Source organism: Synergistaceae bacterium, from assembly GCA_012728235.1.
Classification (GTDB): domain Bacteria; phylum Synergistota; class Synergistia; order Synergistales; family Synergistaceae; genus JAAYFL01.
Genome location: JAAYFL010000016.1, coordinates 1 through 57,671, shown reverse-complemented (window position 1 = coordinate 57,671; position 57,671 = coordinate 1). Strand labels below are relative to the sequence as shown.

The window sequence follows — 57,671 nt, the reverse complement described above, 5'->3', positions numbered from 1 at the left end:
TTATATGTGTTTACTGTAAAATTTACCACTGAAGCTACTAAGGGTATAATAAACTCATTGCATTTTTTTTGACATAAGGGGAGGTGCCGAAAGTAAAATTTTATTTTAATTTAATTTTCATAGTATTATTGCTTTGCATATTTCCTCTTTCCGCAATTGCAAACATTCAAGAAGAAGGTCTGCTACCCAAAATAGAAGGATGGAAAAATGAAGATTTGCGTATTTCAAAACTTGAGGCCGTTTCTGGCAATAAGGGGATTTGGCTGGAAAGAGAATATAAAAATCCAGACGGAAAAATATTTTACGCGACTAGAATCGATGGCAACGGAGTAAAGAGTTGGGACATCAATGAGGAGATTACAGCTGTTACAAGCGATGGTCCCATAGGCAGTGGCGCTACTTACAAAATAGTTAAACTGTATGTAAAACAATTTCCAAATAACACACACAAAACAAACTACACCGTATATACTGCAGCCGTAAACTATCATCCCTTGACAGGAATTAGCATCGTAACCAAACTTAATTTAAAATCAACATTGACCCTTGAAACAAAAAATGCAACGGAAGCCGAATTAATTAAAGCAGCTTCAACAATTATCGAAAATATGAAATAAAAAAACCCGGCTATGCCGGGTTTTACATTTTAGTGGTGGGCCCACCAGGACTTGAACCTGAAACCATCCGGTTATGAGCCGGGAGCTCTGCCAATTGAGCTATAGGCCCGTATTTTAACTATACGCTATCGCAGAGACAGGACAACTGTCAATTGCTTCTTTTACTAAAGGAGTGTAGTCCTGAGAGATAACATAGGCGAGTCCCTTTTCATCATCTAAAGCAAAATTCTCCGGACAAACGTGAGAACAGACCCCACAACCTATACAATCGTTTAAGTTAATTCTTATTATCATCAGTAACCTACCGTCCTTACAGCGAAGAATTTTACGCTAAAATTTCTATTACGTCAACTTATTTCCTATTTTTTAAACTTATTGTCTGTAACTGTCAAGCTTGCATTGTCATTATCTTGTTTCAAGGTTAACAATGAATAATACTCAGGAACAGCTTTTTTCTTTGGCTCTTGTGAAGCAATAAAAACGCCTACTCCTACCACTTCTGCACGAAATTGCTTTGCCATGAGCAACATCCCGGCCGCTGTACTGCCACCACGCATAAAATCATCTACAATTAGGACTCGGCTACCTGTAGTTAGTAATCTTGTCCCCATGTACATGGTTCTCACATCGCCATTCCCAGTGGGATAGTGAACCGCAACTGCAGCACCGTCACTCGGTCTATTTCTGAATCGACAAACTGCTAATGGGACTCCAAGTGCGTATGCTGCGAACATGGCTATTGGTATACCTTTTACTTCAGATGTCATTACTACATCAGGGGCTCTGTCTACAAACATTGATTCCATTGCGTATCCAAGTGGAAGAGCTCTTTCAGGATTAAAAATCATATCACTATAATAAATTAGCCCTCCCGGTAAATTTCTATCAGGATTTGTAAGTTCTTTCGCCATTTCACTTAATATCTCAGTCTTATACTCTTTTGTACATAGAGGTATAAACCTTGCTCCACCGCTGCGACCTCTCTCTACTTGCATCTGGCCAAAACCTTCTGCATTCATCGCAGAGTTAATAACCTCTACATCATCACTGATTACAGTCTTAGAGACGTTAAATTCATTTGCAAGCTGTGTTAGTGAAACAAGCTTAGAAGGACAAAGCATGAATTTAGAGGCAAGCCTTACTAGTCTCTCTGTTCTTTGACCTCTCATCATAATCACTCCAATATGTTTATTTGTTTGACCCAATATTCATTCTTAAATTTATTCTGTGCAAGCTTTGTTTTATGTAAGTTTTTGTAGAGAGCGAAAAAAGCGCTTCCGCTCCCGCTAAGCCCCCAAGCTAACGCATCTGAGTCTTCCGCAATTTTTTGTGCTCGGTCATACTCTTGATGTTCTTCTAAAATGGGTTCAAAGAAATCATTAGGTAGCAGCCCAATTTTTTCTCCACGTTTTAAACGACCTAAAATGGTGGATACTTCCTGATTTGCCTTAATTTTATCAGAGAAATTCCCTTGCCAATAAGTATCAACTTTTGAATATGCTTCTACTGTTGAAATCTCCCATTTAGGAAATACCAATAGTGATACAAAATCAAGGTCATGGTTAATATCTTCTATTTTTTCTCCTATTCCTCTAACTTCGGCCATATCACTTTCTCCGCACAGAAAAGGAATATCAGACCCTAGTTTTGAAATTTCGATATTACTTGTTTTTAATCCGTAATATTTCTTGAGAAGCAAAATCAATGCCGCTGCATTACCGCTTCCTCCACCTATTCCGCTTCCTATCGGCATGTTTTTTTCCAATTCTAATTGTAATGGAGGAATTTTACATCCCAACGATCTGGCCCAGAAGATTGTTTTCATTAAAATATTTGTATTATTTATTGTAAACCCTTTTATGGTTAATTTATCACACACATTGTCATCGCTTATATCAGTAATTGTCAACCTGTCTAGCCCTTTTTTCTTCCAAAAAAGCGAACATATTTCATGATATCCATCATCTTTTTTAGCTAATACTCTTAATGTTAGGTTAAATTTTATCGGACAAAATACACTTTGCCTCATTTCTGTATACTCCTCTAGCCCTAAGTTCTTAAATTGTTTTCATTATACTTGCTAAGTAAAAAATAAGCCCCGGCAGATGCCGGGGCCAACTATAACGTTATCAATTACAGCAAAGATTCTCCTGTTGATTCTAATTGCACATCAACTTCTCTTGTAAGTACATCAGCATAGCTAAAAGATACCGTACTTTTTTGAGATTCAATATAAACAGTGAAAAGACTTGGATAAATTTCTTTTATTACGCCTGTTCTTTCTTCTTTTTTACGTCTTCCATTTGCTGCACGGTAAAATATCCTTGAGCCCTGTTGTTGACGTACAAGTTCACGTATTGTATCGATTGTATGCATTGTGACACCACCTTAACATTCAGATACGTCAATTCTTTTCACATTATAACGTATAAATTCAATAAAATCAAGGGAGTGTCTATTTTTTCTTGCTATTTCAATCTAAATACAATGATTACATTTTCCCAGAATTACTGAAAATCATTTACCTTTTTCACAATAATTCTCTTATTCTCTATGCGACGCGTTATTCCGATACTATCAAAATATTCTAACAAAGGTAGTATATATTTCCGACTACTCTTTGTTACGTCTCTTATATTTGCAAGTGTTAAATCTCCGCCAAGAGTTTGTATTTTTGCGTTAAAATTTAAAAGAATTTCTTGGGGGACTAAAAAACCTTGTCCTATATGATAAATCTCCCTCTTTTCTTTTAAATATGAAACGATTCTGTTTATTTCTTTTTCATTAATCGACAATGACTGTGATAACTCTTCTTTTGTAAGAAATGTATATTCCGAGGATAACATTTTCTTTTTTACTCTAGAAACCTCAGATATAAAATTAGATTCATCAAAGGGTTCAAATTCTTTGAGTCGTATCCTGTCGTTTTCATAAATTATATATTGCATTTTCATAAATAAAAGCATAAGTTCCTTTGCAAAACGAACTTCATTTACTCCTATAGAATTAGCAGCATTTTCAAGAGTCATACCCTGAAGTTCGGGGTTTCCCTTGTGAAACAACGCCAATTTTGTTTGTATTTTTTTAGTTAGTTCTTCTATTTTAGGTTTTGAAATTAATATCGTTTCTAGTGTTTTTACAACGCCTATTTCGTTTTTCATCTCTAGTGCAGAAAGAGGACCGCGGAGCTCAAGCGGTTCTTTTTCTAGAAGCGATGACAGCTCGCTCATACCTATTATTTCTTTATATTCAATTAATTCTTTAAGCTTATCGTTTAAACTTATATTTTCTGATATTGCGTTTAAATATTTTGTTAGACTGATTTTAGTTTTTTTATTTTTCGGTCGTTTCCCTAGCGGAGTCAGAACTATACCCCCCGCAACAGTGGACATAGGGCTGTATTTTCTAAGAATAAAAGGCATGTCAAGAAAAACTGCCACGGGCTTCTCTAATATTAGTTGTGCTATTGCCTTATCACCCGGTAATATTTTTTCCTTGTCTAGAAGTGAAAGACGCACAACAATATCTGATGTTCCAATATGTAAATGTAATCTTTCCCAATGTTTCAAAGCATTCCCCGCAGAACGTAAAACCGAAACCTCTACATTTAAACATTTTGTGGACATAAAGTGCCCTCTCGATGCCACAACATCTCCCGGTTTTATATCGTCTAGAGATATATTTGAAAGATTCATCGCTACTCGCTGTCCTGCGACAGCCTTGTTTGTAGGCAATTCATGTACTTGTATTGTTCGAACTTTGGCATCTAATTTTGATGGTAATATCTCTACATGACTAGCTTCTTCCACTGCACCTTTTAGCACTGTTCCGGTTATTACTGTTCCAAATCCAGACATGTGAAAGACCCTATCTACTGGGAGGAAAAAACGCCCTTTATCTATTTTGTATTCGCTACTCTCTACTAATTTTTCTAATGCTAGCTTTAAACTGTCTAACCCCTCTTTGGTAAAAGAGGATACAGGTATTATGGGTGCATTCTCTAGGAAAGTACCAATTGTTAGCTCTAGTATTTCTTCTTTTACTATTTCGACAAAATTCTTTTCTGCCTGGTCAATTTTAGTAATAGCAACAAGACCCTTTTTTATGCCAAGCAAGGATAAGATCTCAAGATGTTCGCGAGTTTGAGACATAACTCCATCATCAGCCGCTACTACTAGCATTACGGCATCCAATCCAATTGCTCCAGCCACCATTTGTCTGATGAATTTTTCATGTCCCGGGACATCCACTATACTTATTATTTTCCCTGAGGGCAGAATAAAAGGCGCAAATCCCAACTCTATCGTTATTCCACGCTTCTTTTCTGCAGAGAGCCTGTCGCAATCTACACCTGAGATAGCTTTAACTAGGGTTGTTTTTCCATGATCTATATGTCCTGCTGTTCCCAAAACAAAAGGAATTTCTAACTTTTCCACTGTTATTCCTCTGAAGGCTGATTCGTATTCAAAAAGCTGTCAAACGCCTTTATAATATTGTTTTCGTCGCCTATTTGCAGAGTGCGCATATGAAAAAGTATCTTACCTTCGTAAGCTCCTGTAATTACTGGAATTGTCGCATTTCTTAACAATTCCGATAATTTGCCTGCACTTCCCATTTCAGGTAATTTTATTGCCACAGCATAGCCTTCTAACCTCGAAAGAGGAAATGCTCCTCCCCCAACCGTATCTATTGTGCTTGTTACTTCAATAGATACGGAACGCAGCTTTGTCTTTAAAAAATAGTTTTTTAAAGAATCCTTAAAACTTTCTGCCTGTTTTTTCAATTCTTTAGGTTTTTTGAATATCATTGCTAGGGTAGGAATTGAAAGATAATCACCCTTTAGGTATAGACGCAGAGTTCCCTCAAATGCAGCAAGAGTCATTTTATCAACGCGTAAAGCCCTCAGTAAAGGATTCGTTCTTAACCTATCTATAACTTCAGCTTTACCAACTATCGCCCCTATTTGTGGACCTCCCAATAATTTATCTCCGGAAAATGTTACAATATCACATCCTGCTTTTAAACAATCACGCACGGTTGGTTCTCCATCTAATCCAGCCTCTTTTAAATCTACAAGCATGCCACTACCAACATCTTCCATAAAAATAATTCCATGTTGTTGTGAAAGCATTGAAAGATCTTCTCTAGACACGGAGGAAGCAAAACCCTCTATTCTATAATTTGATGGATGAACTTTTAAAAGCATTGCGGTTTCTTCTGTTATTGCTGCAGCGTAGTCTTTTAGATGTGTTCTGTTTGTAGTGCCAACTTCAACTAACTTTGTATCTGAAAAAGCCATTATATCCGGAACGCGAAAAGATCCCCCGATTTCTACAAGTTCACCTCTAGAAACTATTGTCTCTTTGTTTTTAGCCAAAGCACTTAAAGCTAGGACGACAGCACCTGCATTATTATTAACAACTATGGCCGCTTCCGCTCCAGTTAGTTCGCACAACAACCATTCGACATGGTCTCCCCTTTGTCCTCGAGCCCCTTCCTGTATCGAATATTCTAGCGTGCTATATGAAGTAGCTACTTCTTTTACGGCCTCGACGGCTTTTTCAGCCAGTAAAGCTCTTCCAAGGTTCGTATGCAAAACAACACCCGTAGCATTAATAACTTTTTTTAGAGATAAGCTTGATTTTAATTCAAGCAGAGTTCTTATTTCATTTGCTACACTTTCTTCATCAAAAGCTACGTTAGAATTATTTTTGATTTTGTTTCTATAGCTGTTTAATACATCAGAAATAAGAGCTTTTACTGCTTCGCGACCTATCTCCGACTCATATTTAACAATCCATGCAGCCCCTAGCAGTCTATCCATAGATGGTATTCTTTTCATTAAGCTATTCACTTCGTCTTTCAAAACATTTTTCCCCCCAAAAAGCAGCGTGTATTTTACATCATATCACTATATAAGATCTGTCCAAATTATATTTGCCACTCGCATTCCTTTAGCGGTAAGAGCTATGTTCCCTTTTGTAATTTCATATAAATCGTTTGGAAAAGTTCTTAGCGTTTTTATTAGATTTTGTTCATTTAACTCCCCATATTTGTTTTTATAATCATTTCTATTAATCCCTTCGGACATACGCAAAGCAAGGATAAATGCTTCTTTCGATTTTGCATCTAAGGAAAGCCTCTCTCCTGAAACAATCACACTTTTTTTCAAACGCAAAAGCTCAGAATATTCCCTAAAAACACTGGTATTTTTATATCTCCATCCGGAAAGATAACCGGAAGCTCCCAATCCAAGTCCAAGATATTCTCCTTCACGCCAATAATTTATATTGTGTTTACTTTCTCTACCTGCTCTCGAAAAATTTGCGACCTCATATTGCATATATCCTTTCCTAGGTAAATACCATTGTGCCCACCTATAAGGACAATAGCCGTCAGGAAGAGTTTCTTTAGGCATATTCTCCCATGCACTTCCGGGTTCAAAGGAAAGTTGATAAAGAGAAAGATGCTGTACGCCACTTGCAACTGACTCTTTCAACGTTCTACCCCAATTTTGAAAGGTCTGCTTTGGCAGTCCAAACATCAAGTCAATACTAACTGAAAAAGAAGCTGCCAACGCAGCAGATATTGCATTATGAGCTTGGGCTGAATTATGTATTCTGCCCAGTTGTATAAGTTCAGCATCGTCAAAGCTTTGTACCCCCAAGCTAATCCTATTTACACGCCAGTCACGCCAATGGAGCAAGTGTTCCGTTTTTAGTGAATTAGGATTAGCCTCTACAGTAATTTCAGCTTTGGATTTAAAGTCAAAATACTTATCTAAAATTTGCGTTAGTCTCAACCACTGTGGACCTGTTAACGTTGTAGGCGTTCCTCCACCTATGTAACACGTGGAAAAAGTTACACGTCCTAAACGACGGCTCCACCACTCTACTTCTTTTTCTATTAATTCTAAATATAAATCTACGTCACCCTCATTAGGAGTAAAACTATCAAAAGCACAGTAGGGACACTTGTTCTCGCAAAATGGAATATGTAGGTAAAGAGATATATTTCTAAGTCGCGGAACGAAAGGATTCAACATTATTTGTCTTCGGCTTTTGTCACATTCATAAAAGCATAAAAAGCTTCTTGCGGGATAGCTACTTTCCCGACCTGCTTCATTCGCTTCTTCCCTTTTTTCTGCTTTTCCAGTAGTTTATTCTTTCTGGTTATATCACCGCCATAGCACTTTGCTAAAACGTCCTTACGGACTGCCTTTATGTTCATTCGTACTATCACTTTTTGTCCAATTGCGGCTTGTACTGGAATCTCGAAAAGTTGTCTAGGAATAAGTTCTTTTAGTTTTCCCACTACGGAATGACCTCTTTGGTAAGCCTGTTCTGCATGGCAAATAAAAGAGAACGCATCAACCGGTTCATTCTGTAACAAAATATCCACTTTAACAAGGTCGTCTGCTTTAAACCCCATATGTTCATAATCGAGAGAAGCATACCCTCTTGTGCAAGATTTTAACCTATCATGAAAATCGAGAATAAACTCGGCAAGAGGCATATTATAAGTAAGCCGTACTCTTTCCGGCGCAAGATAGTCCATCGCAACATAATTGCCACGTTTCTCCTGACAAAGAGACATTGTTGGACCAACAAATTCGTCTGGTATAAATATGGAAAGTTTTATGTAAGGTTCTCGTGTTTCAGCTATTTTAGCAGGGTCAGGAAAATCAGATGGTCTGTGTGCTTCAATAATATCTCCATTGGTCAACACAACTTGATAAACAACATTGGGAGCTGTTGCTACTAAATCTACATCAAATTCTCTGTTTAATCTTTCTTTTGAAATCTCCATGTGTAGTAAACCTAAAAATCCGCATCGGAATCCAAAGCCCAATGCTACCGAATTTTCAGGTTCGAAGCTTATAGATGAATCGTTTATTTGTAGTTTTTCTAGAGCCTCTCTTAACTGATTGGTATTTTCTCTTTCTACTGGATAGTAACCGCAAAACACAACAGGTTTTACTTCTTTATAACCCGGTAATGCTTCTATACATGGTCTTGTTGCATCTGTTATAGTATCTCCTACACGCGCCTCATCAATTGATTTTATGGTTGCAGATATATAACCAACTTCTCCTGGACCAAGTTCTTCAACCGGCTCCATTGCAGGTCTAAATACACCAACCTCATCAAGTTCGTAATCTCTACCTGTCGCCATAAAACGAATTGTTTTATTTGCTTTTAACACCCCATTTTTGACACGAACATAACAGATTACACCCTTATAATTATCATATACTGAATCGAAAATAAGAGCTTGAAGTGGTGCGTCAGCATCCCCTACAGGCGCAGGCATATCTCTTATAATGCGTTCAAGCACATCAGGCATACCCTCTCCTGTTTTTGCGCTGACCAAGACTGCGTCCTCCGCATCTATACCAATTATTTCTTTTATTTCATGCTTTACTCTGTCGGGCTGCGCAGCTGGTAGGTCCACTTTATTGAGTACCGGAACCAACTCTATATCTAAATCGGCCGCCAAATAACTATTAGCAACTGTTTGTGCTTGTACTCCTTGAGCCGCATCTACAACTAGAACCGCTCCTTCACATGCGGCAAGAGAACGCGAGACCTCATAAGTGAAATCAGCATGGCCCGGTGTATCGATAAGGTTCAATATGTATTCTTCCCCATCTTTTGCTTTGTAATTCATACGAACGGGGACAGATTTTATTGTTATTCCACGTTCTCTTTCAAGCTCCAGCATGTCTAACAGCTGAGCTTTCATGTTTCTTTTTTGCACGGTTTTTGTTTCTTCCAAGAGCCTATCTGCAAGAGTTGATTTGCCATGGTCAACATGTGCTATTATACTAAAATTTCTAATTCTATTCAGTGGCATTTTAGTCACTCCTTCAATTTCATTCTGTATTTTAGCCGATAAATAGCACTAAGTGCAATCATACTTTATATGATATGCATTGAAATAAGAGCGAATATTATTTCATACAATAAAAACATTTCATTTACTATTATGATTAAAGGGGGCCGATCAAACATGAAAAAAATGATTCAAACAGTTTTACTGCAACTTATTAGTCTAGTTTTACTTACCATAGCCAATCCAGCGACTGCATCAGAGTGGCCCATGTTTCGTGCAAACCCCTTGAGAACTGGAACAATTGAGACTAAAAATGCAAACAGTAAAGTAACATTATCAGGAGAAAAAGATTGGTCCTTAAAAATCTCACATTCAATTCAGTCTTCTCCCGCTATATATGAAAACGCGATAATATTTGGGTCGGACGACGGATATATATATTCATTAGATGCTAAAAATAAAAATCTTAATTGGAGTTTCTATGCGGAGAATTGGGTCGTCTCTTCCCCTTCTATTCTTGATGGTAAAGTGTTTGTTGGGAGCTATAATGGCAAAATGTATTGCCTTGATGCAAAAACAGGAAGGATGATTTGGCAATTTACAACTCATAACAGCATTTCTTCTTCTCCTTCAGTTGACGATGAAACTGTCTATTTTGGTTCTCATGATGGCTTTGTTTATGCTGTAAACATTAAAACTGGATGGCAAAAATGGAGACTCAAAACAGAACGTCCAGTACAGGGGTCACCATCAATTGCCAACGGGGTCGTCTATATAGGAAATAACGAAGGCAAACTTTTTGCTATTGACAGCACATCTGGAAAGCTTTTGTGGCGCGCCATCGTAGGTGGTGAAATAAAATCCGCACCCTCAATTAGCGACGGGTTGCTCTACTTTACAAGTCAAGACGGCAAACTATACTGTGCTAAGATAAAACATCAAGCCGTAATTTGGAGCTATGACTCAAAGGCTCAAATAGAAACATCTCCGCTGATACAAAACAATAAAGTTATATTTGGAAATATTGGTGGGTGGGTCACTGCTCTTGATGCGAAGAGTGGCAAGGTTTTGTGGAAGTATAAAGCAAATGAGGCTGTATATTCTTCTCCTGCCGGTATAAACGGCAACATAATCTTTGGTACAAACGATAACAGCCTAATCTGTCTTGATGATAACGGAAAATTCATCTGGAGCACTCCTTTAGATGGCAACATCACCACAGCACCGGCTGTAGCAGAGAATCGCATCATAGTAACAAGCACAGATGGCAAAGTAACGTCCATAAAGTAAAATAGTGAAACAGCGTACTCTTGTAACAAAACACTTTGTTTCACTATTGTTGTTTTATTGCAATCCTAACAGACAGAAAAATTTTGCAATAAGCCCTCAAGTGTGTCACGCTCTCTTATCTTAACAATACTTCCATCTTCTCTTATCAAAATTTCAGGAGGCCTTAAGCGACAATTATAGTTTGAGGCCATGGAATATACGTATGCTCCCGCCGTCATTACTTCAATAATATCTCCAATCTTCACAGGACCAATATCTCTATTGTGAGCTAAGATATCTCCGCTTTCGCATATATTCCCGACCACATGTACTGGCCCTTCAAGATTTACTACTCCCTTGCCTACACTATGGATTTTTATTTCATGATATGAATCGTAAAGCAATGGCCTCATGATTACATTAAACCCTATATCTGTTCCTACATAGTTTTGCCCATAGTTATCCTTTAGTGCTGTAACTCTTCCTAAGATAGAACAACATTCAGCTACTATATAGCGTCCCGGCTCACATTTAAATTGAACGCACTTATTATCATAGGTCTCAATAAACTTATCCAAAATTGGTAGAAACAACTTACTAAATTCATCGAAATCAAATCTACTTTCAGTTGCTTTGTAAGGAACCCCGAACCCTCCACCAAAATCAATAAAATTTAATCCTGGGAAGTGTTCCCTCACCAAATTTAATAAGTTCTCAGCCGCTTGAATATAAAGAGTGGGCTCAAGAAACAACGAACCTATATGCTGGTTTACGCCGACCAAGTCCAGATGATGTTTTTTTATTATCGCTTTCACTTCTGCCCAAAATTCTGCCTGAACGCCAAACTTTGTGCCTTCTCCTGCAGTTATAACTTTTTTGCTATGGCCCGCACCAATTCCGGGATTAAATCGAACGGCAACTCTACCACCTCTGTTTATCTGTCCGTACAATTCAAGTTGAGAGAGAGAGTCTACACTTATCAATATCCCTTTATCTATTGCATACTGCATTTCTTCTTGTGTAACATTATTGCTTATATAGAAAATCTCTTCCGAAATAAATCCTGCCTGTTCAAGCAAAAAAATTTCTCCGGGAGACATAGCATCTGCCCTAAGTCCCTCTTCTTTTATTATTTTTAGCAGCGATATATTATTGTTCGCTTTGACGGAATAGCTTGGGAGGATTTTCCCTCTAAATGCACCTATAAGATCTCTGCATCTTTCTCGCAAAATCTTTTCATTGTAAACATATACAGGCGATCCGTATTTATTTATTATACTTTCTGCTGTTAAAGAATCAACAAAGCTCTCCATTTCTTTTCCCTTTCTAAATCCGAGCCACACCAGTTTCCCTTGCTGCTTTTGAAACAGCATTCGCTACTGCCGATACTACTCTGACATCTAACACATTCGGGATTATATAGTCTTTGGTTAGCTCTTCATCGCTAATTAACTCTGATAAAGCTCTAGAGGCCGCTAATTTCATTTCTTCGTTAATTTCTCTTGCTCGTACATCGAGTGCACCTCTGAAAATTCCAGGGAAACCGAGACAGTTATTTACTTGGTTTGGATAGTCGCTACGACCTGTAGCTACCACAGCAGCTCCTGCAGCAATTGCATCTTCGGGAAAAATTTCTGGTATGGGATTTGCCAGCGCAAACACTATCGCATCTTGGTTCATCGTTTGAACCATTTCACTTGTTAATATCCCCGGAACAGAAACACCTATGAATACGTCTGCTCCTCTGACAACATCCGCTACACTTCCGGTTAACTTATAGGGATTTGTTATTCTAGAAACTTCTACATGAGAGTCCCTAAGCCCATCTATATCACTTGATGAGATTGCTCCTTTTCTATTACAAACGATAACATCCTTTGCTCCTGCAGAGAGTAAGTATTTTGCGATACAAATACCCGCTGCACCAGCACCACCCATAATTATGCGAACATCCCCAATTTTTTTCCCTACTAAGCGCAATGCGTTATGTAAAGCGGCAAGGCAGATTACAGCTGTTCCATGCTGATCGTCATGAAATACTGGAATATCAACTTTTTCTTTCAATTTTTTTTCAATTTCAAAACAACGAGGAGCAGAAATATCCTCTAAATTTATGCCCCCAAAAGATGTCGATATTTTGGAGACTATATTAACGAATTCATCAACGTCTGTTGTTGTTACAGCAAGTGGAATAGAATCTATGCCTGCGAATCTTTTAAACAAACAACTTTTGCCTTCCATAACCGGCATACCTGCAGCAGCTCCAATGTCTCCTAGTCCTAGTACAGCGGTTCCGTCTGTTATCACAGCTACGAGGTTATTCTTTATCGTTACATCCCACAATAATTCGGGGTTTTCTTTAATTGCCCTACAAGGCTCTGCCACTCCGGGAGTATATACAAGAGCCAAATCCTCCATTGTATCTACAGTTTTCCTACAAGATACACTCAACTTTCCCTTAAGCTTCTTATGCAAATCTAAAGATCTTTTATATATATTTTCCGACATATTACTCTCTCCTTTGTTACACATCATCACACATCCTCTAACTTAAAGAAGTTTAGCTTTTTATACTCTTATTTGCAAGAAAATTTGTTTTTTCGTAGACATTTAAAATTCCTAATAAAGACTTAATATAATGAATTTTGCAATTCTGCAATTCAATTAATTTTATAAAAGATCTGTTGTAATGAACATCATTTTAACGTTAAATTTGCGTATCAAGGACAATACTTCTTAGTAAATATAACAATGACCATACAACAAAAATATCCCGTTTCTATAATATCAGCTAAAAGCACATATTACGAACAGACACTAATTAACTGCTTATAATCTGCCTCTACTATTAATGAGGTTTACAAAAAAGGGGATAAATAGTAAAATTTGACTTGAGTTTACAACACTTGTATATATTGTCATTAATAGACAAACCACATTGAAGATGCTATTAGCCTTTAATGTTTGTGTTATGTTTAATCGAAGTGTTTTTGTTGTCTGCAAAAAATATTAAATAAGAAAGTTGGAAGATTAGATGAGAGACAAATATAAGGGATCAGCTCCTTTACTTGCACTCGGAGTCATCTTTATAACTATGGTAGTTGCTGTGATTGCGATGGCAGCTACAAAGAATAAAGAAATTAATATAGTGGATTTACCAGAAAATATAACTGGTTTAAAAGCAGAAACAAAAGCCCATCCACGTCTACAACAACTTATAATAAACTACTATGACATACAAAAAGAAGATTATAAGAAAACAAGATATTTCTATAATTTCGTAGATTTAAACTCTGACGGCAATAAAGAAATATTTGTAGTTATAATGAACCCTTTTACAAGTGGTACTAATAGAAACAAAGCCCTTTGGGTTTTTGAAAATGATGGAGAGCTTGAAGTTAGACAAGAATTCACTCTTGTTTCTACTCCAATAATAATAAGCAATAATATTACTAAGGGCGTCAGAGATTTAATTTTCTCCTATCATGATGAAGGCACTAATCCAAAATACTCAGTCCTTGCTTGTAATGGAGGACACTTCCCCCTTATTTCAAACGGAAAAATGTTAGATTCTCTTGATGGAGTTGTAGGAGAAGCTATTATCGCAAACGATATAATAGCAGAAACCGCAGCCGGCAATTTAGGACTTACTTTAGACGCAAACTAAGCACATTTTGGATATAAAATTCCAAATAAATAACAGCTATTAAGTACTCATTTATAAGTGTCATTTCAAAATTAGAGACAGCCGAAACTGTCTCTAATTTTTATAAATAAAACGAATCCGGCTTTTATATTCTAACTACAGCAAGCTCATTCAAAGGCAGTATTCATTTGCTTTATAAGCTCTCGCATGATATCCTTGTACTATGGCTTTAGCGTGATAGACGTGTGATGTAGTGTGTTTTTTTACGAATATGCTCCTTCTTATTAAGAATAATTTAAAATATTTTTGACAAATACAAAAACCTATCACGCCTTATATCGCAGAAATGCTTTAAATAGACAGTCGCATACATCTCAAATGAAAACAAAAATAGACGGCTTTATTTGGGTTATTTATTATACGTAGAATTGGAGGTTTTTAAATGAATATTCGAGTGATTACCGTCAGTCGCGAGTTTGGAAGCGGAGGACGCACAATAGCTAGAATGATTGCAAACAGTCTTGGTATAAATTATTATGATGGAGAACTTGTGACTAAAATTGCAAAAGAAAGTGGTCTTGCGGAAGAGTTCATTCAAGAGTCAGGTGAGTACGCTTGTACTACAAATGAGTTTTTCTTCAATATTTCAAATTGTAAGGATAGTTCTAGTCCTTCATTATCTGACCAACTGTTTGTTATTCAAAATAACATAATCTCCGATTTAGCGCAAAGAGAAAGCTGTGTAATTGTTGGTCGTTGTGCTGATTTTATACTAAAGGAAAGGAAAGACTGTTTACATACTTTTTTCCACGCAGATATGGCTTTCCGAGCCAAGAGAATTACTCAGTTATATGGAGAAACAAAACATTCTCCATTCCAGCGTTTAGAAGAAAAAGATAAAAAACGTTCCGTATACTACAAATACTATACTGGCAAACAGTGGGGTTTAGCACAAAATTATCACATCTCACTAAATACAGGAGTGGTTGGAATCAATCAATGTGCAGAGTTTGTGGTGAATATAGTAAAAAATGCACATAATATAATCTTATAAAATATAAAACTTGAGCAAAATGAGCGTAAGACCAATCGCCTGTTATTTTAAATACAAGGCTCTTGCAGAGATTTCACGAGAACCAGATTAATACAAAAAATATAAACGGAGGCAGAAAAACACCAGCCTCCGTTCATTTATAATTTATTCTATTCAAATATTTCAATGTATCAGAATCACGAAAAAACTAGAATTTTATCGTTTGATATAATCCCCGCGATCCACAGGGACTGTATATCCTATTCTCTTTAATTTCTCTATTATTAATATTGCGTTCTCGTCATTTTCGTTTGTTGTACCCTTTTTATTATCATATAGAAGATAGTTTTTTCTTGCTTTATAAGGTGTTAAATTAGGCATTACCACATTAGCCCCTGATAGAACTCCCAGCTCTATACCATAATCATCTAATGTACTTAAGGCCGTCGTTGTGGGCAGCAAGACATCCGGCAACATTAATCTTATGAGACTGAGTAAAAATAAAGTTAATTTTGCACTTCCTGCTTTTTGAGAATGAAATGGCGTATCCTTATGCGGTATAAACGGACCGATACCAATCATAGCCGGAGAAAACTTTTTTATAAATAATAGATCAGCAACTATATTCTCATTTGTCTGATATGGAGAGCCAACCATAAAACCACAACCGGTTTGGTAACCAATCTCTTTTAGATCATAAAGACAGCGTGTTCTGCTCTGTATGCTGAACTCTTTTGGGTGAAGTTTTTTATAGTGACTAGACGAAATGCTTTCGTGCCTTAAAAGGTATCTATCCGCTCCGGCGTTAAATAATTTTTTATACGATTCCTTGCTTTTTTCTCCTAATGATAAGGTTACTGCACAATCAGAAAAGCGTGTTTTTATTTTTCTAATTATCTGCACTACTAACTCATCTGAAAAAAATGCGTCTTCACCTCCCTGCAGAACAAAAGTACGAAGTCCCTGTTTATATCCTAGCTCACAACACTTGATAATATCTTCAACTGAGAGGCGATAGCGCTCTGCCCTTTGGTTCTCTCTTCTTATGCCACAATAAAAACAATTTTTATTACAGAAATTGGTAATTTCTATAAGTCCTCTTAAAAAAATCTTATTATCAAATATATTTTTTGAAACTTCTACTGCTTTTTGAGCAGCATATTTTCTATCATCCTCATCAAAAGTCGCAATTAGTGATATAAGATCTTTCTTACATAGCTCTTTATTCTCAGCTAAAAAATCTATTGTTTTAAGATTATTCATAATACATACCCTTCTTGCTTTCTCCTTGAAGTTGTGCTCATTCTGCATATAATTAGAATAATAGGTGTTCTTAACTCAGAATACCATTTATTAAATTATTTCTCAAAAACTATTGCTATAAACATTAGTACTCGCAAATACTAACATTGTCACAGCTCTCCGACAAGGTTAACAATATTTATTCTTTTAAAAAATAATGATGAAAAAATATATTAAATTCGCTCCACGTATGACACACAAAAGCCGATAATTACTATGTTTTTAAAACATCAACAAGTTATAAAATACATTGACATTTATTGTAGAACGATATATATTTTCAACTCTAGGTATCGTTTATAAACTTTAAACATATAAAAATTCAAGGAGGCCATTTTTATGATTTTTGAGGCTGCAATTCATATCACACCACGAGAAGGGGTTCTTGACATCCAAGGTAAAGCGGTAAAAAAAACTCTAATACGCATGAATTATTCTAATTTACAAGAGGTAACGGTCGGGAAGATTATTAAACTAAAATTAGAGGCAGAGAATATTGAAAGTGCAAAAAAGTCTACAGAGTCAATATGTAAAGACTTGCTTGTTAATGAACTAACAGAAACATATTCTGTCTCAATTGAGAACTTAAGTTAATGAAAACCTCAGTTATTGTTTTTCCAGGCAGTAACCACTATTCAGATGTCGAACGTGCCGTATCTGAAACATTAGATATACAAGTTGACTTTATCTGGCATGAAGAAACATCCCTTCCTAACAAGCCAGATCTTGTCATTTTACCAGGAGGAAGCTCATATGGTGACTATCTCCGAGGAGGAGCTCTCGCCTCACGTTCTCCTATAATGAATGCCGTGAAAGAACACGCGAATTCTGGCAAAATGCTCCTAGGTATTAGCAATGGTTTTCAAATACTAACAGAAACGCACTTACTTCCCGGTAGCCTCATGCCTAACGAGTCTCTTCGTTTTATTTGTAAAAAAACATATTTAAGAATTGAGCAAACTAAGAATATTTTCACGCAAAAATATAATAGCGGAGATATTGTTCAATTCCCTATAGCGCATTATCAAGGTCTTTATTTCCTACCCCCCAAAGAACTTCAAGAATTAGAAGAAGCAGAACAAGTCGTATTTAGATATGCTGATCCTTTGACAGGCAATGCGGGAAGCGAATTCGCACCTAATGGCTCACTAAACGGAATAGCTGGTGTTTGCAATAAAAATGGCAACGTTTTGGGACTAATGCCCCATCCGGAACGCGCTACCTTCCCACATTTAAATGGTGGTGCAGATGGAATTTCATTCTGGAACTCCATTTTTAATGCTTTTACTGAAAGAGGTGGATTTTAATGGATTTTCAAAAGGTTGGACTCTCTAAATCTGAATATGACTCTATTTTAAAAATTTTAGATAGAAACCCTAATCACCTTGAATTAGAACTTATAGGGGTTATGTGGTCTGAGCATTGCAGCTATAAATCAACACGTCCACTATTAAAAACCTTCCCTCAAGAGGGAAAGTATGTTCTTCAAGGGCAGGGTGAAAATGCCGGTGTCGTTAATATGGGCGAAGGATGGGGATTTGCTTTTAAAGTAGAAAGTCATAATCATCCTTCTGCAGTAGCGCCTTTTCATGGAGCTGCAACCGGAATTGGCGGGATTATGAGAGATATCATAGCAATGGGGGCTCGACCTTCCGTCGCAATGGACGGGCTCTTCTTAGGAGATCCTCAACTTAAAAAAACACAAACTCTTGCAGAAAAAATAACAGATGGCACAGCCTTTTATGGTAACACTATCGGTATTCCTATTGTCGGTGGAAAAACATTTTACTCTCCCTCTTTTAATGACAATCCTTTAGTAAACGTCTTTGGAGCAGGATTTGTTCGTCTTGACAAAATAACTAGTTCACAAACAGCCAATCCAGGAGAAATTGCAGTTATACTCGGATCAAAAACAGGAAGAGACGGTATTGCGGGAGCTTCATTTGCTTCTCGCGAATTAGACGATGTGGCACAAACACATCAAACTAATATCCCAATTGGCGACCCTTTTGAAGAAAAACTTATTGTAGAGTGCTGTCTTGATATTCTTGAAAATAATCTTATAACCTCAATGCAAGATATGGGAGCTGCGGGGATACTTTCTTCATCTAGTGAAATAGCACAAAAAAGTGGATGTGGCATTGATATACAAGTTCTTAACATTCCTTTGAGAGAAGAAGGCATGGAGCCTTGGGAAATATTTTTATCAGAAACACAGGAACGTATGCTCCTTATTGTAAAAGAAGAAAATTTAAATGAAGTGTTTGCCATAGCAAAACACTACGGATTAGATTGTGATGCGATAGGCACATTAACAGACAATCTGCTTTATAGAGTGTTCAAAGGTGAGGAAGAAATCGCAAGTTTGCCCATCGATATTCTAGGAGAGACACCTGTCATAAACTGGCCTTCAACTGAACCAGAAGACCTAAAAAAACGTCAAGAAATTGACTTCGGATCCTTAGAAACTAGTTCTCCTTTAAATGATCTACTTGATTTATTACGTCACTCAAATGGAAGAAGCAAACATGAAATTTGGGAACAATTTGATTCTATGGTTCAGCTTAACACCATAATGGGACCAGGCTCACCCGTAGCTGCCATAGAAGTCCCTGAAACCAAACGGGCTTGTTTGATGGCCATGGAGGCGGAACCCTGGAAGTGTTTTACAGACCCCTACTTAGGTGCAAGTGAAACAATGGCTTCTTCTTTACGCAAAATCTGGCTTTCTGGTGCAGAAGCACTAGGCATGACTAACTGCCTTAACTTCGCTTCCCCCGAAAAGCCTGAAAAGTTTTATGAACTTGAATATTGTATAAAAGGACTTGCAGATACATCACGTGAACTTGGCTGTCCCGTTGTTTCTGGTAACGTTAGCCTTTATAACGAAACTCCGCTGGGGTCCATTTATCCTACCCCACTGGTGGTTACTGCAGGGTTGATACTTAACAGAGATAATATTCTCAAATCAGGAAAAACGAAAGAGTCTGATAAGATTTATCTAGTTGGAAACATAGACGGATCACTAGGGGCCTCGCGTTACCAGAAAATAAAAAACAAAAAACCTTTAGGTAAAACTGTTGAACCTAATTATTTAAATGAGAAATTGTTCAAAGAACGTGCAATACAAACAGCTCATAAAAAAACGGCAAATTCGGGGAGAGTCATATCTGGCGGCGGCATAGCTGTAGCTTTAGCCAATGAAGCTATTGACTCTGAAATAGGTATGAAAATTGACCTTAAACCACATACGACAATTGAATCCCTTCTTTTCTCAGAGGGGGGAGCGCGTGCTGTATATTCTGTTCCAGAAGAAAATTCTACGGAATTTGAAATGATATGGGAAGGATTTCCTTTCCTCTGCATTGGTAGAGCAACGGGAAAATCTTTTTCATGGGATAACATTTTTTCAGTTTCTCTAGAAGAAATAACAAAGGCTTTTAATAGAGAGGAATAAGAATGCCCCGGATATTCTGTTAACACTTTAATAACTTTGGTTTAATTAAAAATTAGAGCTTCAAATAATTATAACTAGGCTTCATCATGCTTTAAACCAACACAATTGCTCTTAATTTAAACTTTATACCGAAAAAACATTTTAGTTATTTTTTTGAAAGACATGTAATAGCTCATATTTAATTAAAAAGTGTTTATAGACAGATATTATTCTTAGATTTTTATTTACACTCATGAGTGCATTTTAAAAATGTTCTTTGTGAAGTTATTTGTTCTCAATACATTAGTGGTAGAATAAAAATATCCTTGTGGACACAGTTTAAAAACTCTGAGCAAGACATGTTGTTTTTTGCTTATACAAGAATATTAAAAATACATAAGGGATAGAAACTTGTTGGAACTTTGCTGATTGATTATTAAAAATATTGATATATAGCGTTTCTTAAGGAGAGGTTAAATATGAGTGTTGAAAAAAGAGATTTTATCTATGAAGGAAAAGCAAAAAAATTGTTTACTACCGATGATCCCGACCTAATTATTGTCGAATACAAAGACAGTTTTACTGCCTTCAATGGCCAAAAAAAAGCTACCATGGAAGGCAAGGGAGAACTTAATAATAAGATAAGTTCAAAGCTATTTGAGTACTTGGCAGCAAAAGGTATTGAATCCCACTTCGTTCGCAAGGTAGATAAACTTCATCAAATTGTTAAGCGGGTAGATATTATTACTCTTGAAGTAATTGTCCGTAATATAACAACCGGTTCGCTGTGTAAACGTATTGGAGTAGAAGAAGGATTGGTGCTAAAACATCCACTCATTGAGTTTAGCTATAAAAATGACGAACTTGGAGATCCTCTCATAATTGAAGATTATGCAATTCAATTTGGTTGGGCTACGGAAGAAGAAATTAGAAAATTAAAGGAAGTCTCATTGCGCGTAAACGAGACTCTTAAAGAGTTTTTTCTTAAACGCGGAGTAACTCTCGTGGACTTTAAACTTGAATTTGGGAAAGACTCCTCCGGAAATATAATATTAGCCGATGAAATCTACCCTGATACGTGTCGTTTTTGGGATAGCTCGACAGGGAATAAATTAGATAAAGACCGCTTTCGTAAAGATTTAGGTACGGTGCTTGACGCTTACAGAGAAATTTGGAAACGAATTTCGGAGTAATCTAGTATGAGTGGAATATTTGGAGCTTTTTCAACTACCGGTACCCCCGTTTTAGAGGAAGTCTATCTCGGTTTATATGCACTACAGCACAGAGGACAAGAAGCAGCTGGAATTGCTTGGCCGGACAATGGACGAATAAGCTCTTCACGCGGACAGGGTCTATTGCATGATGCGCTAAGCCAACAAAAACTTGCTGAGATTTCTGCACACAGTGCTATAGCACACGTAAGCTGTTCCCCTCTTGATTTATCTCAACCTCAAAACATCTTGCCTCTCAGTGCAAACTACGCCAGAGGGCTCATAGCCATATCACACGATGGATGTATTACTAATTTGTCAGACCTTACAAAAGAACTTGAAGAACGCGGATCAATTTTTCATTCAGAAACAGACTCAGAGGCTATTTTACACTTGATTGCACAAGAAGCACAAATGCAACCAATCGAAGCCTTAGTCTCCTCTCTTAAAAAGCTTAAGGGTTCTAGTGCGCTTCTTGTTTTACTCGAAAACGAACTAGTTGCTTTTCGAGACCCATGGGGGTTTAAACCTCTCTGTCTTGGACAAAAAGAGAACACCTACTATCTTGCTTCTGAATCATGTGCGTTAGATATTGTTGGTGCGAAATTAATAAGAGATATCAATCCGGGCGAAATTGTTATTATTAATAAAAATGGAATAAAAAGCCTTGACATCCTAACACCGAATAATACAAAACGTCGGATGAAGTGTTCCTTTGAATATGTTTATACTGCAAGACCTGATAGTGTTATAGACGGACGCTCTGTGTATAAAGCCAGGAAGGAAATGGGCAGGAGACTCGCTATTAAAGCTCCCTGTCCTGAAGCAGATATCGCAGCAGGAATGCCAGACAGCGGTACCATATCTGCAATTGGTTATTCAGAAGAGTCAAAAACACCTTTTGAATTAGCGGTAGTACGAAACCGCTATGTAGGACGTACTTTTATACAACCAACCCAAAAGGTTCGAGAACTAGGTGTAAAAATTAAACTAAACCCCATATCTGACGTTTTCAAAAATAAAAAAGCGGTTATTATAGACGATTCTATAGTTAGAGGGACAACTGCACAAAGTATTATTTCTATGATTAGAAATTCAGGAGCAACTGAAGTTCACCTTAGAGTCTCTTCTCCACCTGTGATATTTCCATGTAAATATAGCGTTGATTCTAGAAAAGAAAAAACTTTGGCCGCAGTAAAAATGTCTTTAGAAGAGTTATGCAAAAAAATCAATGCCGATTCCTTGGGGTATTTAACAGAGGAGGACTTGGTAGAATCCATCGGCATCCCAAAAGATCAGCTTTGTACGGCTTGTTTTACAGGCGAATATCTACAAGAAGATATAACAAACAAGGAGCGGGACAATGAATAAAAAATTAAGCTACGAAGATTCTGGAGTAAGTATCTCAACTGGTGACGCTTGGGTTAATGTAATCAAAGATTTATTAAAAAAACGTCCTAAATCCGAAAACTTACTTGGAACAGTAGGAGGATTTGTTGGTCTCTACAATATTGGTGCTGGACAATGTATTGCGTCTTGTTGCGATGGAGTTGGAACAAAACTGGAATTCGCAAAAGAAACCGATTCCTATAGACAACTCGGACAGGACTTAGTAGCTATGAACGTCAACGATTTAGTTACAATCGGAGCACGCCCACTCTTTTTCCTAGATTACATAGCATGCGGGAAATTGAATATAAACGTTTTAAAAGAAATAGTTGAGGGAGTACTTGATGCTTGCGATGAAAGTGGCTGTGCTCTCTTAGGAGGAGAAACTGCTGAAATGCCAGGAGTATACAGTCAAGACGGATTTGATCTCGCTGGATTCTCCGTAGGGTTAGTAGACCAAGATAAAATTATTGATGGGGAAAAAATTGAAAAGGGCAACATTATTGTAGGATTAAGCAGTTCCGGAGCACATAGTAATGGTTATAGCTTGATAAGAACCGCTCTTGGTAAAAACGGACTCAACGTAGACCTCAATACAAAACCAGAAAATTGGGAAGAAACTATAGGTGAAGCAGTTATGAAACCGACAAAACTCTATGTTAGAGCTGCTTCCAAAGTGATAAAAACAGGGAAAATAAAAGGAATGGCACATATTACCGGAGGAGGCATGTATTCGAATATTATTCGTATATTACCCGAAGGACTTGATGCTGATATAGACTTTAGCTCTTGGAAAAGACCGAGAATTTTCGATCTCATACAGAGTGCGGGAATTGACGAAGATGAGATGAGAAAGGTATTTAATTTAGGTATAGGCTATATTTTTGTTCTCAATATAGGGGATTTTGATGAAATAGCTGAAGTACTTTCAAAAGTTGGAGAAAAGCCCATTATCATTGGTAAGGTAGTTAAAAAATGACGTTTCCAAAGATAGCCATCCTTATTTCAGGAACGGGATCTAATATGGAAAGCATCGTAAAAGCATGTAAAACAGGAGAATTAAAAGCAGAAGTAACTTTTGTAGGAAGCAGTTCATCCAGTGCTAAGGGGCTACAGACTGCTGCTTCTTATGGAATAGACACTTGTGTGTTTAACTATAAAAGTTTAGAGCGTGAGAAGGCAGAAAAAGAAATTATTGAAAAGATTATAAAAACCAACTCTGAGTGGATTATCCTTGCAGGATTTATGCGAGTATTATCTCCTGCGTTCGTTAAGCGTTTTACCGGAAAAATAATCAATATACATCCATCTCTTCTACCCTTATTTCCTGGAGCTCATGGTATAGAGGATGCGTGGAATTCCGGCATAAAGGTTTCAGGTGTCACCATACATATCGTTGATGAAGGCGTTGATACAGGCCCCATACTAGCGCAAGAAAAAGTATTAAGACTACCTAATGATACAATAGAGTTATTTGAAGAACGTATACATCAGACGGAACACATGCTCTACAAATCAACGCTAAAAAAACTCTTTGCTGAGAATAAAAAAAATAAATAATATCGGAGGAATAGCACATGCTGGAAACCAGAAAGGCCCTTATCTCAGTTTGGGATAAAACGGGTATAGTTGAACTAGCTCAGGGATTAGTCGCACATGGATATGAAATAGTCTCAAGTTCCGGTACTGCTAAACATCTTAGGGATGGGGGTATATCAGTCACCGAGGTCGTAGATTTAACTGGACTTCCTTCAATATTAGGAGGAAGAGTTAAAACTCTTCATCCTGCAATTATGGGAGGCATTCTCGCAAAACGCGGCTGTGCACAGGATAATGAAGACCGTAAAACTCATAAAATACCCTTAATTGATGTAGTAGTTTGCACTCTTTATCCCTTCGAAGATACAGCTAAGAAGAATGCAGATTTAGATGAACTAATTGAAAAAATAGATATCGGCGGTGTTTCTCTTTTAAGAGCGGGAGCAAAAAACTATTATAGTGTAACAGTTTTATCTGATATTGAAGATTATCCCGCCGCTCTTGAAGAATTAAAGAAAAATCAAGGTTTTACTATAGAATTTAATCAGAAAATGGCACTAAAAGCTTTTGCTACTACCGCAAATTATGATGCAACTATATACAAAGGCCTATTTCGAGAAGTAGGAGCGGAAGAAGGCCCCTCTGAAAATAAAATAATTTCATTACACAAAATCCAAAATCTTCGTTATGGTGAAAATCCACATCAAAAAGCAGAATATTTCCTTCCCACTCTTGAGGAGTCTCCATTTGAACAGTTTTCTGGAAAAGAACTCTCTTATAACAACTTACTCGATTTAGACACTTTGTTACGCGGCTGTTCTATTTTTCAAGATAACTGTGCTTGTGTAATTGTAAAACATACAACTCCCTGTGGCACAGCAAAAGGGAACAACTCTCTTGACGCATTTAGGAAAGCCCTAGATTGTGATCCCATCTCCGCTTTCGGTGGAATAATAGGATTTACACGTTCTGTCGATATGGAGACCGCAAGTGCTATTACAGAAACATTCTTTGAAATAGTAGCTGCTCCTTCGTTTGAAGACAAGGTTATTGAATATTTTAAGGAAAAGAAACCTAATCTTCGTGTTCTGGAAATTTCCCCCAAATACACCCCTAAATTACAAGTTACTGGTAATCGAGTAGGATTTCTAATCCAAGAGGACAAACTTCCCGCTTTTCCACAAGAGGAAATGGGCACATGGGTTGGCACTCCTAGACCTGACCTTTGGGACGATTTACTTTTCGCCTGGAAAACAGCTGCAATAACAAAAAGCAACGCTATTTCTATTGTGAAGAACGGATCTGCTCTCGGAATAGGCGGTGGTTTTACGAACAGAGTCGATGCGGCAGCATATGCTTTAAATCTTGCAGGAGAGAAAGCCAAAGACGCTGTGTTGGCATCGGATGCATTCTTCCCCTTTGCCGACACTGTTGAACTCGCAGCAAAAGCTGGCATAGTAGCTATTATTGAGCCAGGCGGCTCAATACGAGATAAAGAAGTCATGGAGCGTGCGGAAGAGCTTGGCCTGAGTATGTTCATTGGCGGGACCCGTACGTTTAGGCATTAGGGTAAAATCATGAGAATTATGGTATTAGGCGGTGGCGGTCGCGAACACGCAGTAATACACGCCCTATCAAAATCAAAAATAACAACCGAACTACATTGTTGTCCCGGAAATCCTGGCATAGCGAAACTTGCCAAATGTCATATTGGAGATCCTTGTAATCCGGCAGAGATGTTAACTTTATGTAAAAGCAACGGTATTGAGCTGGTTTTTGTTGGACCTGAAGCTCCACTGGTAGCTGGTACGGCAGATATTTTACGAGAAGCTGGCATTCTAGTTATGGGCCCCAGCATGTTGGGAGCTCGTTTAGAAGGAAGCAAAGCCTACTCAAAACAATTTATGGCCAAATATAAAATTCCAACTTCTTCTTTTGATCTTTGTACTGATATTGATAGTTGCAGAAAAGCTTTAAAAAAACGTTCTGCACCATATGTAGTTAAAGCTGACGGATTGGCTTCAGGAAAAGGGGCTTTTCTTTTAGACACGTTCGAAGAAGCTATGAATACCTGCGCAATGATGCTCGAAGACTTTCTACTTGGAGTTGCAGGCAGAGTTGTAATAATCGAAGATTTCGTTCCTGGACAAGAAGCTACGGTTCTTGCTTTGACAGATGGTAAAACAATACGAGTTTTACCATCAAGTCAAGACCATAAGAGAATTTTAGATGGTGATAAAGGTGATAATACTGGCGGTATGGGAGCCTATTCTCCCGTTCCTTGGGTAGATGACAAATTTATGAAAAAAGTTACCCAGGAAATCCTTCAGCCTACTCTCGATGGTTTAGAGATAGAGGCCATCCCATTTTGCGGTGTAATTTATGCTGGAATTATGGTATCTCCTGATGGCTCACTTTCCCTCTTAGAATATAATGTCAGACTTGGCGACCCTGAGGCTCAGGTAGTCCTTCCTGTTTTTGACGGAGATTTTGGAGAGGTTATTCTCGCCTGTACTCAAGGGAAGCTAAACGAAATTGATTGGCCAACTCCCAAACTAAATGCGTTAGGCGTTGTAATGTCTTCCGGTGGTTATCCAAATCAATTTGAAAAAGGGTTTGAAATAATAGAATCTTTTAATTCCATACCCTCCACATACGTTTATCATGCGGGAACAAAGCTTGACAGCGAAGGGAAATTAGTCACAGCTGGTGGGAGAGTATTGACTGTTGTAGGCATAGCAGAAACACTTCAAAAAGCGAGAGACTTAGCTTATAAGCGCGTTGAGTCAATCTCTTTTAAGAATGCCTTTTATAGAAAAGATATTGGAGACAAGTCTTTAAAGGGGGTAATTAAATGACAGAAGCAAAAATAGGAATAATTATGGGGTCTGTGTCTGATGCAGAGATTGTAAAGAATGGCATCTCTGTTTTGGAAGATCTTAACATCCCCTTTGAAATAGCTATCGCGTCTGCTCACAGAACACCACAAGATGCACAAAACTATGCGAAAAATGCTCAATCCCGTGGCATAAAAGTTCTTATAGCTGTAGCCGGTCTTTCAGCTGCACTTCCAGGAGTAATTGCCGCTGCAACAACCCTACCTGTAATAGGTGTTCCCATAAAGGGAGGGGCTATGGATGGCTTGGATGCCATGCTTTCAATAACACAAATGCCTCCAGGAGTACCAGTTGCTTCCGTCGGACTTAATGCAGTAAAAAATGCTTGTCTACTGGCTGTTAGAATTTTAGCAATAAGTGATTTAGAAATTAGAGAAAAGATTGAAGATTGGATAAAAAAAGAAGCTAATAAAGTTGTCCAAAGTCGAAAAAAAATAAGTGGACTACTCTTGGCTCCCGAAGATTCATACAAATAATACATAAGACGTCTTTTACCTAAACGAAGGAGACCTCTTATGTATTTAGTTATTCTCTTTATTCTTCAGAGTATATACTTAAATATTTATCTCCTCTATCGGGTTGAATTGTTACTACTGCTGTATTCTTAGAAAACTTTTTTGCTATTTCAATAGCAGCCCACACATTCGCTCCAGTAGATATTCCACTAAAAATCCCCTTCTCAACCGCAAGCATTTTTGCTGTATCAAAAGCATCTTCATCATTTACCGTCATAAAGCGCGATACTATGCTAGCGTCTAATATTTTGGGCAAAAAATTGGCACCTATTCCTTGAATCTTATGAGGCCCAGAATATCCTTTAGTTACCAAAGGGCTAGAAGTTGGCTCTACTGCCACAATTTCTATTTTTGGATATTTCTTAAGCAACGCTCTCCCTACACCTGAGATTGTCCCCCCAGTGCCAAACCCCGATATAAAAGCGGCTATTTTTTTATTTTTAGGCATTTGATTTATGATTTCTGGCCCTGTAGTTTTCTCATGTGCCCAAGAGTTTCCCGGATTTGAAAATTGATCTAGCATTAAGGCATTTTCTTTAGTTTTAAGAATATTCTTCGCCGCTACAATAGCACCTTGCATTCCCTCTGCAGCCGGAGTTAAGATTATCTCGGCTCCATAGGATTTTAATATTGTTCGTCGTTCGATTGACATGGATTCGGGCATCGTTAAAATAACTTTAAGACCCAGAGCTCTCCCAAGTAAAGCTAATCCTATTCCAGTATTTCCGCTTGTCGGCTCAACTATTAACGTATTACTTTTTAGCTCTCCTCTACTTTCAGCTCTTCTTAACATTCCCCACGCGGCTCTATCCTTTATAGACCCCCCCGGATTGTTCCCTTCAAGTTTTATATATATCTCTGCTCCTTCTGTATCTAGGGACAACTTATATAGGGGTGTATTCCCAATAAGCTTTAATAATTCAATCGAATCCACTTTGTTGTATGGTTTATAAATCAAAGATTGTACATATCTTTTAAAGCTCATTTTACTCCTCCTAAAATACAATTATTTTATCTATTCTCTGTTCTACATATAAATTTGTTTGCTAATAATCCCTATTAGTATTACCAGATTGTCCATGATGGATTTGGTGAGAAAGACAAATCACTTTTAATTCCTCTATCAAACATGTTATATCCTGCAGCTGCTATCATAATAGCATTATCCGTACACACCATTTTCGGCGGCAAATACAATTCCCAGTTATTTTTCTCGAAAAGATTCTGTAAATCTTCTCTAAGTCTTGAATTAGCTGCCACACCACCAGAGATAGCTACTTTATGTACCCCAGTTTTATTAATAGCTAGTAGCAATTTACCAATAATAGAACCTACAACTGCCTTCTGAAAGGATGCACATAAATCATTGGTATCTATTTTCCCCTCTGTTTTTTCCAATTTATGTATTAATGTAATTGTTGCTGTTTTAAGACCACTAAAACTAAATTCAACATCCTGTGTATCGGAGAGAGGCATAGGGAGTTTATATCGATCAGGGTCCCCTGTCTTTGCAAGCTCATCTATTGCAGGTCCACCCGGATAACCAAGGCCAAGAACCTTGGATATCTTGTCATATGCTTCTCCTGCAGCATCATCTCTGGTACTACCCAGTAATATATAACTACCAAATTCTCTTACCAAAATAATTTCTGTATGTCCTCCAGATACTATAACTGAAAGAAAAGGAGGTTTTAAATCCTTATTAGTCACAACATTAGCAAACAAATGCCCTTCTAAATGATTGACTGCTACAATAGGAACATTCCATCCTTGGGAAAGCGCTTTCGCCGTCATTACTCCTACCAACAAAGAACCCATTAAACCCGGACCAGCAGTTACCGCTATTAAATCTATCTCTTTTGAAGGTTTTGTTATACCTGCTTTAGAAAGGACCTCTTTTAGTAAGGGAATTATTGATTCTTGGTGCATTCTAGAAGCCAATTCTGGCACAACTCCTCCGTACAGAGAGTGCTTAGAGGTTTGGCTTGCAAGGAGAGAAAAAATGACATCATATTGTCCTTTTAGTATAGCTATTCCTGTATCGTCACAACTAGATTCAATACCTAACGTCAAAAAATTATTTTTCATTATATAATTTCTCCAATGTTTAAACTTATCTATGTCAAAAATAACCTCTTGTTTTTGACAAACTTAAAATAATCATTTAGTTGCATCAAGCTTTTATTGAGTTTAATATTTTTTTACTGTTTCTGTTTTATTTAGATTCACTTTTTATTGCATCGTAAACCCATTGCCACTCAGTACATTTCAATGACAATGTAGACAACATATATGTTATAAAAGCGATAGATATTGCGGAAACAATCCAAATAGATTTGTATCCGAGTCCGCCGCTCAATGGATAACTAAAGTATTTCTTAAATATTAAAATAGTGAAAATCATTAAAATAATTGAAACTGCCATCTTGAGAACCCAATCTCTGGTGAAAACACCTAGTTTTTCCTTTAAGTTGCGAGAAAGAGCCCAAGCTCCGTAAATCCCGGAACACGTAAATGCGATTGCTGTAGCTGCGGCAAGCCCCGCATATTCAAAATTTAATACATAAGTAAGAATGAAGCTTGCACAAAAATTAACACATACTGTTACTGCTGTAACATTAAGTGCCCCTTTGGGCATTTTTCTTGCATACATGGCTCGCAAAATTACGGTACTACATGCCATCCCTGGCAATCCTATACCATAAATAGCAAGAGACACTGACGTTGCGTGCCATGCCCATAAAGAGAAAGCACCTCTATAAAAAAGCAAATTTATTATTTCTTCAGAAATTAAAAAGAGACCAAATGCTACCGGAAGAACAACAAATAAGCTAAATCTTAGTGCATCTCTTATGAAATCACGAAAAGATTCTGTGTCTTCGGCATCATGTCTTGAGAGTATTGGTAATACTGCCTGAGAGATTGCGATCACAAAAAGACCTAAAGGAAGTTGTAGCACTCTGTCGGCATAGTTTAAAACTGATATCGAACCACCAACTAGGAAAGAACCCATTATTCGGCTTATTACAGGATTTACTTGATTTAGAGAAAGTCCCGCTGCATAAGGGAAGAACAACGTCATCATACTTTTTAATTCTTGATTATTTTTTTGTGGCATCGCTGGTATCAGCTTTATACCCATTTTCTTACACCAGTACCACTGCACAAGCATCTGACATATACCTCCGATTAAAACGGCGGTGGCTAAATTCCATATCGTCAAGTTTTTCATAAAAATGATTAGAAAAAGGATATAGGCAAAATTACTAACTGCAGGGGCAATCGCAGGAACAAAAAAACTTCCCATACTGTTTAGGATGCCCATTGCCAATGCGCCTATAGAAACAAAAAGTAAAAATGGAAACATATATCTTGTAAGTGCAATGGCTAAAGTTCTATCTTCTGCAACAAATCCTGGGGCCATAATTTTTACGAGTAAGGGAGCTAAGAATATGCCCACTAAAATAACTAGAGTCGCTCCAAAAATAAGAACGGAAAGAGACTGTTTTGCCAAATTTTGTGCCTTGTCTTTTCCATCAAAAGATAATGTTTTGGAGAAAATAGGGACAAATGAAGCAGAAAGTGCACCTTCTGCCAATAGTTGTCTTGATAAGTTGGCTAACGTATAAGCTATATAAAACGCATCTAACTGTCTTGTAGCACCAAAAAACGCTGCTGTAAACATTTCTCGGGCAAGTCCTAGAATCCGACTTAATGAAGTCCCTAGCATCATAGTTATAGCATGACGAACCATGCCGGAAAGTTTTTCGTTTTTTTTCATTTTAAGCCTTTCTTTTACCAGGAAAAGTCTTGACCCAAATAGAACTTTTTAGCCTGTTCGTTACTTGCTATTTCTTCCGGAAGCCCCTCTAGAAAAACTCGGCCATCATGTATTAAAAAAGTCCTGTCGGTTATAGAAAGCGTTTCACGTACATTATGATCAGTTAGCAATATTCCATATCCGCGTTCTTTTAAGTTACTTATAATATTCTGTAAATCTTCTACTGCTATGGGATCTATACCACTAAAAGGCTCGTCCAACAGTATAAAAGAAGGCTCCAATGCAAGACATCTTGCAATTTCTACGCGACGTCTTTCGCCACCTGAAAGAGAAATACCCTTAGTGTCTCTCAAATGGGCTATTCCATAATCCTTCATCAAGGATTCTATTTTTTCTATACGTTCATCTTCTAAAACCCCATTTGACTCCAGTACAAGGTCTAAGTTTTGATAAACGGTTAGCGTTCTAAATACGGAGGCCTCTTGCGGCAAATACCCCAAACCTGCTTTTGCTCTCATGTACATTGGAAGTTGAGTCACATCTTCTTCACCAACTGTAACTCTCCCACTATCAGGAATAATACGCCCTATTATCATATAGAACGTGGTACTCTTGCCAGCTCCATTGGGGCCAAGCAGACCTACAATTTCTCCTTTTTTGATAGAGATAGAAACATCGTTAACAACAGCACGATTGTTAAAAGTTTTTGTAAGATGATCTGCCCTTAGTATTACTTCTTTATTTTTCATAAGCTGTTTCTCACTCTTTCTTCTTCTTTTCATCAGAAAGATCAAATACCATCTGCGTGTTTCCAATTGCTTCTATATTTTTTGTGTTTTCATAAAGTATAAATCTATCGGCATTTGCTGTTTTACCATCGCTTCTAACCATCTTAGCTTTTCCACTTACAATTACCGTTCCCCTTGCTTTAGAATATTCAGCCAAATCTCCTGTTACAACACTTTTTACTCCATCTGCATCAATATAATCTATAGTTACAAAAGATCTTGCAATGGCAGTTTGTATTTCATTATCCAACAGGGTGCCATCGATTGTTTCAGCTGCAAATCCAATCTTTTGGGACATATCTTCATACCTTATGACTCTTTTCCCCCAAAAAGTCGATTCTGTACGACCTGCCTCAGTTGCTTTTAGAATTTTATTTTGAAAAATCCCGTCTACATTTCCACGCGCCAAATAATTTGTTGTTTCTGTTTCCCAACGCACATACTCAGCTCTTAATCTGTCTTTTGGCTCCCTTGTCAAAAGAACCTTGCCAAACGCCTCTACAATGTTGTTATTTTTTTCCGAAGAATTGACCCATTTAACCGAATCAGCCTTCATCTCCGCCTTGTCTTCCGGGAATTCCCCTCTTACATTGCCTTTTATAGTAAACTCAAACGTTTCAGTATTGCCCTGCGCTATTTCTCCCCACATTGTGGCTGTTTCTTTTTTTATTACTACATTACCTTTGGCCTCTGCCTTTTTGGTATTTACATTATATGAAATGCTATCCGCTTTCAAACTTCCAGTCTCAGCATTAGCGACTGAAAGTTGTAAAATTAACAAAAATAAAAGCGAACATAATATTCTACTTTTCTTTAACATTAGTTTATTCCTCTTTTCAAAAAGGGTATAAAGATTAATTTTAACAGACATACATAATAATAGTTCAAAAGTTCTATGTTATATATAAATACTTATTTTTATTTTTTTATAGGGTCAGATATGCCCTTTGTTTTATTCCAAATAGAAAGATAAATATTATTTAAATGTGTAAAATAACTTTCCCCTTTTGTTGGAGCAGGCAATAGAACAGAGTTATCAAAATCCAACACAAGAGACTTTATAACTGTAGAAGTCCATGAATCAACCATAACTGTCCAATTCCGCCTTTTTGCTTCGTCTAATGCTGCTTTTAAAGATTTTGTGTCTCCGGCCAACCACTTGTCCCAAACTTCTTCCGGCGGTCTAATTGTATCCTCTGCGACAGAACGAACCCAAACCCCTTGGGATGCAGTCAGGTCCATGATCTTTTTGTTTTTTAGCAGATGTTTCCCTACATCATTGGCACTTTCGATTCTCGCCTGCAGTTCCGCAAGTCTACGTTGATAATAGACATAGTTTTTGCTATCTTTATTCGCTATTATTTTCATGACATTTTGAGCTATCAAGGGTATGACTGCAGGATCATAAAATAGCGAGCGAACTTGGTGGTCCTGGATAATCAATGATTCATAAAGTACATATAGATCATTGTTCTTGTTTAGTCTGAAATGAGACGCCTCTTTGGAATTTAGGGCTATTACAACTTCATCAGCTTTCGGAGCTCCTATTATTAAAACTTCTCCATTTATATTCCAATTAGACAAACAGCGTACTCGCGATTTATCTCCAACAATAAAGCTTGCGATTTCAGACAACCAAGGAGTTGTCACAGCAAAATCTATCGCTTTAGCTGTCGACGGGGTACTAGAAATACACAAAGCAGCGAAGAAGATAACTAACAGTGCTTTAAGAAATAAATTGCGTATGTACAATAACATTATTTTTTCTCGGGACGACTCCCCGGCTTATACAAAGGTATTTTGTCTGCACACAAAGGACATTTTTGAGGATCATACACAGGGAAACTGAGTTTCCATAGGGAAGTTAAGTCTAAGTCCTTTTCAACATTGGACGGACGTCTATCTATTATAGATGCTGAGCCAACCCATTGCGCACCAAGATCTGTTAATATTTGAGCCGTTTCTCTTGTTGACTTCCCAGTTGTGACAACGTCTTCCACTAATACAAACTTTTTTTTCTCTGGTACTGGAAAACGGCGAAGAAGCATTTTTCCGTCCTGTCTTTCGGAAAATAAAAACGGCACGTTAAGAGCCCTTGCGACTTCATGCCCTATTATTAGACCACCTAAAGCCGGAGATAAAATGAAATCCGGTTTCAGTGAAACTATTTTTTCTGCTAACCTCTCTCCGGCATAAGCTGCATATTCGGGGAATCTAAGCATTAAAGCACATTGTATATAGTGTCCGCTGTGCAACCCTGAGGTTAGGTGAAAATGCCCCACCATGTGGGCACCACTTTCCTTCATCATCTCTTGAATTTTTTCTGAAACTTCACTTGCGTTAAAACCTTTAGAACAATTCATTATCTCTTCACCTTTGATAGTATTTCTATTATATTTTTAGTCGCGTTAATAGGGTCGTTTGCCTCAAGAATAGGTCTCCCTACAACGATATAGTTCGCTCCTGCTGTAGCAGCTTCAGCAGCTGTAGCGATGCGCGCTTGATCTTCCGTACTCACCTTAGCCGCACGAATTCCAGGCACCACTCGCATAAGGCCCTTAGCTTTATCCTGTAAAAGATGTAAATCCAAAGGAGAACATACTAATCCATCAAGTCCGGCTCTTTCTGCTGTTTCTGCTCTAGAAATAAGAGCCTCTTGTATTTCAGTCTTAGGGTGCACATCACTCCACTCTTTTCCACTAAGACTGGTAAGTACCGTTATTCCAAATAAATTCATATTGCTTCCCATTTTTTCTCTCATTGCTACGGAACGTGCCATCATCTCATATCCACCTGAAGTATGTATTGTAAGAGCCCAAAGACCAATTTGTGAAAGAGGCTCAACTGCAGAAGCCACTGTGTTTGGAATATCGTGAAGCTTAAGATCTAAAAAAAGTTTATATCCCATATCTATTATTTCTTTTGCGAAATTTATTCCGCCCAATGCGTAAAGCCTTGGCCCTATCTTTATATAAGGAGTAGCTGTTTTTAATTTTTTAAGAAAAGACCGGGCATCTTCAAGTGTCAAGACATCCAACGCAAGGATAAGACCACAATTATCTTTATGCATTATTACACCGCCCTACTTATGATTATAACTTAATGTTAAATGTTTTTTGACAATATAAAAACAAGTGCACCTGTTCTCCAATATTAACCACATCAAAGTTCTTAATATTCTTCTGTATCAGCCCAAATCTTACGCCCTTCTACGAATGTCATTACCGGCCATCCTGTCAGGGCAATTCCTTCCCAAGGACAGCAACGAGCCTTGCTCTGCCAAGTGTCGCAATCTACAATGCGTGTTCTATCTAAATCTATGATAGTCAAGTCTGCTAATGAGCCCTCTTTTATAACTCCCAATCCTTGCCATTTCTCCGGAAGTAAGCTCGCGGGTGAGCTGGTAATTTTAGACAAAATAAGTTCTAATGGAACGTTCGTATGATTCTTATTTGTATAATCTAATAATACTGCTATTGCACATTCTAAAGATGCGATTCCAAAAGGTGCATCTTGAAAAGGCTCATCCTTTATATCAATATGCCACGGAGCGTGGTCAGTTACAACAGCGTCAATTGTATTGTCTAAAATACCATCCCACAATGCTTTCTGATCTCTTGAGCTGCGTAATGGGGGGTTCACTTTATATCGAGAATCATAACCGCTATTTATAACAGCATTCTCATTAAGTGTTAAATGATGGAAAGTTGTATCACATGTAACATCTAGCCCCTCTTTTTTTGCCTGACGTATCAATTCTACAGAACCTGCACTACTTAAATGAGTGAAATGAATTCTTCCGGATGTCTCACGAGTTAAAGATATTCCACGAGCCACGTCTATCTCTTCTGTCGCTTCAGGAATCCCTTTTAATCCACTCAAGGCACTTACACGCCCTTCATGAACTTGGCCACCGATAAACAAGCTTTTTTCTTCTGGATGCTCCATTATGCGCGGCTGATTTTTCCCTGTATAAAGAAGAGCCAGACGGAGTAAATCACTAGTGGAAACAGGGTCTCCATCATCCGTAAAAAAAACAGCTCCGGATTCAGTCATCTTCAGCAGTTCAGCCATTTCTTTGCCTTCTCTATTTTTACTGACGCAACCTGCTGGTAATATTCTTGAAGCATTTGCTTTTTTACTGTGTGTTAAAACATATTCAACCAACGAAGGTTCCGATATCGCCGGCTTGGTATTAGGCATGGCAACCATTGTAGTAAAACCACCAGCGGCACCCGCTCTTGCACCGGAATATATATCTTCATTCCACTCCAACCCGGGGTCTCTAAAATGTGCATGAAGATCAATAAACCCTGGGGATAGGATGCGACCATTTCCTTCTATGATTTCTATATCAGTACTTTTCTTCTTCTCTCCAATCTCTATGATCACATCATTTTCAACAACCAAAGAATCTTCCTTGATAAATTCTTCTCCATCAAAAATTTTAAAGTTTCTAAAGACTATTTTACCCATTATTTTCCCCCTCCACAAAGATAAAGCAGAGCCATTCTGATAGCTACCCCCGAACGTACCTGTTCTAAAATTACGCTCTGATGTCCATCCGATATATCAGAAGCTATTTCTACTCCTCTATTTAACGGGCCTGGATGCATAACCAAAGCATCTGGTTTAGCGTATGCAATTAGATTTTTATCAGCACCCCACCATTTATGATATTCGTCAACTGAGGGGAAGAGTCCATCTTGTTGACGTTCTTTCTGAATTCTTAATAGATAAACCATATCCGCTTCTTGCACAGCTTTTTTAGGATCATTTTCATACTCGCACCCCAAAGCTTCAATATTTTTAGGCATCATTGTGGGAGGACCTGAAACTACTACCTTACAACCAATTGTATTAAATCCGATTATATCGCTACGTGCGACTCTGCTGTGTAAAACATCTCCTACAAATGCAATTTTTTTGCCGCTTAGATTACCCAAATGTTTCCACGCTGTGTAAAGATCAAGTAGGGCTTGAGTCGGGTGTGCGTGTGTGCCATCTCCCGCATTTAATACTATTGCCCTTTTCAATTTTGAGGCAAGATATTGAGCTGCTCCGACAGATCTATGACGCAGTACAACAATATCAGCACCCATTGCCTCTAATGTCCATGCGGTATCTCGCATTGTTTCTCCTTTTGCTGTGCTAGAACCAGCTGAAGACCAGTTTACGACATCTGCTGAAAGCATTTTTTCTGCCAGTTCAAAAGAAGCACGAGTTCGAGTTGAATTCTCAAAGAAGAGGTTTACACACATTTTACCGCGAAGTACGGGAACTTTTTTTATCGGTCTATCCATAACATTTTCCATGTGACGTGCTTGATCAAGAATAAAATAGAGTTCCTCTCTACTCCAACCAGCTAAATCTATTACATTTTTATGACGCCATACTATTTGTCCTGTTTCACTAGGCATCACGTTCACAAATGACCACCTCATCTTTCCCGTCTAGCTCAGTTACTTTTACCTCTATAACTTCGTTTTTTGAAGTTGGCACTTTTTTACCACATATATCTGCATGAATCGGCAGCTCTCTGTGCCCTCTATCGACAATTACGACTAATTGGACCTGAGAGGATCTGCCTAGATCCACAAGAGCTTCTAAAGCAGCACGAACCGTGCGTCCTGTGTAAAGAACATCATCTATTAAATATATATTTTGTCCTGAAATATCTTCCGGCATCCTGGTGCTATGAACCATGGGTTGTTCAAAGAGCGTTGTTAAGTCATCTCTATAGAGTGTGATGTCTAACTCACCACACGGTATTTTTACTCCTTCTACCTCTTCTATAATTTTTTGAATTCGTCTGGCCAAATATACTCCTCGTCTATGAATCCCTACCAATATCATTTTCTCAGTACCCTTGTTACGTTCAATAATTTCGTTTGCTATTCTCCTTATTACTCTCTTAAGATCCTCAGCACTCATTAAACGCGACTTTTCTTTTAACTTCACCATCTGCCACACTCCTTTTCATAAAAAAAGAACTGTCTAAAAAGACAGTTCTGATAAATAGAAAACATCATGAATGGCAGAAAGAAGAAAATCATTTGAAGACATGACTAAATTCTCAAACATTTCTCTTCCCCCTTTAGCCCAATTTAAAAGAGTATAAACTACTTTTCTTTTTTATGCAACCGATTGCATAATTTTTTATATATTTTTTAACGCCTCTTCTGCAGCCTTAAATTCAGCCTCTTTTATAGTATTCCCCCACGCTTCTGCTAGTATCTTTTCATTTAATGTTACTTGAACTCTAAACTTAAGAGAATGATCAGGACCCTTCCTCTCAACAGTCTTATAATATGGCACACTACCATTTTTTGATTGTGTCGCTTGCTGTAGAGTCGTCTTAGGATCTATTGCATATATAGAAGCATTATTTTTTTGTTTTTTTAGAAAATCTATTATTATCCGGCTTGCACTTGCATAGCCTCCGTCTAAAAAAACTGATCCTAAAATTGCTTCTGCTGTATCAGCTTCAACTGATTGACTGGGCCCATCTTTAATCAGACTTTTCCCTAATTTAATTAATTTATTTAAACCCACTTCTTCTGCCCAGTTTTTTAAACTATTTTGACAAACGAGCTGAGAGCGCAAACGAGTTAATTTGCCTTCATCCAAATCTTGAAACTCTTTATATAGCATTTCAGATGCAATTAGTTCTAAAACTGAATCTCCTAAAAATTCCAATCTTTCATTATAAAAAAGAAGCCCAGACTCGTTCGCGTAGGAAGAATGAGTAAGTGCTTCTTCTAAAAGCTTTTTATTATTATAAAAATAACCTATTTTTTCTTGAAATTCGAGGAGCAATGCCTCTCTGTCTTCTTGCTTTTTCATTTTTAATCTTCGTAACGCTCTAATGCTATAACCGCATTGTGTCCCCCAAAACCAAAATTGTTGATTAAAACTTTTTTAACATCAGCTTTAACAGCCTTATTCGGGACAGTATTTAAATCGCACTCTGGGTCAAATTCAAACTGGTTTATTGTTGGATGTACTATCCCTTTTTCGATAGCCAACAGAGAAGCAATTGTTTCAATAGCACCCGCTGCTCCGAGAGCGTGTCCCATCATGGATTTAGTTGAATGTACCATTAGTTTATCAGTATTATTGTTCATAAGATGCTTAATTGCCTTTGTTTCCATTTTATCGTTTAACGGTGTTGATGTCCCGTGGGCATTAATTAAATCAATATCCTCTACGTGCCATCCGGCCTTTCTTACGGCCATGTCCATAGCTCTATATGCCCCATCTCCTTCAGGATCAGGAGCCGTTATATGATAAGCATCACAGGATATACCATAACCCTTGATTTCTGCGTAAATATGTGCCCCTCTTTTTTTAGCATGCTCAAGATCTTCTAAAACTAAAATTCCCGAACCTTCTCCTATTACAAATCCATTTCTTCCCAAATCGAAAGGACGCGAAGCATGTTTGGGATCATCGTTTCTGGTTGACAAAGCTTTCAATGATGCAAATCCAGCGGTTGCAATAGGTGTTATCGCAGCTTCTGACCCCCCTGCTAACATAACAGTTGCATCACCTCGCATTATGCAGTTATAAGCCTCACCTATGCTGTTTAGAGAAGAAGCACAAGCTGTTACGACAGCCATATTGGGACCTTTTGCTCCGCATCTTATTGCTACGTAAGCTGCGGACATATTAGTAATCATCATCGGCACTAAAAAAGGACTAACACGATTGGGACCTTTTTCATTCAAACTTTGAAAGTTTTTTTCAAGTGTTCCAATTCCACCCTCGCCACTACCTACATAAACACCAAACATATTTTTATCTAACGTATCTATATTGAGACCTGAATCTTTAATTGCCAAATCTGCAGCAGCCGAGGCTAAATGTAAAACTCTATCCGTACGGTTAGCTTCTTTTTTATCAAGCCAATTTTCGGGGTCAAAGTTTTTAACCTCTGCTGCAATTTTTATTGAATGCTCAGAGGTGTCGTACAAAGTTATGTAGTCTACCCCGTTTTTCCCCTCTTCAAGAGCTCTCCAAAATTCTTCTTTACCAAGTCCAATTGGCGTAACAGCTCCTACACCAGTAATAACTACTCTTGTCATTGGGTTCCCTCCAAATACCTGAGGGGGAGATTAGGCCCCCTCACAAATACGGTATATTAATTAATCTTCAACTCCAAGTTTAACCTTAACGTAGTCCATTGCCTCGCCCACTGTTGTAAGTTTTTCTGCGTCCTCATCAGGAATTTCAATATCAAATTCCTCTTCAATACCCATAATTAACTCAACGATATCAAGTGAGTCTGCACCAAGATCCTCAACGAAGGAGGCCTCAGGTTTAATCTGATCTTCCTCTGAGTTTAGTCGGTCAATAACTATTTCCTTAAGCTTTGCCTGTACTTCTTCCATATTCATAAAGTTCACCTCCTTCCAAAATTATAATATATACATCTGGATTTAAATTTCTTTATACAAACATCTCATTGATCTGAAGAATCTAAATAAAAACTTACATAGTCATTCCGCCATCAACGGCGAGAACCTGGCCATGAATATATGCCGCCTCTTCAGAAGCTAGAAAAGATACAGCCTTAGCAATGTCTTCAGGACGGCCTTCGCGACCCAAAGGCACATTTTGCAACATAGCATTTTTAGCATCTTCTGGAATTACTGATGTCATATCCGTGGCAATATACCCAGGTGCTATGGCATTAACAGTAACACCTCTTGAACCTATCTCTCTTGCAAGGCTTTTCACGAATCCTGTAACCCCGGCTTTTGCCGCCGAATAATTACATTGCCCAGGATTGCCGATTAGCCCTGTTACCGATGAGATAACTATTATTCTACCTGACCTGGCTTTTAACATAGGGCGAACAGCTTCTTTAGTGCAATAAAATACTGAAGTTAAATTCGCAGAAATTACGTCTTCCCACTCCTCTACTTTCATACGGATTAGGAGATTATCCTTTGTAATCCCTGCATTACAAACTAATACCTCAACCGCTCCCAGCTTGTTTTCTATAGCCCTAAACATTTCCTTTACTTCCTCATAACAGGAAACATCTGCTTTGATCGACATGGCCATTCCGCCTAAAAGTTCTATTTCTTTTACGACTTTTTCAGCTGCGGCTGATGATTTATTGTAATTTACAGCGACGGCACATCCATCCTTAGCAAGTTCTATTGCTATAGCTCTTCCAATTCCGCGCCCTGCACCTGTTACAAGTGCCACTTTTTTTTCAAGCATTTATTTGTTTTCTCCTTTTAAGAAAGATACGGCAGAGTGTAACTCTTCTACTCCTGAAACATGGTATGGTTTTTTGGTATTGGTTATTTTACGCACTAGACCGGAAAGTACACTTCCAGGCCCGAGCTCTATATACCCTTCTATTTCAAAAGTCTCCATTGTTAAAACGCTTTGATACCACAATACAGGAGAAAAAGTCTGTGCAAATAAAGCTTCTTGTATTTCCTCAACAGTTGACAGTGCTTCTGCCGAAGCATTGACAATAATGGGACATTTTGGTTGATTCCATTTAATTTCTGAGAATGCTTTTTTTAGTTTATCTGCTACTGGTTTCATTAATTCACAATGAAACGGAGCACTTACTCTAAGAGGAACAACTCTTATGTTTCCAATGGTTTCGATTAGTTTTACTGCTCTGTTTATGGCTGTTTTATGGCCTGATATAACTATTTGATTTAAGGAATTTATATTTGCTTGTTCACAAACTTCTCCTTCTGCAGCTTTCAAACATATTTCCTCAAGTTGCTGAGAATCCATTCCTATTACAGCTGCCATAGATCCTACACCAAGAGGAACAGCCTCTTGCATCAATGTCCCCCGCAAACGCAAAAGACGCACTCCATCTGCCAAAGAAATCATTCCAGTCGCAACGAGAGATGTGTACTCTCCCAAACTATGACCGGCCATACAAACCGAAGAAAGCTCTTCTCCCGCTTCTTCTTCCATTGCTTTTAGAGCAGCAAGGCTCATGGTCAAAATAGCTGGCTGTGTTATTGCTGTCTTCGCCAACTCCTCCGGAGTACCATTGAAAATAATGTCTGAAATGGGAAACCCTAAGGCATCATCTGCCTGTTCAAAGACTGCTCGTGATGAGCTATAGTTATCGTAGAACTCTTTCCCCATCCCTGGTCTTTGAGCTCCTTGCCCCGGAAATATTAGTGCATGCTTTCTCACTTTATGAACCCCTCGATTATTCTCGCCTGTTCCCTGGCTCCACTTATCATATCTTCTATTATAGAAGCAGCAGGCTCACATTTTTTAACAAGCCCGGCTGACTGCCCGGCCATAAAAGAACCTAGATCAACATCGCCTTCTTGCACTGCTACTCTTAACTTTCCAGCTCCCAAAGCTTCAATTTCCTCTGCTGACGCAGCATTCTTCTCTGCTATTTCAAAAGATTTAATTAATTTGTTTTTTAAAGCTCTTACAGGATGTCCCAGAGTGTGCCCCGTAACAACAGTTGCTCTGTCGTTTGCTTTTATGATTTTCATTTTATAATTTTCATGCACATTACTCTCCGTAGCACATACAAAACGCGTTCCTACTTGAACACCCTCTGCTCCCAAAACAAAAGCAGCTAACAATCCACGCCCATCTGCTATCCCTCCGGCAGCTATAACCGGAACTTTCACAGCATCTACTACTTGTGGAATTAAAACCATTGTATTTATTTCACCTATATGCCCTCCAGCTTCGTTACCTTCAGCTATAACGGCGTCAGCCCCTTGTTTAACTACACGTTCTGCGTGTGCAACCGAGGCAATTACAGGTGCTATTACTGTACCCAGAGGCTTAAGCCTTTCAATTACCTTACCAGGAAGCCCCGCTCCTGTTGTAACAACAGGTATCTTATATTTTGCAGCAATCTCAATCGCATCATTCACAGTTGGCGACATGAGCATTATATTCAATCCAAAAGGTTTGTCAGTCAGTTTTAAAATTTTCAATATTTCTTCTTCTAAAAGTTCCGCAGGCATTGTCCCTGCAGCTATAATTCCTAAGCCGCCAGCATTACTAACCGCTGCTGCCAAATCCGCATCAGCTACCCATGCCATTCCTCCCTGTAAAACAGGAACTTTAACTTTTAATAGTTGCGAAACTCTATTATTTTCAAACAACAAAATCACCTATCTCTTAATAAAAATAAAAGCAAAAACTAAATTAAGAATGTATAAAAACTAAGCTTCGTAAATCAGACCTCCTAAGGTCATCCCGGCTCCAAAAGCGACAAAGCAAACCTTGTCACCTCGTTTTATATGTCCGTTTTTCATTGATTCATCAAGGGCAATCATTACGGATGCAGCGGACGTATTGCCATACCTATCTAAATTATACAACGCTTTATCAACAGAAACCCCTATACGTTTAAATACAGAATCGAGGATTCTGGTATTGGCTTGATGCAAAATCCAAAAATCCACATCTTGCGGTTTGATTTTTGAATCCTCACACAAGGTTTCTATAAATTTAGGCAAATTTATAGAAACATACTTAAACACATCTTGTCCCTTCATTCTTAAGAGATGAGGGTCTCCAGGTTTTTCCGGTTCATTTGTCAGAAGATCATGTCTTGTTCCATCAGCTGTTATTTTGGAAGAAATAAAACGTCCCCTTCCTTCCTCTGAAAGAGATACAACACATGCTCCGGCACCATCTCCAAATAATATGCATGTTCTTCTGTCTGTCCAATCAACATAATCTTTAAATTTCTCTGTTCCTATAACAAGCACATTATTCCAAAGCCCTGATGATATCCCAGCCACAGCCGTTTGAATTCCTGCAATACCTCCTACACAACCTGCCAAAAGATCAAATGCTCCGGCATTTACTGCTCCTAACCTACCCTGTACTTTACATGACATACTAGGAAAAGTTGAATCCGGCGTGTTGGAAGCAACTATTATCATGTCCAGTTTGTCGGGTGATATCTTTGCATCTTTCATTGCTTCTACTGCGGCGTTGTAGGCTAAATCGCTACAACGCTCATCCTCAGCTGCAAAATGACGCACTTTTATGCCGGTTCTTTCATATATCCAACTGTCACTCGTATCAAGAAATTTCTCAAAATCCTTGTTTTCCATTATCTTTTCTGGTATATAAATTCCGGTTCCGGATATTTTGGCTTTTCTTCCATGAAATATTGTCATTTTAAGTTTTCCTTTGCTATTTCTTCTCTAATTCTTTCCACACCGTTTTTTGCTATAAAGTTGGCTGCTCCAAGTAGAGCATGTGCTATGGGCTTACGCTTAGAACGACCATGAACTTTTATTACGGTACCATTAACTCCTAGAAGGGGAGAGCCTCCGGCTTTCTCCCAATCAAAGCGTCCCAAAACTCTTTTCATTGCGGGCAACATAAAAAACATTCCTATCTTAGGAAGTAAATGATTCGTGTATTCTTCTTTAAGCTGTCCCTTTAATAATTCTCCAAGTCCTTCGCCAAACTTGATTAAAATGTTACCGCTAAACCCATCACATATAACGATATCCGCTATACCGTTTGGCAAATCACTCCCCTCTGCATATCCCTGAAAATTCAAAGGGCTATTTTCTATGAGTGTCCGAGCTGCAGAAATAACATCATCTCCTTTTGTTATTTCTTCACCATTACAGAGTAACCGAATAGAAGGGTTCTCTACCCCTCTGAAAAGTTTCATATAAATTGAAGCCATATGAGCAAATTGAAACAAATTAATTGGTTTACAGCGAACTGTTGCACCTACATCCATTAGCAGTGTCGGTCTGTTTAGAACAGGAAGAACTGCACCGAAACCGGGACGATCAATACCAGGTATTCTTCCCAGCAAAAGAACTCCTCCTGCTGCAATAGCCCCTGTATTTCCAGCTGAAACAATTCCTGATGCTTCACCTGCTCTGACCATTTCGAATGCTACAACTAAACTTGAGTTCTTTTTTCTCCTTATAGAAAGAGATGGAGAGTCGGCACCGTCAATAACTTCTTCTGCGTGAACTATTTTTAATCTTGACCTAACTTCCGAATCCACTTTTTCTAAAAAAGGTTCTATTTTATTTCTATCTCCAACTAAAGCAATGTTTAATTTTGGTTTTTTAGTACAAGCATAAATCGCGGCATGGCACGGTTCCTCCGGCGCATAATCTCCGCCCATTGCATCAAGAGCTATTATCATTTTTTTGCCCCCATATTATTAGAAGATTCTTTTGAAACAACAACAAAACGTCCTACAAATATCTCTCTATTGTCAACTGTAGAACGCACACTTACAACATATTTATTCCCCTTATGGACACCAACTTTTGAACGGGCTAGGATTTTTTCCCCTATATATGCCGGTCGGTTATATTTTAACCTGGCAGAGCCTACCACAACTAGCTCTTCATCTATTGTTGCAATGGCCAGGGATGCTGCCTGAGCATAAATAAAGTAATCTCCTACGAAGTCTGTATGACGAAAAGCTGTATCTCTCGTAGCAAAAAGAACGGAAAGTGCTCCCTTATTTGGCTCCAATCCAACAAGGTCGCCTATAACTTCTTCCGTTCTCATTGATTTCAAGCGACTTGTTGCCTGTTCAGCCATAAGACGGGTACGCTCTCTGACCTCAGGAATTGAAAGAGTTCCTCTATCCAAGCGTACTGTACCTAAACTTACTCCAAGCATCGCTGCTATCTCTTTATCTGTCAAAAGAGGAGAAGAATTAACTAAGTCTATTAGTTGTTTATGACGTTGTCTTTTAATTTCTGAACGCATATTACTCTTCTCCTTGCTTCACTCTTAGTAGCTGGTCTTAATAACTGATAAGATATCTCATTCGCTATATTTTGTCAATACATAAAATCATATTTTATAATTTAAAAAGGAACCGGTGAAAATTATATGCAGCTATAGCAAAGAGAGCCTAGGGGATTGCAATCCCTAGGCTCTCTTTACTGAGTTTTTATATGTTAAAATTATTCGTTTTCTGTATCATTTTTTTCGGAAATTTTTACTACTTGTTTACCTTTGTAATAGCCGCAAGCAGAGCAAGCACGATATGTCTGTACTGTTTCTCCGCAGTGTGTACAAGTGGTCAACGTTGGTTCCTCAAGAGCTCCGAGCCACTGCGCCTTACGTTTATTTGTACGGGAGTGAGATACCCTTCTTTTTGGAGTTGCCATATTTGTTCCCCCCTTAAACCTTTAAGCAAGAAATTGCTTAATTATTCTACCATTAATTTATTATTTTTCCAGTTTTTTATTTTTCTTTTTCTATAAAAGGGCGAAGAATATCAAATCTTGGGTCACCCTCTTCTTTTTTGCAGTTACAAGTCGCTTTATTTAAATTTTCACCACAGTTAGGACAAAGCCCCTTACATTCTTTTGAGCATAACTCCACCGCAGGTAAGCCTGAAAGCAAAGTCTCCCAGATTAATGGTATTAAATCTATTTTTTCATCCCATGTTTCCAAGATAATAAGATCTTCCTGCATATCACGATCAAGATCGTCTTCCTCATTATCTTCTCTACTTGGTTTTAAAGAAAATATATATTTCAAATTCGCATTAATCTGAACCTTTGTTAATTCAAGACATCTAGAGCAAGGCATTTTAGTCTCTCCAAAGACAAAGATTGTTGTAATTAGGCGACCATACGTTCTTACAACTTCTATATCAACTTTTATCTCATCAGAAAAATCGTATATTTGAGACCAGTAACTGATAGGCTGCTCCACTCTGAGAGAAAAACTATCCTTTAATGGAGTACCATCTTTAGGTATAGAAGTCGGCAGTAGAAAATACTTCCAGCTGCTAGGTGGTGACTTAAGCAACTTAACAACCATTTACTCTTATTTATTTGCCTCCACGCACTTTTGTGTTTCTCGTGCAATTGTAAGTTCCTCGTCGGTGGGAATAACCATCACAGTGACCTTGGAATCTGGTGTGCTGAATATAACTTCTTTTCCACGACAGTTATTTTTCTCTGTATCTATTTTAACTCCCAAAAATCCTAATTTTGAACATACTTTTTCTCGGAAAGCAACACCGTTTTCTCCAATACCCGCAGTGAAAACTATAACGTCAACGCCGTCCATTGCAGCGGTATATGCTCCTATATATTTCTGGACGCCATATATGAGTTTGTCCTGTGCCAGTGCAGCTCTTTTATTTCCTTTTTCTGCTGCCAATTCAACATCACGAAGATCGCTGGACACTCCGGAAATACCCAATAACCCGCCCTTATTCTGTATTGCATTACTCACAAGATCCACGTCTCTAAGCTGTCTCATAAGGAATAAAAGCACTCCCGGACATACGTCCCCGCTGCGTGTTCCCATGACTACTCCTTCTATCGGGCTTAATCCCATGCTGGTGTCAATACATTTGCCGTCTTTTATCGCTGAAATTGAGCTTCCATTTCCTAAATGACAAGTAATGACTTTAAGATCTTTCAGTGGTTTGCCAAGGATTTCTGCTGCTCTGCTTGATACGTAGTCGTGACTTGTACCGTGAAATCCATATTTGCGAATCTGGTTTTCTTCGTAATATTTATAATCTATTCCATAAATAAAAGCTTTTGGAGGCATAGTCTGATGAAATGCGGTATCCATAACTATTACGTTTGGCACATCGGAAAGAATTTCCATAATTGCATGTATTCCCTGAAGATGACCGGGGTTATGCAACGGAGCAAGTGGGATAATTTTCTCCAATTCATTAATAACTTTCTCCGTTACTAGGGTAGGTTTTATAAGTGTCTCTCCTCCATGGACGATACGGTGCCCAACAGCAGTGATTTCATCAAATGTTTTTATGGCTCCATAAACAGGGTCCACCAACAAGTTTAGAACATACTGAACCGCCTCTTTGTGTGTAGGGAAATCTACCACTCTAGCCAAGGTTTCCATACCTGTTTTTGTGTGCTTAATACCTGAGCCAGGAATACCGACTCTCTCTACAAGCCCTTGTGTTAGGACTTTTTCTGTTGTCATGTCAAACAGTTGATATTTGACAGAGGAACTGCCGCAGTTGATAACAAGATTTTTCATTTAATTGTTGCCTCCTTAAGAATGAATAACTCCGCCTATTATGGTATCCTTACCGATAATGGTGGTGATTTTATATGAAAATTCCTATAGTAGGAATAATTGCCGAGTATAACCCGCTTCACAACGGCCACTTATATCAGATACAAAAAGCTAAAGAGTCCTCTAAAGCCGAAGCTGTGGTTGTGGTCTTATCTTCAAATTTTGTACAACGAGGCGAACCCTCAATTCTGGACAAATGGAATCGCGCACAAATAACAATTAATACAGGTGCCGACTTGGTTCTTGAGCTCCCTGTAGTTTTCTCTGCACACAACGCAGGTGTATTCGCGAGTGCTGCAACTGACATCCTCGGCTCCTCAGGTATAGTAACACACCTTTCCTTTGGACTTGAAGATCCCGATTGGAACACCGACATAATCTTGAGCATTTTAAACGAAGAACCTGCAGATTTCAAGTCGTTGCTAAAACTTTCTTTGGGAAAAGGGTTGTCTTATGTAGAAGCCAGGGCTACAGCACTTGAAACAATGATAGCTGGAAGCTCTGAAAAGCTAAAAAAACCGAACAACAGCCTTGCTCTCTCATATATGTTAAGACTTCGCCAAAAAAAATGGAAGATGCAACCTATCCCCATAAAAAGGTTGGGCGGAGGACATCATTGCAACGTCCTGGGAGAATATTCCAGCTCTTCTGCAATACGGAAAGCAATTGCAGAGGGACGCAGCGATGAGGCTATGAGTTTTTTGCCTACGGAATCAAAAGAAATTTTACGTTCTGCAATAGCCGATGGCGACGCCTGTATAGAGTACAAAAAGTTGTGGAATCTTCTCCGGATGCTTTTGATACGCTCATCTGCCGAAGAAATTTCGAAAATCGCAGAAGTAGGAGAGGGCATTGAATATAGATTAAAGAAAGAGGCTCTGACAAGCACTTCATTTAACGAATGGGCTGAAAAATGTTCCAGCAAACGTTACACATTGGGAAGAATACGCCGTCATGCAATACATGCTCTTATCGGCCTTAATCATTGGGAAAACAGAGCATTTCAGCGCATAGGCCCCGCATACATCAGAGTATTGGCTACCAATGATAAAGGAAAAGAGCTATTAAAAAAAATGAAAGAAACATCTCTGTTGCCAGTTGTCACAAAATATGGTGAGGCTTCAAGAGTCTCGCCCTATGCTCAGAAAATGATAAATTACGAGCTTCTTGCGTGTGAATTATGGTCACAACTTATTCCAAGTGAGAAGTTTGGGGAAGAGCATAAACGAAGAATTATTTTAAAGAGTGAATAAAAATACTTAATACATACATTTTTACTGAGAACGCCATCTCAGTTCAGTAACTGCCTAATACCTCAGTTTACTTAAGTTTTTTAGGCTTAATACGCTCACGCAAGCGTCTATAAACACCGGGCGGCACCATATCTCTTACCGCACCTCCGAAATAAAAAGCATCCTTTACTCCTCTGCTTGAAACGTAAGAGTATTTTGCGTCTGTTGCTATAAAAAATGTCTCAATCTCAGGAGCGAGCTGCCTATTCATCTGAGCAAGCTGAAATTCATATTCAAAATCTGAAAGAGCTCTAAGCCCTCTAATAATGATTCGACTTTGTTCCTGCCTCATAAAATCCACCAGAAGCCCATTAAAATACTTAACTTTGACGTTCGGAAGATGCACTAAGGCCTCTCTAGACATTATCTGCCTTTCTTCCTCAGTAAAAGTAGAATGTTTATCCGGGTTAACTAACACAGCTATAAGAAGCTCATCAAAAAGCGACGCAGCTCTTTCGGCTATATATATGTGTCCATTTGTTATAGGATCGAATGATCCAGGATAAACAGCTCTTATCATTATTAATTTCTCCTTTTGTAGAAAGAAAGAATTGTTCCTCCGTAGACGCGATCGTCTCTACTCCAGTTATTTAAATCCAATTCGCATATCTTTTCTTTATCTGAATGTTCATATATGAATATACCTTCATCAGACAAAATCGAACCATTATTACCTATAATCGATGGTAATTCCAATCCCCAGTCCAGTCCGTATGGCGGGTCTGCAAATATAATATCAAATTTTTCCATTCTTTTTGAGAATCTTGGAACGGCACGGCGAACGTCCATGCACAAACATTTTACATCCTTTGGTACTCTTCTTACTAATTCTGCATAACGCTTCTTGTCCGATTCTACCGAGTAAACAAGTGTTGCACCACGTTTACTCGCTTCCATAGCTATCTGACCACTACCTGAAAAAAGGTCTAAAAAACTCTTCTCTTTTAAAGGTCCCAAAATATTAAAAAGTGCCAACAAAACCCGTCCGGTTGTGGGACGCATTTCCTTCATAATGAATCACCCCACTACTACTCTAGAATGAGTATAATAGTCGAAGCCATTATTGTACACAAAACAATATAGAATATATATAAAACAGTATTTACGAGAAGTTAAACAACTCTTCTCATGGAGCTTATAGTAACTTTTTCAAAGATTTATTGGGCAGACACCAAATCAAGTGCGTAATGTAGGGCTGCCCTCATTGCAGGCGTCCTGTACGGGTGCCCTGTCGAATCAATTTTTATAGTAAAACCCTTTCTGCTAGGGATAACCTTAAAATAGAAGTGCTGTTCAAAACCCTCATCTGCTGTTATTACGGATAACAGACCTATTTTGCTCTCAGAAATAAAAGAATCTCGAAAAACCCAATGTCCTTTGCCTTCATTCACTTTCCCTTCGGCTCCGTCAAATTCCTTTAATACTGCCATTAATGTTTTATTGCTCTCTGCTTCGATTTCCATCTCCCAATTATCAACTCCGTCGCTATTTGGCAATACTTTGCCATTTTTATGTAGTGTAAGAAGCCAAGTATTTTTTCCCATAGCTTTCCATTTTCTTTCATATTTTGTTACATAGGGTCTATCCGGATTTTTAATAATAGGATCGACATCAAAGGCTCCACACTTAGAAAAAGTATCAGACGTTTCCTCTGCATACCAGTCTACATCTGTCGCAAGCTGAAAAAAACCACCGGGGAGAAGGAGATAATTGAGCATGTCAGCGAAAATCGGCACAGTAACTCTTCGAGAGGCGTGACGAGCCTTAGGCCATGGACAAGGGAAATTCATATAAACCCTCTCAACCGTCTCCGGTGCAAAATATCGGCTCAACAAAAAACGTGCATCTCCATGAATTACCCGTACATTTTCCAGAGCATTGAAAAGTGCTAATCTGGCTCCCTTTAATGCACATAATTGTGATACTTCGATTCCCACTACTAAAACATCGGGATATGCCTTCGCCAAATATCCCAGGAACTCACCATTACCAAAACCAATTTCCACAAAAATACGTCCACTGGATGAAAGTGACTTCCAATCTAACGGCAAAGAATTATTCTCTCTTACTATTATCTTACTTAAATTCCAAAACATTAAAGATGCGTCCTTTTCTATTTATTATTCGTTTATAAGAAACGCAGGTTCTTTGAGTAGCTCTAGCCAGTTATCTAACGTAAGCTCCTCTGCCCTAGTCGTTGTTCTTAGATTGTGCTTTTCAAGTATGTTTTGAGCTGTTTCTTTTGTTAAATCCTCATATCCGGCAATCCAATTGTTTACAATCGTCTTCCTTCTTTGGGCAAAAGAACGACTTAGCAGAGCTCTCCATGATTTATTTGAAGGAAGTTCTAGGTTTTTGTCTAACTTAATTTCTATAATACATGAATTTACCTTAGGCTGCGGTCGAAATGCACTAGGTGGAACCTTTCGGAGAATTTTAGAAGTACCCATCGCTTCCACCATTATCCCAAGAGGCGAGCGTTCTCTGTTTCTTTCGGGAGCCGTTATGCGCTGAGCAGATTCTAATTGAACCATTAAAAGTAAATATTCTAGTTTATGTTTTACCAGTTTTTCCAAAAAAACCCATAGTAGAGGCGTTGTAATATGATATGGAAGATTTGCAATAATTTTATTGGGATACCAAGGCAAGCTGTTCTCATAATCAAATTGAACTGCATCTCCCCATAGAGGAGTCAGTTTTTTATTTTGTATGCCCAACATCTCTATTACATGTTTAAGCCTAGTATCCAACTCTAAGGTGCATACAGACGAACATTCCGAAGATAGAAGCGCTTCAGTAAGAATGCCCTCCCCCGGGCCTATTTCCAACACCTGATCCTTTTCGGTTAAAGCAGCTCTTTCAATAATAAAATCAATGACGGAATGATCCCTCAAAAAATTTTGTCCGATATTGGTGTTGTGTATGAAATGTGGTAGTTTTGACATACATTTATTCCTTTAATTTTATTTTGCACGACAGAACGAAGTAACGCCATGACAAGTTTATTATACTAAAAGTAAAAAAGATTCGTGCTTAATTCGCACGAATCTTTTGATTTTCTGGTCGGGATGAGAGGATTCGAACCTCCGACCACCTGCACCCCATGCAGGTACGCTAGCCAGGCTGCGCTACATCCCGTAAGCAGTGAGTATGATACCGCCCAACCGACTTTTGGTCAAGTCTTTAAAAGTAAAAATCCCAACAACTTTGTCGGGATTTTTACTTTTAAAAAATAAATTAAAAGATTTGTTTAGTTGTTTACAGCTTCTTTTAGTGCTTTACCTGCACGGAAGACAGGTACTTTCTTTGCAGGAATCTGGATAACTTTCTTGGGATCCTGAGGGTTGCGACCCTGACGTGCAGCTCTCTTCTGAACTTCAAATGTACCAAATCCGACTATCTGTACTTTTTCACCTTTTTCAAGTGATTCATGGATTCCGCTGAAGAGTGCTTCTACTACTTCTGCCGCTTTCTTTTTTGTTAATCCTTCTACTGCTTTTGCTACTGCATTTACTAGATCTGTTTTTGTCACTTCACGACACCTCCCGACAAGTTGACTGCTATCGCAGTTAGACTATTATTAGCTCTATTTCCCGCTTACGTCAAGCCTTTTTAGATAAATAGGCTCAAAATTCATCGTTTTTCCCCTTATTCTCTGTTTCTCATAAAGATTTTTATCGGAACTCCGGAAAAATCCCCCATTTTTCTAATGATATTCTCTAAGTGCCTTCTAAAAGGCCTTGTGGACAATGTTATATCATTTACAAAAAATATAAATGCAGGAGGTGCTCCATCTGCCTGAGTACAATAATAAATTTTTAGACTTCGGCCTTTTCCATCTCCAGGCATACGTTCAAAAATTAACACTTCTCTTACTAGTCTATTCAGCTCTGAAGTGGAAATTCTACGCTTTCTGTTATTCTCAACGGATAATATCATTTCAGGTAGCTTATGAAGGCTGCGACCTGAAATTGCAGAAATAAAAATCTGTGGAGCATACTTTGCAAAAGGAAGCTCATCAATGAGAAGGTCTCTCATCTTATCGCCTATTTTGCTCTCTTTGGGAGCAAGGTCCCATTTATTCATTACTAAAATTAAACCCTTGCCTCTTTCAAGCACTTGTCCAATAAGACGCTTATCTTGATCTGTCACAGGCTCTTGTGCATCAAGTAGAACAAGGGCCACTTGACACCTATCTATTGCCTGGTAAGTTCGTACGTTTGAGTAGTATTCAATATCACTCTTTACCTTACTTTTCCTTCTGAGACCAGCTGTGTCAAGAAAACGAAATTTAGTCCCATCCACTTCGACTAGAGTATCTACAACATCGCGTGTAGTTCCAGCTATATCGCTTACCATGGAACGTTTTTCACCGGCAATAGCATTGAAAAGACTAGATTTTCCCACATTGGGACGTCCTACCAGCGTCACTCTTATTTCATCCGAACTCTCTTCTATTTCTGCTTCTTCAGGTAAAAGAGTTACGAGAACATCTTGTATTTCATCAAATCCCTTGTTGTGCTCTGCACTAGTTGCTATTACTGTATCGAAACCCAACTCATAAGCTTCATAGAGCATATCCTCTTCTTGCTTTTGGTTATCAAGCTTATTCATTGCAAGAATAACAGGTTTGCCACTTTTGCGTAATTTTAAGGCAATTTGTTTATCCATAGGAGTAATTCCGTCGCGGCCATCAACTACAAAAATAATGACAACACTTTCATCAATGGCCAAATCCACCTGTTGAGCTATAAGATCCATAAATGGGTGTGCCTCACTAGGCATTATTCCACCTGTATCAACAATGTAGAAGCTCTTCCCGCCCCATTCAGCCTCACCGTACAATCTGTCGCGCGTGACTCCCGGCTGATCATCAACAATCGCACTTCTTTTTCCAATTATTCTATTAAATATTGAAGATTTTCCAACATTTGGTCTGCCTACTATCGCGACTATTGCCATTTTTTCTCAACTCTCTCTGTTATAAATACCCGATAAAATTAGTTTTTAAAACTGTGTATTGGAGGCGGGATCCTTCCACCACGATTAATAAATGCACTGCAGTCATAATTATTAACTTCCATTATGGGTGCATACCCCAAAAGCCCTCCAAAAACAACTTTTTCCCCTGCCTTCTTTCCATGAACAGGTATTATTCGAACTGCTGTCGTTTTATTATTTATCATTCCAATTGCCATTTCATCTGCAATGATACCAGATATAGTGCTTTCTGACGTATCACCCGGAATAGCTATCATATCCAGTCCCACGGAACAAACACAAGTCATGGCCTCTAATTTTTCCAAAGTAAGCGCATTTGCTTCTACTGCCTTTATCATGCCATAATCCTCACTAACCGGGATAAAAGCACCGCTTAATCCACCAACAAAAGAGGATGCCATAACTCCGCCCTTTTTAACATTGTCGTTGAGAATAGCAAGAGCCGCTGTTGTTCCGGGTGCACCCACATATTCTAGGCCCATAGCTTGAAGAATCATTGCCACACTGTCACCTAACACTGGGGTAGGTGCAAGAGAAAGATCTATAATTCCAAACGGAACACCCAATCTCTTGGAGGCTTCTTTTGCGACAAGCTGACCGGCTCGAGTAATCTTAAATGCGGTTCGTTTGACCGTTTCACATAATGTTTCAAAGTCTGCGCCTTGTTTTTCCTCCAATGCTTTCCTAACCACGCCGGGGCCACTTATTCCTACATTAATGGCACAATCTCCCTCTCCAGGGCCATGAAAAGCTCCAGCCATAAAGGGGTTGTCCTCAACAGCATTGCAAAAAACAACGAATTTCGTGCAGCCGAGTGAATCACGATCTCTAGTGAGATAAGCCGTTTCCTTTATAACACTTCCCATTAGCTTTACTGCGTTCATATCTATTCCTGATCTTGAAGAACCTAAATTAATTGAAGAACATACGCGCTCCGTTGTAGAAAGAGCTTCAGAAACAGAATTTATCAAAGTGCGATCCGACTTTGTTATTCCCTTTTGAACAAGTGCTGAAAATCCTCCTATAAAATTAATGCCGACTTCCATCGCCGCCCTATCCAAAGTTCTAGCTATTTCAACATAGCTATCACAGTCACACGCTGAAGCTGCGATTGAAATGGGAGTTACTGAAATTCTTTTATTAACAATGGGTATACCGAAATCTAAAGCTATTTCATCTCCAGTTTTTACCAGATTTTGAGCAAGGCTCGTTATTTTATCATAGACTTTATTACAGAAGGTTTTTAAATTTGAGTCCGCACAATCCATTATATTTATTCCCATAGTGATAGTGCGAACATCAAGTTTCTCTTCCAATATCATTTCATTTGTTTTTCGTGCTTCTGACATACTAATCATAGTTAATTCCTCTACACTCTATACATACTCTTAAAAATTTCTTCTTTTTGAGCCCTTATCATCAACCCTATTTCTTTTCCCAACAGGTCCAAATCTGTAGTAAATTCAGCAAAAGAACAGTTTAGTCCGCTTACGTCTACTATCATTATCATGTCGAAATATTCTTTGATAATAGTCTGAGAAACGTCTAATATGTTTACATTCTTTTCGGCCAAATATCCACATACTTTAGCCATTATCCCAACTCTGTCTTTACCCAAAACTGTTACTATTGCTTTCATAAAAACTCCTCCTGCAACTTTAATTATCTCTAATCTAAATATAGTGCTATATCAGGATAACCTACACGGCTATTCTTGATTTCAAAATATGGAAACAATAAATTCTCAATAACTTTAAACTTTTTCGTTCTTACCCACATCTCATCAACAGATTCTTCTGAATTCCAATACTCTATATTTTCTTTTTCTAGTTTTTCAATAAAAGTCTTGCCTCTTTCCTTGGGTAAAATTATTTTCAACATCGGCGTATATGGAGGCAAATGCCATTCTTTTCTCTCTTTTAACTCCGTTTCCCAAAAGTAGCTCCATCCTCTGGACAATCCTGTTTGCCATCCCTTACCGGGTCTACGGCTTTGAACCACGACCTTGCGCTGTTCCGGGTTTAGCCCACGCCAAAACGATTCATATATTAAAGTAAACGCTCTCGCTTTCGCATCATATTCAGCAACTCGTGCCTCTGCATCTGAATCTATCCATCCTATCATTCCCGTGGGAAGCTCATCAGCAAGAGACAAAATTCTTCTCGTACCAATAACCAGTGCTCCTCTAGGATATTCTTTCATCAAATTCTTTAAAGAAGGGAGCTTCCCCCCGTCATTCTGCAAAGTCACAACTTCTTTATATTTATATTTAAAAATTAGTAAAGCTCGTTCTGAAAGAGCCTCTAAGCCAGGGCGTATTCCCTCTAAAAAAGGACCTCCACATGAAGGACAATTCTCCGGAATTGGGGTTCTATTTTTACAGCTGAGACAGGAAAGCCTTTTACGTCTTTCCTCCCATCTCATTACTCCTCCACAGTTTGCACAACGCAAAGATTTACCGCAATCACTGCAATATAACTCTCCTGCATATCCCTTTCGATCCAATATCCAAAAGGCCCATCTGCCATTTTCACGACAAGTTAAAGTCTCTCTAATAAGCGGTTTGCTGATAGGCAAGGAATCTTTTACGGCATCAACAGGAAAACTTGAAGAGTCATGAAGATTTACAAATATAAGACGATTATCAATATTTTTTTTATTGATTTCTTCTTTTGGCAGCTGTAAAAATACTTTTGAAGAGGGCATACGTCCTCCCAAAATTAATTCTGCTTTAGCAAAATTAGCCCTTGCCGCCAAGACGCTTCTATAATGAAAAACTGGAGCTTTCTGAGAACGCCATCCACCGCTTATCTCATCTTCAACTACTATTCTGGAAAGACCTTTTAAGGGAACAAATGAAGCAGATTGAGAACCAACTACAAAGTCAATCTTCCCTTCTCTGGCTTCTTTCCAAAGTTCCCACTGTTTTTTTGTGTTGGAGGGCCAAAGAACTCCGCTCGCTTTCAATCCGGGGGAAAGCTTTTTCCAAAATTCAGTAGCAGCGTTTGTTTCAGAAAATAAAAACAGAGTCCCTCTCAAGGAGCTCTCTGTCATCTCTATATACTTC

The 57,671-nt window shown here is 38.3% G+C and carries 58 protein-coding genes and 2 tRNA genes; 15 read left to right on the top strand and 45 right to left on the bottom strand.

Going from position 1 to position 57,671, the window contains the following annotated elements:
• Window positions 1-83 precede the first annotated feature (83 nt).
• Window positions 84-617 (top strand): hypothetical protein, encoded by a 534-nt coding sequence (locus GXZ13_01050; protein ID NLX74432.1) that lies wholly within the window; start codon window positions 84-86, stop codon window positions 615-617.
• A gap of 33 nt (window positions 618-650) precedes the next feature.
• Here GXZ13_01050 and GXZ13_01045 read toward each other — a convergent pair.
• The 9 genes from GXZ13_01045 to lepA all read right to left on the bottom strand — a co-directional run bounded on the left by GXZ13_01045 (window position 651) and on the right by lepA (window position 9,473).
• Window positions 651-726: transfer RNA gene (locus GXZ13_01045), tRNA-Ile, on the bottom strand.
• A 5-nt stretch (window positions 727-731) separates the two neighbouring features.
• Complete coding sequence (locus GXZ13_01040) at window positions 732-911, bottom strand: ferredoxin (GenBank protein NLX74431.1); 180 nt, start codon at window positions 909-911, stop codon at window positions 732-734.
• Window positions 912-976: 65 nt separating this feature from the next.
• Window positions 977-1,786, bottom strand: coding sequence for a pur operon repressor (purR, locus tag GXZ13_01035; GenBank protein ID NLX74430.1), 810 nt, complete (start codon window positions 1,784-1,786; stop codon window positions 977-979).
• A 5-nt stretch (window positions 1,787-1,791) separates the two neighbouring features.
• A complete protein-coding gene (locus GXZ13_01030) occupies window positions 1,792-2,646 on the bottom strand; it encodes a hypothetical protein (GenBank protein ID NLX74429.1) in 855 nt (284 codons plus the stop codon).
• Between the two features lie 104 nt (window positions 2,647-2,750).
• Window positions 2,751-2,993: a hypothetical protein gene (locus tag GXZ13_01025; GenBank protein NLX74428.1), complete on the bottom strand. Its 243-nt coding sequence runs from the start codon at window positions 2,991-2,993 to the stop codon at window positions 2,751-2,753.
• 131 nt (window positions 2,994-3,124) lie between these two features.
• Complete coding sequence (gene selB / locus GXZ13_01020; protein ID NLX74427.1) at window positions 3,125-5,053, bottom strand: selenocysteine-specific translation elongation factor; 1,929 nt, start codon at window positions 5,051-5,053, stop codon at window positions 3,125-3,127.
• A 2-nt stretch (window positions 5,054-5,055) separates the two neighbouring features.
• Window positions 5,056-6,459 carry an L-seryl-tRNA(Sec) selenium transferase gene (gene selA, locus GXZ13_01015; protein NLX74426.1) on the bottom strand — a complete coding sequence of 468 codons (1,404 nt, stop codon included), beginning with the start codon at window positions 6,457-6,459 and terminating at the stop codon, window positions 5,056-5,058.
• A 69-nt stretch (window positions 6,460-6,528) separates the two neighbouring features.
• Window positions 6,529-7,662 carry a radical SAM family heme chaperone HemW gene (gene hemW / locus GXZ13_01010; GenBank protein ID NLX74425.1) on the bottom strand — a complete coding sequence of 378 codons (1,134 nt, stop codon included), beginning with the start codon at window positions 7,660-7,662 and terminating at the stop codon, window positions 6,529-6,531.
• The gene (gene lepA, locus GXZ13_01005) at window positions 7,662-9,473 is read right to left on the bottom strand and encodes an elongation factor 4 (protein ID NLX74424.1); all 1,812 of its coding nucleotides are present in this window, start codon (window positions 9,471-9,473) and stop codon (window positions 7,662-7,664) included. The genes hemW and lepA overlap by 1 nt, the downstream gene beginning before the upstream one ends.
• 156 nt (window positions 9,474-9,629) lie before the next feature.
• On the opposite strand from lepA, the gene GXZ13_01000 reads away from it, so the two are divergent.
• The gene (locus GXZ13_01000; GenBank protein NLX74423.1) at window positions 9,630-10,742 is read left to right on the top strand and encodes a PQQ-binding-like beta-propeller repeat protein; all 1,113 of its coding nucleotides are present in this window, start codon (window positions 9,630-9,632) and stop codon (window positions 10,740-10,742) included.
• Between the two features lie 65 nt (window positions 10,743-10,807).
• Here GXZ13_01000 and lysA read toward each other — a convergent pair whose 3' ends face one another.
• Window positions 10,808-12,034: a diaminopimelate decarboxylase gene (gene lysA, locus GXZ13_00995; protein NLX74422.1), complete on the bottom strand. Its 1,227-nt coding sequence runs from the start codon at window positions 12,032-12,034 to the stop codon at window positions 10,808-10,810.
• A 13-nt stretch (window positions 12,035-12,047) separates the two neighbouring features.
• Window positions 12,048-13,229, bottom strand: coding sequence for an NAD-dependent malic enzyme (locus GXZ13_00990; protein NLX74421.1), 1,182 nt, complete (start codon window positions 13,227-13,229; stop codon window positions 12,048-12,050).
• A gap of 526 nt (window positions 13,230-13,755) precedes the next feature.
• Here GXZ13_00990 and GXZ13_00985 point away from each other — a divergent pair.
• Entirely contained in the window at window positions 13,756-14,388 is a 633-nt protein-coding gene (locus tag GXZ13_00985; GenBank protein NLX74420.1) for a hypothetical protein, read from the top strand.
• Window positions 14,389-14,809: 421 nt separating this feature from the next.
• Window positions 14,810-15,421: a cytidylate kinase-like family protein gene (locus GXZ13_00980; GenBank protein ID NLX74419.1), complete on the top strand. Its 612-nt coding sequence runs from the start codon at window positions 14,810-14,812 to the stop codon at window positions 15,419-15,421.
• A gap of 195 nt (window positions 15,422-15,616) precedes the next feature.
• Here the strand turns inward: GXZ13_00980 and hydE are convergent, their stop codons facing one another.
• Entirely contained in the window at window positions 15,617-16,663 is a 1,047-nt protein-coding gene (gene hydE, locus GXZ13_00975; GenBank protein NLX74418.1) for a [FeFe] hydrogenase H-cluster radical SAM maturase HydE, read from the bottom strand.
• 378 nt (window positions 16,664-17,041) lie between these two features.
• On the opposite strand from hydE, the gene purS reads away from it, so the two are divergent.
• From purS to purE, 10 genes are all read left to right on the top strand, one after another.
• The gene (purS, locus tag GXZ13_00970) at window positions 17,042-17,296 is read left to right on the top strand and encodes a phosphoribosylformylglycinamidine synthase subunit PurS (GenBank protein ID NLX74417.1); all 255 of its coding nucleotides are present in this window, start codon (window positions 17,042-17,044) and stop codon (window positions 17,294-17,296) included.
• Complete coding sequence (gene purQ / locus GXZ13_00965; GenBank protein NLX74416.1) at window positions 17,296-18,009, top strand: phosphoribosylformylglycinamidine synthase subunit PurQ; 714 nt, start codon at window positions 17,296-17,298, stop codon at window positions 18,007-18,009. The genes purS and purQ overlap by 1 nt, the downstream gene beginning before the upstream one ends.
• On the top strand, window positions 18,009-20,159 hold the full coding sequence (gene purL, locus GXZ13_00960) for a phosphoribosylformylglycinamidine synthase subunit PurL (protein NLX74415.1): 2,151 nt from the start codon (window positions 18,009-18,011) through the stop codon (window positions 20,157-20,159). Before purQ ends, purL begins: the two co-directional genes overlap by 1 nt.
• Before the next feature lie 458 nt (window positions 20,160-20,617).
• Window positions 20,618-21,331 carry a phosphoribosylaminoimidazolesuccinocarboxamide synthase gene (locus tag GXZ13_00955; protein ID NLX74414.1) on the top strand — a complete coding sequence of 238 codons (714 nt, stop codon included), beginning with the start codon at window positions 20,618-20,620 and terminating at the stop codon, window positions 21,329-21,331.
• 6 nt (window positions 21,332-21,337) lie between these two features.
• A complete protein-coding gene (locus tag GXZ13_00950; GenBank protein NLX74413.1) occupies window positions 21,338-22,720 on the top strand; it encodes an amidophosphoribosyltransferase in 1,383 nt (460 codons plus the stop codon).
• On the top strand, window positions 22,713-23,717 hold the full coding sequence (locus tag GXZ13_00945) for a phosphoribosylformylglycinamidine cyclo-ligase (protein ID NLX74412.1): 1,005 nt from the start codon (window positions 22,713-22,715) through the stop codon (window positions 23,715-23,717). Before GXZ13_00950 ends, GXZ13_00945 begins: the two co-directional genes overlap by 8 nt.
• Complete coding sequence (purN, locus tag GXZ13_00940; GenBank protein ID NLX74411.1) at window positions 23,714-24,298, top strand: phosphoribosylglycinamide formyltransferase; 585 nt, start codon at window positions 23,714-23,716, stop codon at window positions 24,296-24,298. Before GXZ13_00945 ends, purN begins: the two co-directional genes overlap by 4 nt.
• A 17-nt stretch (window positions 24,299-24,315) precedes the next feature.
• Window positions 24,316-25,845: a bifunctional phosphoribosylaminoimidazolecarboxamide formyltransferase/IMP cyclohydrolase gene (gene purH, locus GXZ13_00935; GenBank protein NLX74410.1), complete on the top strand. Its 1,530-nt coding sequence runs from the start codon at window positions 24,316-24,318 to the stop codon at window positions 25,843-25,845.
• Window positions 25,846-25,854: 9 nt separating this feature from the next.
• Window positions 25,855-27,135 carry a phosphoribosylamine--glycine ligase gene (gene purD, locus GXZ13_00930; protein ID NLX74409.1) on the top strand — a complete coding sequence of 427 codons (1,281 nt, stop codon included), beginning with the start codon at window positions 25,855-25,857 and terminating at the stop codon, window positions 27,133-27,135.
• Complete coding sequence (gene purE / locus GXZ13_00925) at window positions 27,132-27,650, top strand: 5-(carboxyamino)imidazole ribonucleotide mutase (protein NLX74408.1); 519 nt, start codon at window positions 27,132-27,134, stop codon at window positions 27,648-27,650. Before purD ends, purE begins: the two co-directional genes overlap by 4 nt.
• 58 nt (window positions 27,651-27,708) lie before the next feature.
• On the opposite strand, the gene cysK is transcribed toward purE, so the two are convergent.
• The 23 genes from cysK to GXZ13_00810 form a co-directional block, all read right to left on the bottom strand.
• Complete coding sequence (gene cysK, locus GXZ13_00920) at window positions 27,709-28,623, bottom strand: cysteine synthase A (GenBank protein NLX74407.1); 915 nt, start codon at window positions 28,621-28,623, stop codon at window positions 27,709-27,711.
• Between the two features lie 131 nt (window positions 28,624-28,754).
• A complete protein-coding gene (tsaD, locus tag GXZ13_00915; protein NLX74406.1) occupies window positions 28,755-29,777 on the bottom strand; it encodes a tRNA (adenosine(37)-N6)-threonylcarbamoyltransferase complex transferase subunit TsaD in 1,023 nt (340 codons plus the stop codon).
• A gap of 127 nt (window positions 29,778-29,904) precedes the next feature.
• On the bottom strand, window positions 29,905-31,470 hold the full coding sequence (gene murJ, locus GXZ13_00910) for a murein biosynthesis integral membrane protein MurJ (GenBank protein ID NLX74405.1): 1,566 nt from the start codon (window positions 31,468-31,470) through the stop codon (window positions 29,905-29,907).
• Window positions 31,471-31,484: 14 nt separating this feature from the next.
• Window positions 31,485-32,219, bottom strand: a complete 735-nt coding sequence (gene lptB / locus GXZ13_00905) for an LPS export ABC transporter ATP-binding protein (protein ID NLX74404.1) — start codon at window positions 32,217-32,219, stop codon at window positions 31,485-31,487.
• Between the two features lie 10 nt (window positions 32,220-32,229).
• Complete coding sequence (locus GXZ13_00900; GenBank protein NLX74403.1) at window positions 32,230-33,078, bottom strand: LPS export ABC transporter periplasmic protein LptC; 849 nt, start codon at window positions 33,076-33,078, stop codon at window positions 32,230-32,232.
• Window positions 33,079-33,176: 98 nt separating this feature from the next.
• Window positions 33,177-34,016 (bottom strand): hypothetical protein, encoded by an 840-nt coding sequence (locus GXZ13_00895; protein NLX74402.1) that lies wholly within the window; start codon window positions 34,014-34,016, stop codon window positions 33,177-33,179.
• On the bottom strand, window positions 34,016-34,621 hold the full coding sequence (locus GXZ13_00890) for an orotate phosphoribosyltransferase (protein NLX74401.1): 606 nt from the start codon (window positions 34,619-34,621) through the stop codon (window positions 34,016-34,018). The genes GXZ13_00895 and GXZ13_00890 overlap by 1 nt, the downstream gene beginning before the upstream one ends.
• The gene (gene pyrF / locus GXZ13_00885) at window positions 34,621-35,328 is read right to left on the bottom strand and encodes an orotidine-5'-phosphate decarboxylase (GenBank protein ID NLX74400.1); all 708 of its coding nucleotides are present in this window, start codon (window positions 35,326-35,328) and stop codon (window positions 34,621-34,623) included. The genes GXZ13_00890 and pyrF overlap by 1 nt, the downstream gene beginning before the upstream one ends.
• 101 nt (window positions 35,329-35,429) lie before the next feature.
• Window positions 35,430-36,734: a dihydroorotase gene (locus tag GXZ13_00880; GenBank protein ID NLX74399.1), complete on the bottom strand. Its 1,305-nt coding sequence runs from the start codon at window positions 36,732-36,734 to the stop codon at window positions 35,430-35,432.
• Window positions 36,734-37,678: an aspartate carbamoyltransferase catalytic subunit gene (locus GXZ13_00875; protein NLX74398.1), complete on the bottom strand. Its 945-nt coding sequence runs from the start codon at window positions 37,676-37,678 to the stop codon at window positions 36,734-36,736. Before GXZ13_00875 ends, GXZ13_00880 begins: the two co-directional genes overlap by 1 nt.
• Window positions 37,671-38,222, bottom strand: coding sequence for a bifunctional pyr operon transcriptional regulator/uracil phosphoribosyltransferase PyrR (gene pyrR, locus GXZ13_00870; GenBank protein NLX74397.1), 552 nt, complete (start codon window positions 38,220-38,222; stop codon window positions 37,671-37,673). Before pyrR ends, GXZ13_00875 begins: the two co-directional genes overlap by 8 nt.
• Before the next feature lie 195 nt (window positions 38,223-38,417).
• On the bottom strand, window positions 38,418-39,104 hold the full coding sequence (gene rnc, locus GXZ13_00865; protein NLX74396.1) for a ribonuclease III: 687 nt from the start codon (window positions 39,102-39,104) through the stop codon (window positions 38,418-38,420).
• A gap of 2 nt (window positions 39,105-39,106) precedes the next feature.
• Window positions 39,107-40,345: a beta-ketoacyl-ACP synthase II gene (gene fabF / locus GXZ13_00860; GenBank protein ID NLX74395.1), complete on the bottom strand. Its 1,239-nt coding sequence runs from the start codon at window positions 40,343-40,345 to the stop codon at window positions 39,107-39,109.
• A 60-nt stretch (window positions 40,346-40,405) separates the two neighbouring features.
• Window positions 40,406-40,657 carry an acyl carrier protein gene (gene acpP / locus GXZ13_00855; protein NLX74394.1) on the bottom strand — a complete coding sequence of 84 codons (252 nt, stop codon included), beginning with the start codon at window positions 40,655-40,657 and terminating at the stop codon, window positions 40,406-40,408.
• Between the two features lie 94 nt (window positions 40,658-40,751).
• Window positions 40,752-41,492 (bottom strand): 3-oxoacyl-[acyl-carrier-protein] reductase, encoded by a 741-nt coding sequence (gene fabG / locus GXZ13_00850; protein NLX74393.1) that lies wholly within the window; start codon window positions 41,490-41,492, stop codon window positions 40,752-40,754.
• Entirely contained in the window at window positions 41,493-42,446 is a 954-nt protein-coding gene (gene fabD, locus GXZ13_00845) for an ACP S-malonyltransferase (GenBank protein NLX74392.1), read from the bottom strand.
• Entirely contained in the window at window positions 42,443-43,390 is a 948-nt protein-coding gene (locus tag GXZ13_00840; protein ID NLX74391.1) for an enoyl-[acyl-carrier-protein] reductase FabK, read from the bottom strand. The genes fabD and GXZ13_00840 overlap by 4 nt, the downstream gene beginning before the upstream one ends.
• Window positions 43,391-43,450: 60 nt before the next feature.
• Window positions 43,451-44,419: a ketoacyl-ACP synthase III gene (locus tag GXZ13_00835; protein NLX74390.1), complete on the bottom strand. Its 969-nt coding sequence runs from the start codon at window positions 44,417-44,419 to the stop codon at window positions 43,451-43,453.
• Window positions 44,416-45,420, bottom strand: a complete 1,005-nt coding sequence (gene plsX, locus GXZ13_00830) for a phosphate acyltransferase PlsX (protein NLX74389.1) — start codon at window positions 45,418-45,420, stop codon at window positions 44,416-44,418. The genes GXZ13_00835 and plsX overlap by 4 nt, the downstream gene beginning before the upstream one ends.
• Window positions 45,417-45,998, bottom strand: coding sequence for a transcription factor FapR (gene fapR, locus GXZ13_00825; GenBank protein NLX74388.1), 582 nt, complete (start codon window positions 45,996-45,998; stop codon window positions 45,417-45,419). The genes plsX and fapR overlap by 4 nt, the downstream gene beginning before the upstream one ends.
• A 200-nt stretch (window positions 45,999-46,198) precedes the next feature.
• Complete coding sequence (gene rpmF / locus GXZ13_00820) at window positions 46,199-46,405, bottom strand: 50S ribosomal protein L32 (GenBank protein NLX74387.1); 207 nt, start codon at window positions 46,403-46,405, stop codon at window positions 46,199-46,201.
• A gap of 76 nt (window positions 46,406-46,481) precedes the next feature.
• Complete coding sequence (locus GXZ13_00815) at window positions 46,482-46,832, bottom strand: DUF177 domain-containing protein (protein NLX74386.1); 351 nt, start codon at window positions 46,830-46,832, stop codon at window positions 46,482-46,484.
• A 240-nt stretch (window positions 46,833-47,072) separates the two neighbouring features.
• Window positions 47,073-48,272, bottom strand: a complete 1,200-nt coding sequence (locus GXZ13_00810; protein NLX74385.1) for an acetate kinase — start codon at window positions 48,270-48,272, stop codon at window positions 47,073-47,075.
• A gap of 74 nt (window positions 48,273-48,346) precedes the next feature.
• Here GXZ13_00810 and GXZ13_00805 point away from each other — a divergent pair, with 74 nt between their 5' ends.
• Complete coding sequence (locus tag GXZ13_00805) at window positions 48,347-49,564, top strand: nucleotidyltransferase family protein (protein NLX74384.1); 1,218 nt, start codon at window positions 48,347-48,349, stop codon at window positions 49,562-49,564.
• A 67-nt stretch (window positions 49,565-49,631) separates the two neighbouring features.
• On the opposite strand, the gene coaD is transcribed toward GXZ13_00805, so the two are convergent.
• The 10 genes from coaD to GXZ13_00755 form a co-directional block, all read right to left on the bottom strand.
• On the bottom strand, window positions 49,632-50,123 hold the full coding sequence (gene coaD / locus GXZ13_00800; protein NLX74383.1) for a pantetheine-phosphate adenylyltransferase: 492 nt from the start codon (window positions 50,121-50,123) through the stop codon (window positions 49,632-49,634).
• Window positions 50,124-50,125: 2 nt separating this feature from the next.
• On the bottom strand, window positions 50,126-50,614 hold the full coding sequence (locus tag GXZ13_00795) for a hypothetical protein (GenBank protein ID NLX74382.1): 489 nt from the start codon (window positions 50,612-50,614) through the stop codon (window positions 50,126-50,128).
• 146 nt (window positions 50,615-50,760) lie between these two features.
• Window positions 50,761-51,699, bottom strand: coding sequence for a tRNA (guanosine(46)-N7)-methyltransferase TrmB (gene trmB, locus GXZ13_00790; protein NLX74381.1), 939 nt, complete (start codon window positions 51,697-51,699; stop codon window positions 50,761-50,763).
• Window positions 51,700-51,723: 24 nt separating this feature from the next.
• Entirely contained in the window at window positions 51,724-52,548 is an 825-nt protein-coding gene (gene rsmA, locus GXZ13_00785; GenBank protein NLX74380.1) for a ribosomal RNA small subunit methyltransferase A, read from the bottom strand.
• 115 nt (window positions 52,549-52,663) lie between these two features.
• Window positions 52,664-52,741, bottom strand: a tRNA-Pro gene (locus GXZ13_00780).
• A gap of 112 nt (window positions 52,742-52,853) precedes the next feature.
• Window positions 52,854-53,135 (bottom strand): HU family DNA-binding protein, encoded by a 282-nt coding sequence (locus GXZ13_00775; GenBank protein ID NLX74379.1) that lies wholly within the window; start codon window positions 53,133-53,135, stop codon window positions 52,854-52,856.
• A 116-nt stretch (window positions 53,136-53,251) separates the two neighbouring features.
• Complete coding sequence (locus tag GXZ13_00770; protein ID NLX74378.1) at window positions 53,252-54,565, bottom strand: ribosome biogenesis GTPase Der; 1,314 nt, start codon at window positions 54,563-54,565, stop codon at window positions 53,252-53,254.
• A gap of 38 nt (window positions 54,566-54,603) precedes the next feature.
• Window positions 54,604-55,962, bottom strand: a complete 1,359-nt coding sequence (locus tag GXZ13_00765) for a PFL family protein (GenBank protein NLX74377.1) — start codon at window positions 55,960-55,962, stop codon at window positions 54,604-54,606.
• Between the two features lie 11 nt (window positions 55,963-55,973).
• Window positions 55,974-56,243 carry an ACT domain-containing protein gene (locus tag GXZ13_00760; protein ID NLX74376.1) on the bottom strand — a complete coding sequence of 90 codons (270 nt, stop codon included), beginning with the start codon at window positions 56,241-56,243 and terminating at the stop codon, window positions 55,974-55,976.
• 29 nt (window positions 56,244-56,272) lie between these two features.
• Complete coding sequence (locus GXZ13_00755) at window positions 56,273-57,658, bottom strand: hypothetical protein (protein NLX74375.1); 1,386 nt, start codon at window positions 57,656-57,658, stop codon at window positions 56,273-56,275.
• Between the last annotated feature and the right edge of the window lie 13 nt (window positions 57,659-57,671).

Excerpts from the sequence above, each read along its gene's own strand:
- GXZ13_01040 (NLX74431.1), bottom strand. The coding sequence starts at position 911 with ATGATAATAAGAATTAACTTAAACGATTGTATAGGTTGTGGGGTCTGT.
- purR (NLX74430.1), bottom strand. The coding sequence starts at position 1,786 with ATGAGAGGTCAAAGAACAGAGAGACTAGTAAGGCTTGCCTCTAAATTC.
- GXZ13_01030 (NLX74429.1), bottom strand. The coding sequence starts at position 2,646 with ATGAGGCAAAGTGTATTTTGTCCGATAAAATTTAACCTAACATTAAGA.
- GXZ13_01025 (NLX74428.1), bottom strand. The coding sequence starts at position 2,993 with ATGCATACAATCGATACAATACGTGAACTTGTACGTCAACAACAGGGC.
- selA (NLX74426.1), bottom strand. The coding sequence starts at position 6,459 with ATGAAAAGAATACCATCTATGGATAGACTGCTAGGGGCTGCATGGATT.
- hemW (NLX74425.1), bottom strand. The coding sequence starts at position 7,662 with ATGTTGAATCCTTTCGTTCCGCGACTTAGAAATATATCTCTTTACCTA.
- lepA (NLX74424.1), bottom strand. The coding sequence starts at position 9,473 with ATGCCACTGAATAGAATTAGAAATTTTAGTATAATAGCACATGTTGAC.
- GXZ13_01000 (NLX74423.1), top strand. The coding sequence starts at position 9,630 with ATGAAAAAAATGATTCAAACAGTTTTACTGCAACTTATTAGTCTAGTT.
- lysA (NLX74422.1), bottom strand. The coding sequence starts at position 12,034 with ATGGAGAGCTTTGTTGATTCTTTAACAGCAGAAAGTATAATAAATAAA.
- GXZ13_00990 (NLX74421.1), bottom strand. The coding sequence starts at position 13,229 with ATGTCGGAAAATATATATAAAAGATCTTTAGATTTGCATAAGAAGCTT.
- GXZ13_00985 (NLX74420.1), top strand. The coding sequence starts at position 13,756 with ATGAGAGACAAATATAAGGGATCAGCTCCTTTACTTGCACTCGGAGTC.
- GXZ13_00980 (NLX74419.1), top strand. The coding sequence starts at position 14,810 with ATGAATATTCGAGTGATTACCGTCAGTCGCGAGTTTGGAAGCGGAGGA.
- hydE (NLX74418.1), bottom strand. The coding sequence starts at position 16,663 with ATGAATAATCTTAAAACAATAGATTTTTTAGCTGAGAATAAAGAGCTA.
- purS (NLX74417.1), top strand. The coding sequence starts at position 17,042 with ATGATTTTTGAGGCTGCAATTCATATCACACCACGAGAAGGGGTTCTT.
- purQ (NLX74416.1), top strand. The coding sequence starts at position 17,296 with ATGAAAACCTCAGTTATTGTTTTTCCAGGCAGTAACCACTATTCAGAT.
- purL (NLX74415.1), top strand. The coding sequence starts at position 18,009 with ATGGATTTTCAAAAGGTTGGACTCTCTAAATCTGAATATGACTCTATT.
- GXZ13_00955 (NLX74414.1), top strand. The coding sequence starts at position 20,618 with ATGAGTGTTGAAAAAAGAGATTTTATCTATGAAGGAAAAGCAAAAAAA.
- GXZ13_00950 (NLX74413.1), top strand. The coding sequence starts at position 21,338 with ATGAGTGGAATATTTGGAGCTTTTTCAACTACCGGTACCCCCGTTTTA.
- GXZ13_00945 (NLX74412.1), top strand. The coding sequence starts at position 22,713 with ATGAATAAAAAATTAAGCTACGAAGATTCTGGAGTAAGTATCTCAACT.
- purN (NLX74411.1), top strand. The coding sequence starts at position 23,714 with ATGACGTTTCCAAAGATAGCCATCCTTATTTCAGGAACGGGATCTAAT.
- purH (NLX74410.1), top strand. The coding sequence starts at position 24,316 with ATGCTGGAAACCAGAAAGGCCCTTATCTCAGTTTGGGATAAAACGGGT.
- purD (NLX74409.1), top strand. The coding sequence starts at position 25,855 with ATGAGAATTATGGTATTAGGCGGTGGCGGTCGCGAACACGCAGTAATA.
- purE (NLX74408.1), top strand. The coding sequence starts at position 27,132 with ATGACAGAAGCAAAAATAGGAATAATTATGGGGTCTGTGTCTGATGCA.
- tsaD (NLX74406.1), bottom strand. The coding sequence starts at position 29,777 with ATGAAAAATAATTTTTTGACGTTAGGTATTGAATCTAGTTGTGACGAT.
- murJ (NLX74405.1), bottom strand. The coding sequence starts at position 31,470 with ATGAAAAAAAACGAAAAACTTTCCGGCATGGTTCGTCATGCTATAACT.
- lptB (NLX74404.1), bottom strand. The coding sequence starts at position 32,219 with ATGAAAAATAAAGAAGTAATACTAAGGGCAGATCATCTTACAAAAACT.
- GXZ13_00900 (NLX74403.1), bottom strand. The coding sequence starts at position 33,078 with ATGTTAAAGAAAAGTAGAATATTATGTTCGCTTTTATTTTTGTTAATT.
- GXZ13_00895 (NLX74402.1), bottom strand. The coding sequence starts at position 34,016 with ATGTTATTGTACATACGCAATTTATTTCTTAAAGCACTGTTAGTTATC.
- GXZ13_00890 (NLX74401.1), bottom strand. The coding sequence starts at position 34,621 with ATGAATTGTTCTAAAGGTTTTAACGCAAGTGAAGTTTCAGAAAAAATT.
- pyrF (NLX74400.1), bottom strand. The coding sequence starts at position 35,328 with ATGCATAAAGATAATTGTGGTCTTATCCTTGCGTTGGATGTCTTGACA.
- GXZ13_00880 (NLX74399.1), bottom strand. The coding sequence starts at position 36,734 with ATGGGTAAAATAGTCTTTAGAAACTTTAAAATTTTTGATGGAGAAGAA.
- GXZ13_00875 (NLX74398.1), bottom strand. The coding sequence starts at position 37,678 with ATGCCTAGTGAAACAGGACAAATAGTATGGCGTCATAAAAATGTAATA.
- pyrR (NLX74397.1), bottom strand. The coding sequence starts at position 38,222 with ATGGTGAAGTTAAAAGAAAAGTCGCGTTTAATGAGTGCTGAGGATCTT.
- rnc (NLX74396.1), bottom strand. The coding sequence starts at position 39,104 with ATGAAAAAGCAAGAAGACAGAGAGGCATTGCTCCTCGAATTTCAAGAA.
- fabF (NLX74395.1), bottom strand. The coding sequence starts at position 40,345 with ATGACAAGAGTAGTTATTACTGGTGTAGGAGCTGTTACGCCAATTGGA.
- acpP (NLX74394.1), bottom strand. The coding sequence starts at position 40,657 with ATGAATATGGAAGAAGTACAGGCAAAGCTTAAGGAAATAGTTATTGAC.
- fabG (NLX74393.1), bottom strand. The coding sequence starts at position 41,492 with ATGCTTGAAAAAAAAGTGGCACTTGTAACAGGTGCAGGGCGCGGAATT.
- GXZ13_00835 (NLX74390.1), bottom strand. The coding sequence starts at position 44,419 with ATGACAATATTTCATGGAAGAAAAGCCAAAATATCCGGAACCGGAATT.
- plsX (NLX74389.1), bottom strand. The coding sequence starts at position 45,420 with ATGATAATAGCTCTTGATGCAATGGGCGGAGATTATGCGCCGGAGGAA.
- fapR (NLX74388.1), bottom strand. The coding sequence starts at position 45,998 with ATGCGTTCAGAAATTAAAAGACAACGTCATAAACAACTAATAGACTTA.
- rpmF (NLX74387.1), bottom strand. The coding sequence starts at position 46,405 with ATGGCAACTCCAAAAAGAAGGGTATCTCACTCCCGTACAAATAAACGT.
- GXZ13_00815 (NLX74386.1), bottom strand. The coding sequence starts at position 46,832 with ATGCCTTGCTCTAGATGTCTTGAATTAACAAAGGTTCAGATTAATGCG.
- GXZ13_00810 (NLX74385.1), bottom strand. The coding sequence starts at position 48,272 with ATGAAAAATCTTGTTATCAACTGCGGCAGTTCCTCTGTCAAATATCAA.
- GXZ13_00805 (NLX74384.1), top strand. The coding sequence starts at position 48,347 with ATGAAAATTCCTATAGTAGGAATAATTGCCGAGTATAACCCGCTTCAC.
- coaD (NLX74383.1), bottom strand. The coding sequence starts at position 50,123 with ATGATAAGAGCTGTTTATCCTGGATCATTCGATCCTATAACAAATGGA.
- GXZ13_00795 (NLX74382.1), bottom strand. The coding sequence starts at position 50,614 with ATGAAGGAAATGCGTCCCACAACCGGACGGGTTTTGTTGGCACTTTTT.
- trmB (NLX74381.1), bottom strand. The coding sequence starts at position 51,699 with ATGTTTTGGAATTTAAGTAAGATAATAGTAAGAGAGAATAATTCTTTG.
- rsmA (NLX74380.1), bottom strand. The coding sequence starts at position 52,548 with ATGTCAAAACTACCACATTTCATACACAACACCAATATCGGACAAAAT.
- GXZ13_00770 (NLX74378.1), bottom strand. The coding sequence starts at position 54,565 with ATGGCAATAGTCGCGATAGTAGGCAGACCAAATGTTGGAAAATCTTCA.
- GXZ13_00765 (NLX74377.1), bottom strand. The coding sequence starts at position 55,962 with ATGATTAGTATGTCAGAAGCACGAAAAACAAATGAAATGATATTGGAA.
- GXZ13_00760 (NLX74376.1), bottom strand. The coding sequence starts at position 56,243 with ATGAAAGCAATAGTAACAGTTTTGGGTAAAGACAGAGTTGGGATAATG.
- GXZ13_00755 (NLX74375.1), bottom strand. The coding sequence starts at position 57,658 with ATGACAGAGAGCTCCTTGAGAGGGACTCTGTTTTTATTTTCTGAAACA.